Genomic DNA, 57,671 nt, shown 5'->3' with positions numbered 1-57,671 from the left:
ATTCCTGCACCTAGTGATGAGATGAAAGGAAAAATAATTGATGTAATTGAGCAAGGTTATAAACTGGGTGATAAGATAATACGTTACCCTAAAGTAGTTATAGGACAATAACATGGCAGATTTTTATGACATATTAGGCATTTCAAAAAGTGCCACGGCAGCAGAAATTAAAAAGGCTTACCGTAAGAAAGCAATTGAATTCCATCCAGATAAAAATCCTGGTGATGAAACCGCAGAAGAGAATTTCAAAAAAGCAGCAGAAGCTTATGAAACCTTAAGCGATCAGCAGAAAAAAGCTCGTTATGATCAGTTAGGTCATCAAGCATACACATCAGGTGGTGCAGGCGGTTTCGGCGGCGGCGGCGGTGGTTTCGGTGGCATGGATATGGACGATATATTCAGCCAGTTTGGAGATATTTTCGGTGGCGGCGGATTCTCTGGTTTCGGCGGTGGCGGCGGCTTCGGTGGTGGCGGACGTCGTAGAGTTAAAGGAAAAGACTTGCGTATAAGAGTTTCTTTAACGCTAGAAGAAGCAGCTGTAGGAGTTGAGAAAAAAGTTAAGGTAAAACGTAAAAAGCAAGCACCAGGTGTTACCTATAAAACATGTACTACATGTGGTGGATCTGGTCAGGTTACACGTATACAGAATACCATTTTAGGTCGTATGCAAACCAGTGCACCATGTAATGTGTGTGGTGGAGCAGGACAAACCATGGATAAAAAACCAGCTGGAGCAGATGCACAAGGACTGGTAATAGATGAGGAAACTGTGTCTATCAAAATACCTGCTGGTGTAGAATCCGATATGAGGTTAAAAGTAAGCGGGAAAGGTAATGAAGCACCAGGTAATGGAATATCAGGTGATTTATTAGTTGATATAGAGGTTAAGGAACATGCAGAATTGCAGCGTGAAGGGAATAATCTACATTATGATCTTTATGTAAGTGTGCCAGAAGCGGTTCTAGGAACGACTAAAGAAATTCAGACGGTAACTGGTAAAGTTCGTATTCCTATTGAAGCAGGAATACAAAGTGGTAAAATATTGCGACTGCGCGGTAAAGGTATGCCTAATGTTAATGGCTATGCAACCGGTGACTTATTAGTACATGTTAATGTATGGACGCCACGTAACCTATCAAGAGATCAAAAAGAATTTTTTGAATCTATGATGGCAGACTCACATTTTGAACCAGCACCTGAAAAAGGGGACAAATCTTTCTTTGAGAAAGTGAAGGATATGTTTTCTTAAAAGAATCTTAAATAATTGAAAATTTAATTATATATTTGGTTTAACAATTGGTTAACCAACCAAATGTTATTTTTCTTTTTCATAGCAATTTTTCCCACCTTTCTATTAATTAGGAAGGTGGGTTTTTTGTTATTTGTAACCTAAATAAATGTAAATGCTCGTTAGAAGGTGCGAGATATTTTTAAATTAGCAAGCTTTAGATATAATATGAAGAACACGCTTGAAGCAAGACACATTGTAAAACGTTACGGTGACTTTAGGGCACTCAATGACGTAAATATTGCAGTTCCCAAGGGAAGTGTTTATGGATTACTAGGACCTAATGGAGCTGGTAAGACATCTTTAATCAGAATTATAAATCAAATTACGATGCCTGATGGTGGTGATATTCTTCTTAATGGAGAACCACTTGAGCCTAAACATATCTCACAAATTGGTTATATGCCAGAGGAAAGAGGTCTGTATAAATCCATGAAGGTAGGTGAACAATGTATCTATCTAGCCATGCTTAAAGGTCTTTCAAAATCTGAAGCAAAGGCAAAATTAGAATACTGGTTTGATCGTTTAGGAATGCAAGGCTGGTGGAACAAGAAATTACAAGAACTATCAAAAGGGATGGCTCAAAAAGTGCAATTTATTGTCACGGTAATGCACGAACCAGATTTACTAATCTTTGATGAGCCGTTTTCTGGTTTTGATCCTGTGAATGCAAATCTAATAAAAGATGAAATCTTGCAATTAAGAGATCAAGGAGCAACTATTATATTCTCTACCCATCGTATGGAAAGTGTAGAAGAAATGTGTGACCATATAGCTCTTATCAATAAATCTAACGTAGTTTTAAGTGGTAAACTCAGTGAGGTGAAACAACAATTTCGTAATAGAGAATACGCTGTGTCACTTATTACTCAAGATAATGCTAGAACTTTACAATCAATACCAGATTTATATAATGCAGAAGGTATCGAGTTATCTGGTTTAGATAATACATTAGATTTTAAAATTAGATTGCCAGAAGATATAACTATAGCCCAGTCGTTAAATGATTTAACGAGTCTAGGCGAGTTGACCCATTTCAGTGAAATTATACCTAGTGTTAATGATATCTTTATTAAAACAGTGAAGCAAGATGGATAAGTTGTGGCTTATAATTAAAAGAGAATACCTTAATAAGGTCAGAAACAAAACCTTCATTATCATGACTTTTGTAAGTCCTATGATATTTGTGGGTGTTGCTTTACTAGTCGGCTTTCTTACTAGTCTTAATAATGATACTACTAGAAAAATTGCTATACTAGATGACACGAGTATATATGCTCCACTTTTTGAAGACTCAGAACGTACAGAATATATAATACTTGAAAATAATAATTTGCAGGTAGCTATAGACGCAAGTAAAACAGCAGATTATTATGGATTAATACATATAAGTAAAAATAAGAATCAGTTAGGTGAGGTTACCTTATATTCTGATGATTCTCCATCTTTAGGTTTTATAAATGAGATAGAAGATAAGATTAGTAAAAAAGCTACAGAAGACCGATTAGTAGCCAGAGGTATTAATCTAGAGACAATTAAAGAATCTAAAATCACAACAGACTTAAAATTACAAAGTTATACTGGTGTGCAAACCAGTAAAGCAAACGGATGGATTAAAATGGCTTTCGGTGGTGGAGCAGGATATTTATTAATGATGTTTATTATCATTTATGGTAATATGGTAATGCGATCAGTTATAGAAGAGAAAACAAATCGTATTATAGAAATTATTATTAGTTCTATTAAACCTATTTATTTAATGATAGGTAAAATTACCGGAACATCGCTTGCGGGAATTACTCAGTTCATCATTTGGGTAATACTAGGAGGAATTCTCTTCACCATTGCTAGTACATTTTTAGGGCCTGAAGCCGTGCAGAGTCCTGGTAACGAAATGGCCATGTCCCAATTAGAGAATATGGATAAGATGCAGCTCATTATTAATGATATCATGCAGCTACCTTTACTTAAATTGGTGATTTGTTTCTTTATTTATTTTATAGGTGGATACTTTTTATATGCAGCAATATATACAGCGATAGGTGCTGCTGTAGATAATGAAACAGATACACAGCAATTTATGCTACCGGTTATATTACCTTTAATATTATCAATCTATGTAGGATTCTTTTCTGTCATGGATAATCCTCATGGAACTGTTGCAGTCATATTTTCGTATATCCCATTAACTTCTCCTATAGTGATGTTAATGCGTATTCCTTTTGGAGAGATTGCATACTGGGAGATAGGACTTAGTATGTTATTACTATATGTAAGTATCTTTGGTGTGGCATGGTTTGCTGCAAAAATATACAGAGTAGGTATATTAATGTATGGTAAAAAAGTAAATTGGAAAGAACTATATAAATGGCTTAAGTATTAATGAAAGAACTTTGGAAAAAGCTTAAAGGATTCTTTGATTATGAAATAATCAGTGCAGATAAACCTGGTGATTTTCATCTAGACGCCGGTCATATTATTCTGGCAATACTGGCTATCGTTTTAGCATCGCTTGCGTTAAGAGGTATAAAAAGACTTCTTACACGTAAGATGGATGAAACCGACAAGCTCAAATTTGATAGTATTTTCAAGTTTTTCAATTACATAGTTTACATTATAGTCATAATTATCGTTCTCAACAGTTCTGGTGTAGACTTAACTGCTATATTAACGGCTAGTGCGGCATTATTTGTAGGTATTGGTTTTGCCCTGCAAGACTTTTTTAAGGATATAATTGCAGGAATTACCATATTAGTTGATAAGTCATTGTTAGTGAATGATATTATAGAAATGGAAGGTAAGGTAGGTCGTGTTTTTGAAATACGATTGCGTACAACACGAGCGATAACTAGAGATGATAAAGTATTAGTGATTCCTAATCATTTATTTTTACAACAGACAATATATAATTATACCCAAAACCACCCAAAAACGAGAGAAAATATACAAGTAGGTGTCGCTTACGGTAGCGATACAGAACTAGTTAAAAGGCTGTTGCTTGAGTGCGCAACTAATCAAAGCGGTGTACTTAAAAGTCCTCAACCATTTGTCTTGTTCAATAATTTTGGAGATAGTGCGTTAGAGTTTGCACTTTACTTTTTTGTGCGAGATAGTTTTGTGGATCCTCGTATTAAAAGTGAGTTGAGATTTGCTATTGACAAATCCTTTAGAGCTCAAAATGTTACAATTCCTTTTCCACAAAGGGATGTTCATATTTTTCAATCAAAAGATAAAACCATTTAATGTTCAAAAGACTTCTAATTTGTTTTTTTATACTCGCTTTCGCGAAAGCGTATTCACAAGGTACCGATTTGTTCCGTACAGAGTATACCTATTTCCCACAACGCAATTCAGACAATAGTTTCAGGAGATTTAGAACCTTTGTGAATGTACCTCTTAAGATTGGAGAAGGTACTTATCTCGTTCCATATCTAGAATACAGGAATGTTCACTTTGTAGTAAAAGATTCTGAAGATTTCAGACAATTCGGTACTGACCGGTATGAAAGTTATGAAGTTGCATTAGGTTACACTACGCCTTTAAAAAATAACTGGAGATTAGGAACTCGTATAGGCCTGTTAGCAGCATCAAATTTTGATGCAGGAAAAGCTATTAGTGATGATTATTTCTTAACGGCCAGTGCTTATTTTATTAAAAGTATGACAAAAAGAGATGATGGTGGAAAACCTTGGAGATTAGTCGTAGGGATTCAATACTCCACAACAGCTGGACGTCCTTTTCCATTACCGTATTTGAACTATTACAGAGAATTTGCTCCAAAATGGAGTTTCACCTTAGGAGCTCCAAAAATGAATCTCGTGTATCGCTTTAATGATAAAAATATGGTACAATTATATGCACGATTAGATGGGTTTTATGGAAATATCCAAAACAATGTAAACACAACTAATGGCGTTGCAGATAATGTTTCAATGACTACAGCTATGGCCGGTCCTGGATATCAGTATAACTTTACTAAACATATTAGTGTTTATGTGTATACTGGATATACTATCTTTAACGATATAAGGTTAAGAGATGCAGGTGGTGGTGATGTTAAAAATGTAAATGATAGTAATACGTTCTATTCTAGAGCAGGTATAAAATTTAAAATATAAATGGCAAATATTCTATTAATAGAGGATGAGGCAGCAATTAGACGTGTATTAAGTAAAATACTGTCTGAAGAGAATAAAAGTTATACTGTTACAGAAGCAGTAGATGGGTTAGAAGGCATTGAACTCATAAAGAAAGAAGATTATGATCTAGTTCTATGTGATATTAAAATGCCTAAAATGGATGGAGTTGAGGTGCTAGAGGCAATCAAAAAAATCAAACCTGAGATACCAGTTGTTATGATATCTGGTCATGGAGATTTAGATACGGCTGTCAATACGATGCGTTTAGGAGCTTTTGATTATATTTCTAAGCCGCCAGATTTAAATAGATTACTTAACACAGTTCGTAATGCATTAGATCGTAAAAGTCTTGTGGTAGAGAATAAACGTCTAAAAAAGAAAGTAAGTAAGAACTATGAAATGGTCGGTGATAGTGAGCTGATATTTATTATCAAAAACATTATTGAAAAGGTAGCTCCTACAGATGCTCGTGTTCTTATTACGGGAGGCAATGGAACGGGAAAAGAATTAGTAGCACATTGGTTGCATGAAAAAAGCCACCGTTCATCAGCACCGTTTATCGAAGTGAATTGTGCTGCAATACCAGGTGAGTTGATCGAGAGTGAGCTCTTTGGTCATGTTAAAGGTAGCTTTACCGGAGCTAATAAGGACCGTGCTGGTAAGTTTGAGGCAGCAAACGGCGGAACTATTTTTTTAGATGAAATAGGAGATATGAGTCTTAAAGCTCAAGCAAAGGTGCTGAGAGCTCTACAAGAAAACAAAATACAAAGAGTAGGTAGTGATAAAGATATTAAAGTAGATGTGCGCATTCTTGCAGCTACTAATAAGGATTTAAAAAAAGAGATCTCTGAAAATAAATTTAGAGAGGATTTATATCACCGTTTGGCTGTTATTCTCATTAATGTGCCATCGCTTAATGATAGACGTGAAGATATTCCGTTACTTATAAAGCACTTTGCAGCTAAAATAGCAAAAGAACATGGTGGTACTACAAAGGAGTTTTCAGATAAAGCGGTAGGAAAGCTGCAAAATTATGATTGGACGGGTAATATTAGAGAGCTGCGTAATGTCGTGGAACGACTAATTATTTTAGGTAGTGAAGAAATAAGTGAGACAGATGTTAATTCATTTGCCAGTAAATAAAGACGTATGAAAACCAACCCTTTAAATTATCTCGCTTCTGGGGATATCAACTTAAGTAATTTTGATACTACACCTAAGGAATTATTGAGTAAGAAAGAAGCAAAGGCATCACTTGAAAAATCTCGAAGAGCGTTAGCTAAATTTCAAGAAAAACTCTATGCTCATGATCGCCATGCTGTATTGGTTTGTTTTCAAGGTATGGATACTGCAGGGAAAGATAGTTTGGTAAGGGAAGTTTTTAAAGACTTTAATGTTCGTGGTGTCGTACAACACAGTTTTAAAGTACCTACTGAACTGGAATTATCACATGGTTATCTATGGCGACATTATATAGCACTACCATCAAAGGGTCATTTTGGAATCTTTAATCGTACTCATTATGAAAACGTGTTAGTTACACGTGTACATCCTGAATACTTAATGGCTGAGAATTTACCAGATATTAAGAGTCCCGATGATGTGAATGAAGAGTTTTGGGAGATGCGTTTTGAGCAAATAAATAATTTTGAAAAAGAACTTTCTCAAAATGGAACATATATTTTTAAATTTTTCTTAAATATTTCTAAAGACGAACAAAAAAATAGATTGTTGAGAAGACTGCATCTTCCTGAAAAAAACTGGAAATTTTCAGGAGGTGATTTGAAAGAAAGAGCTCTTTGGGATAAATACATGAGCTGTTATGAAGAAGCTATTTCCAATACTTCAACAGGTATTGCTCCTTGGTATATAATTCCATCTGATGATAAACCTATGGCGCGTAAAATTGTTTGCGATATCTTATTACAGACGCTAGAGTCTAAAACCCATATTGTAATGCCACAATTAGATGATAATGACGTTGAAAAAATTGATGACTATATTAAAGTTTTAGAAAACGAATAGTTAACTATTTATAGTTTTTTCAATTTATGATAATTCTAACTTTAAAGATTTTCATATCATAATTTGAGTAGCTCTTTGTCATTATCTTTGCCATCTTTTTGATAAGCATGGCACTACAGGACTATACACGTGAATTTGGTAAGAATTTAAATATTGCTTATCCTATAATGGCTGGGCAAATAGCGCATCTTCTAGTTGCATTTGCAGATAATGTAATGGTAGGTAAATTGGGTGACGCTCAGCTAGCTGCTGTTTCTCTAGGAAATACATTAATTTTTATAGCCCTCAGTATAGGTATTGGTTTTTCATTTGCGATAACACCTTTAGTTGCTGAGGCTGATGCTAAAGGTGATTTTCAAAAAGTAAAAAGTATTTTTCACAATGGAGTTTTAGTTTCCACAATTAATGGAGTGATATTATGTGTTCTTCTATTTCTCTCAGAACCAATCTTGTATTACCTTGATCAGCCAGAAGAGGTTATTATTTTAGCTATTCCTTATATGAGAATTGTAGCGATATCCATGATTCCTTTAATGATCTTCCAGTCGTTTAAACAATTTGCAGATGGTCTTTCTAAGACGGTGTTTGCCATGCAGGCTACGATAATAGCAAATATTGTGAATATTATCTTGAACTATTTATTGATTTATGGAAAGTTTGGGTTTCCAAGATTAGAGGTTGAGGGAGCTGCTTATGGGACTTTAGTAGCAAGGATACTCATGGTTCCTGTTTTGATGTTTTTGCTTTCGCGAAAAGTAGAACTAAAAAGATATTTTTCTACAGTAGAAGCATTTTCTGTTGGAATATTTAAAAAATTATTGAACTTAGGATTTCCTACAGCGCTACAAATGTTTTTTGAAGTTAGTCTTTTTACTGCAGCAATCATTCTTAGTGGTGTGTTGGGTACTAAAAGTCAGGCAGCAAATCAAATTGCTCTCAATTTATCAGCAATGACATTTATGGTTGGTGTTGGTCTTAGTGTAACAGCGACCATAAGAATTGGTAATCAACTGGGAAATGGTAATATTTTAGAACTTAAAAGAATTGCGAGATCTATATTCTTGTTGACATTAATTTTAGATGTGATTTTTGCTGTAATATTTTATGCTTTTAAGGATCAATTACCTTGGATTTATATTCAAGACGTAGAAGTAGTGAATATTGCTTCTAGTTTGTTGATTGTAGCTGCATTTTTTCAAGTAAGTGATGGTTTACAAGTAGTCTTCTTGGGTGCATTACGAGGATTACAAGATGTATGGATACCTAGTGCAATATGCTTTATTGCATATTGGTTAGTCGGATTTCCTGTTTCTTACTACTTAGGGATTGTGCTTGATTACGGCGGGCAAGGTATTTGGATTGGCTTATTACTAGGATTAAGTGTTTCAAGTATGTTGATGTATCTGCGTTATCGTTATTTGATAAGGGTTAGATTGGTTAAATCATTTTCGTAATGACTTGTTTGTTTGTGTTTTACGAATTATTTTAATTTAATTTGGCAAAAAGTTTGGTTGGTAGAGAAAAACGTGAGTATATTTGCACCCGCTTTGCAGCAGACGTGATTAAGGTTATTGAGGTTGGTGACCACACAAAAAAATGTCTAGTAGCTCTTAAGAACTGCTAGACATTTTGTCGTTCAGATATCAAACCTGATTAAACCTTGTATAACGGGAAATCTGAAATTAATTGATTTACTAAGCGCTTACATTCTTTTATAGAATTTTCATCTTCAGAATTAGATATAACATTATCGATAAGTTTTACTATACTGGACATGTCTGATTCTAATAATCCTCTCGTAGTAATTGCTGCGGTACCTATTCTAATTCCACTTGTAACAAATGGTGATTGGTCATCAAATGGGACCATATTTTTATTAACCGTGATATCAGCCTTACCTAAAGCCTCTTCTGCTTGTTTTCCTGTGATATTCTTATTTCTCAAATCAATCAACATCATGTGATTGTCCGTACCTCCAGAGATTATATTGAAGTCTCTCTTAACAAATTCTTCAGCCATGACTTTTGCATTCTTTTTTACTTGCACTATATAATTTAAGAAGTCTTCGGATAAAGCCTCTTTAAAAGCCACAGCTTTGGCTGCTATAATATGCTCTAAAGGGCCTCCTTGATTACCAGGAAATACCCCACTATTTAATAATGAAGACATTTTTTTAAGATTACCATTTTTTAGTTTTTCACCAAATGGGTTTTCAAAATCTTTTCCCATAATAATAATACCACCTCTTGGACCTCTTAAAGTTTTATGCGTTGTACTGGTACAAATATGTGCATACGCAACGGCATCTTGTAATATGCCTTTTGCTATTAGTCCAGCGGGATGGGCTATATCTGCTAAAAGTATGGCATTTACACTATCTGCAATCTCACGAAATCTTTCATAATCTATTTCTCTACTATAAGCAGATGCACCAGCTATTATTAACTTTGGCCTTTCCTTTTCTGCAATAGATTGAATTTTGTCATAATTCAATAAACCAGTTTCTTTTTCAACTCCATAAAAAGAAGTCTCATAAAGCTTACCTGAAAAATTCACTGGTGACCCATGAGTTAAATGACCACCATGTGACAAATCAAATCCTAATATTTTTTCGCCGGGCTTTAAGCAAGCATGAAATACTGCAGTATTAGCTTGGCTTCCAGAATGTGGTTGAACATTTACGTATTCTGCATTAAAAAGTTCCTTTGCGCGTTCAATGGCAATTGTCTCGATTTCATCAACAACTTCACATCCACCATAATATCTTTTACCTGGATAACCTTCTGCATACTTATTGGTTAGAATAGAGCCTGCTGCAGCAAGGACATCAGTACTCACATAATTTTCACTTGCAATTAATTCCAATCCAGTTTTTTGTCTTTCTTGTTCTTCCTGAATTAAATCAAAAATCTCTTTATCGTTGTAGCTCATAATTTATATCGTTAAGATTAAAACAAAAATAATTCATTGCTCTTTGCAAACGTTACGAATATGATATATTTGGATAGTTTTTTTAACAGGATATAAAAATATAATATGCCACTTCAAACTAACGACCCAAATAGAAAATCATGGATAGGCTATAGCAGCGATTCTCATTTTCCAATACAGAACATTCCATTTGGTGTGTTTTTAACGAGAGATAATGTAATAACTATAGGAACCCGTATTGGTGATTGGGCTATAGACTTAGGTGCGTTGCAGGAAATGGGTTATTTTGATGGTGTACCACTCACGGATGATATGTTTATGCAGGATACCTTGAATGACTTTATATCTGATGGTAAAAAAACTTGGAGACTTGTACGTAATCGTATTGGAGATATTTTTGATTCTGAAAACCCGCTTCTTAGAGACAATAAAGAGCATAGAAATCGTATCATCTTTAACATGGATGAAGTAGAAATGCAACTTCCTGTCTTAATCGGTGATTATACTGATTTTTACAGCAGTAAAGAGCATGCTACTAATGTAGGAACTATGTTTAGGGATCCTGATAATGCTTTACTACCTAACTGGTTACATATGCCTGTTGCTTATCATGGAAGATCAAGTACGATTATACCTTCTGGAATTCCTATCCATAGACCTCAAGGTCAAACGATACCGGCAGGTAGTGAACAGCCTGTTTTTGGTCCTTCAAAATTAGTTGATTTTGAATTAGAAATGGCGTTCATTACTACTGATGCAAACAATATGGGACAACCTATAAGCGTGGATGAGGCTGAGGATTATATCTTTGGAATGGTCGTTTTTAATGATTGGAGTGCAAGAGACATTCAGAAATGGGAATATGTACCTTTAGGTCCTTTCTTAGCAAAAAACTTTGCTAGTTCCATATCTCCATGGATTGTTACACTTGATGCCTTAGAACCGTTTAGAACAAGCGGTCCTGATATGGAAAAACCTGTTTTAGATTATTTAAAATCTAGTAATGATAAAACATATGACATTCATTTAGAGGTTGATATCACCCCACAACAAGGTAAACCAACTACTATCTGTAAATCAAATTTTAAACATCTGTATTGGAATATGTCTCAGCAATTAGCTCACCATACTATAAATGGTTGTAGAGTAAATAGTGGAGATATGATGGGTAGTGGAACCATTTCTGGTCCTAAACCAGACTCTTATGGTTCTATGCTAGAACTGAGTTGGAGAGGTGAACGCCCTGTTAAACTAAATGATGGTACAGAGCGTAAATTTATAAATGATTTTGATACCGTAACAATGAGAGGTTATTGTAAAAATGGTCCTGTTCGTATAGGTTTTGGTGAAGTTTCTAATCAATTGTTACCAGTATACGAACCTAAATCTAAACATTAGATGAAAACCCTATACTCGATACTTTTTGTATATACCATGTTAGCGAGTTGTAGCAGTGTTAAAAAAGCTGAAACAGCTATTAATACGGGTAATTTTGATCAGGCTATAGATATTGCAATTAGCAATTTAGCCAGTGATAAGAATGCAAAGCGTAAACAAGAGTACGTAGTTTTATTGGAAAACGCTTTCGCGAAAGCGGTTTCTGAAGATCAGATTGTACTCAACAGATTGCAATCTGATCCTAATCCTTCCGTACTGGAGTCGATTTATGAAACTCTATTAAATATGGAATATCGGCAATCTAAGATAAGACCGCTACTACCACTAACAATCTATGAAACCGGTAAATCTGCAAGTTTCCCGATGGTTGACTATTCTAAAAAAGTTATTGCTGCAAGAACATCATTATCAGATCATTTATTAGACAACGCTAGAAAATCTTTGAATGTGGCAAATACCTTGCAAGCACGTATTATTTATGACGATTTAATATATTTAAATAAAATAAACCCTAACTACAAAGACACGGCAGTGTTACTGGATAAAGCCTTAGAAAAAGGAACTGATTACATCATGGTTTCACTAAAAAATGAAACACTTTTAGTAATACCAGAACGTCTAGAGGAAGAGTTACTTAACTTTTCAACTTATGGATTAAATGATAAATGGACTGTTTATCATAATCGACGTAATGATAATATTTTTTATGATTACAGCTTAAATATTAATTTTAGAAACATTAATATTTCTCCAGAGCAAGTTTTACAGAAAGAACTTCAAAAAGAAAAACAAGTAATAGACGGCTTTGAATATGAATTAGATGAACGTGGGAATGTAAAAAAGGATAGTCTAGGAGATGACATTAAAAAGGATAAATACAAACTTGTAAAGGCTACTATATTTCAAAGTACACAACAAAAAGAAGTGTCTATTGATGCAAATATTATCGTCACTAATAATTATAATAGACAACTAGTTGATCGTTTTCCGATAGGAAGTACTTTTATTTTTAATTACATATACGGCAGTGTTAATGGAGATAGACGAGCAGTTGATGAAGATTATTTACAAACTCTAAATGCGAGAGCTATACCATTCCCATCTAATGAACAGATGATCTATGATGCAGGTGAAGATCTAAAATTGCGCATTAAAGAGGTTCTTACAGGTCTAAGGTTTAGAAACTAGTTTTATTAAAATTTCTATCAATACCATCTTGTTTTAAGAACTATTTCACATCTGTAGTTCTATATTTGAACCTATGACTTTAGAAAAACTTACTTATCCAGATGCAAGGTATTTTTCCTCTTTGATGGAAGATTATCTGGTAGAAAAAGATAATTTAAAGAATTTATATCATAGGTTTCCAGCAATAGAAAATTTTCAAGATCAAATTGAGGAAAAGCAAATTGAGTTTAAACAGAAACCTAAAACTAGGAAAGTTCTGGTTGAGTCATTGTTAAATCAATATAGTAAGCTTGATAATGTACAAGAATCGTTAAGCAACATCCGTTTATTAAAGGAAGAAAATACATTTACAATAACAACAGGTCATCAACTTAATTTGTTTACAGGACCACTTTACTTTTTATATAAGATTATATCTGTAATTAACCTTTGTAAGCAATTAAAAGAGGCTTATCCATCCTATAACTTTATTCCGGTATATTGGATGGCTACTGAAGATCATGACTTTGAAGAAATTCAATATTTTAAATATCATGGTAAAAAGGTTGTCTGGAATAAAGAATCTAATGGTGGTGTAGGTAGGTTAAATACAGATGGTTTAAAAGAGGTTTTAGATATTTTCAAAGGTCAGATAGGTACTAGTAAAAATGCTTTAGAAATTATTAAACTTTTCAAAACAGCTTATCTAGACCATGATAATCTTGCAAGTGCTACCCGTTTTCTTGCTCATCAATTATTTGGGAAAGATGGGCTAGTGATAGTTGATGGTGATGATCATGGGCTTAAAAGTTTAATGACACCGCATTTTAAAGAAGAATTGCTAGATCAAACTAGTTATCATAAAGTCACTAATACCATAGCAAATTGGCCTGATGCTTATAATGTACAAGTATCACCTCGAGAAATAAATTTATTTTATCTCAATGATAATTTAAGAGAACGTATTGTTTTTGAAAATAATCAATATAAAGTAGTTGATACTAAAATTGTTTTTTCTGAAAAAGAAATCTTAACCGAATTAGAACAATTCCCAGAACGGTTCTCTCCTAATGTGATTATGCGTCCTTTGTATCAAGAAGCTATCTTGCCTAATCTATGTTATATAGGTGGTGGTGGTGAAATGGCCTATTGGTTAGAGCTTAAGGAGTATTTTGATTCCCAAGAAATTACATTTCCTATTTTATTAATGCGCAACTCTGCATTAATACTTGCTAATAAGGAATTTAAAAAAGTGCAAAAACTAGATTTAGAAATCAAAGATTTGTTTCTCAAAGATTTTCAACTTGAAGAGAGGTTAACTCGACAATTGAGCGAAATTAAAATTGATTTCTCTACCCAGAAAAAACATTTAAAGAATCAATTTAAAGATTTATATACACTTGCTCAAAAAACTGAAAGCTCTTTTGAAAGAGCCGTTGCAGCCCAAGAACGCAAACAGATAAAAGGATTAGAAAATCTAGAAAAAAGACTTTTAAAAGCTCAAAAGCGTAAGCTTAAAGATTTTTTGCAAAGAGCAACCATTCTACAACAAGAGTTATTTCCTAACGCTAGTCTACAAGAACGTCAGGAAAACTTCTCAAGTCTTTATGTAGAATATGGATCAAATTTGATTAAAATACTTAAAGAAAATCTTGATCCTTTAGATTTAAGATTTTCGGTCATAATACTTGATTCTTAAATATCTTTAAAACACGTTAACAAAAGTCTCATTTACAGATTTACTTTCACTCATAAAAAAGTAAATTTGCGCATGCAACATGATAAGGTTTTAATATTAGATTTTGGATCGCAGTACACACAGCTAATTGCGCGCAGAGTTCGAGAGTTGAACATCTATTCCGAAATACATCCATTTAATAAAGTTCCATCTAATCTTGATGATTATAAAGCAATCATACTATCGGGTAGCCCTATGTCTGTGCGTTCAGAAAACGCATTTCATATAGAGCTAGATGAAGTAAGAGGTAAAAAACCCTTACTAGGTGTTTGTTACGGTGCTCAATATCTCGCACATTTTCATGGAGGTGAAGTAGGTGCATCTAGTACCAGAGAATATGGTCGTGCAAACCTGTCTTATATAAAAACAGGTGAGGCCTTTTTAGAAGGGATTTCTACTGGTAGTCAGGTGTGGATGAGTCATAGTGATACCATTAAAAAGTTACCGACTAGCGGTGAATTGCTAGCTAGTACACATGATGTTGAAAATGCTGCTTATAAAATTAATGGAGAAGATACTTATGCAATCCAGTTCCATCCAGAGGTTTATCACTCGACAGATGGAAAGCAATTACTCGAAAACTTTTTGATTAAAATAGCAAATGTTAATCCAGACTGGACACCTAATGCCTTTGTAGATGAAACGGTAGAGGCATTGCAGGCAAAGATAGGAAACGATAAAGTCGTCTTAGGATTAAGCGGTGGAGTCGATTCATCAGTCGCGGCAATGTTATTACATAAAGCTATAGGAGAGAACCTCTATTGTATTTTTGTTAATAATGGATTATTGCGCAAGGATGAGTATACACAAGTCCTTAAGCAATATGAAGGTATGGGCTTGAATGTTAAAGGTGTTGATGCTTCGGCACGATTTATGGATGCTCTTGCTGGGTTAGATGATCCAGAATTGAAACGTAAGGCAATAGGTCGTGTTTTTATTGAAGTTTTTGATGATGAAGCAAAGGAAGTTCAAAATGTAACCTGGTTAGCTCAAGGTACTATTTATCCAGATGTGATAGAAAGTGTTAGTGCAACAGGTGGACCTAGTGCGACTATTAAATCACATCATAATGTAGGTGGATTACCAGATTTCATGAAATTGAAGATTGTTGAACCACTTAGAGCATTATTTAAAGATGAAGTAAGAAGAGTAGGAGCGTCGATGGGTATGGCTGCAGACCTTTTAGGTAGACATCCATTTCCGGGTCCTGGATTAGCGATTAGAATTTTAGGAGATATCACTCCAGAAAAAGTCGCTATATTACAAGAAGTTGATGCCGTATTTATCAATAATCTTAAAAAATGGGATTTATATGATAAAGTATGGCAAGCAGGCGCCATTTTACTGCCGGTAAATAGTGTAGGTGTTATGGGAGATGAACGTACCTATGAAAAATGCGTTGCATTAAGAGCTGTAGAAAGTACAGATGGTATGACCGCAGATTGGGTAAATTTACCATATGAATTTTTACAGGCGACCAGCAATGAAATAATAAATAAAGTAAAAGGCGTTAATAGAGTGGTATATGATATCAGTTCAAAGCCGCCAGCAACTATAGAATGGGAATAAAATAATATGAAAAATATAATCTTAGTAGTTTTTGTTTTTTTCGCTTTCGCGAAAGCGAATGCAACAGTCCTTCAGAACTACAAACAGCATGTCGTTCAAAAAGGAGAGACCGTTTTTAGTATCGTAGGTAAATACCGAATTAATGCTACAGAATTAACCCAACTTAATCCTGATATTAAATCTGGTTTAAAAGAAGGTTCTATACTATTAATTCCTGCAAGCTCAAATGTACTGACTCAACGTAAAATTGTTGAATATAAGAAGCATAAAGTTCGTCGCAGAGAAACGTTATATGGTATTGCAAAAAAATATGATGTCACAGAACTAGATATTAAAGAGGCCAATAAAGAATTGTATTCTAAAGGACTTAGAAAAGGTGACCGTATACAAATACCAGTTTTTGAAGAAGTAGAAATACCTGTACCTGTTACTACACCTGTTGATGAAGTAACTACAGATGCACCTTTAGAAGACGGTAAATATCGTGTGATGCCTAAGGATACTAAATTTGGTATAGCTACTAAATATGGTATAAAGGTTCCGGCTTTAGAAAGTCTTAATCCAGAAATAAAAGATCTTCATCCTGGAATGGTTATTAATGTTCCTGTTATAAAAACAGTAGTTAATGATGGTTCAGTTTTAAATGAAGGAAATGCAGTTATAAATAAGTTTGTGAATTATGAAGTGCCTGCAAAAATGACCATGTACTCTTTAGAAAATTTAACAGGTATAACTGAAGATTCACTAATAGCACTTAATCCACATATTAAAGATGGTTTAAAGCTGGGTATGAATATTAGAATCCCGAATTCTGAAATAGGGCATATCAATGTTATGGATTCCAAAATTACTGGATTTTCAAACCTTTTGGATAGCATATCTAATTATAATCCGCAGCGATTTGCTGTGATGTTACCATTATCACTTAATAAACTAGGAGAGGAAACATCTGATGATGCGTTATTGCGCAAGGAGTCTGCAACTCGTATTGCTTTAGATTTTTATAGTGGTATGACCATTGCCAGAGACTCCGCACAGTCACTAGGCCTTATGGTGACGTATGATGTTTTTGATACCCAAAAAAGTACTAGTAAGGTTAATTCTATTATAAATTCTCATGACTTTAATAGTTATGCAGCTGTTGTAGGACCTCTATTAGCTAAAAATGTGGTAGAGGCCGCTAAAGAATTGAAAAGTGATGGTATACCTGTCATATCACCACTGACTAACACGGATGTACGTCTTTATAAAAATCTTTTCCAAGCTAGACCAGATCAGGCTCTTTTAAAACAAAAGCTCATGGATTATCTAGTAGCAAACTCTGAAGGGAAGAACATTATCTTAGTAACGGATTCTAAAAAACCAGAATTGAAGAACGAGTATCTAGCGCTTTTTCCAAATGCGAAAGAATTGAAGCCTAATAAAGATAATTACATCTATAAACAGACTTATATCAATGCTTTAGATTCTGACAAAGATAACTGGGTAATACTTGCGGTAGATAATGAAGGTTTTATAACAGATGCGATATCACATTATTCTGCAAAGGCAAAATCGCATAATGTAACCATGTTTGGTTATGAAAATTATGATGAACTAGAACTACCTCATATGAGATTAGGTTCATTAAAGTATACATATCCTAGTATTAATAGAGACTCTGGAAGTGAGAATGGATTTTCAAAAAAGTATTATCGCAAATATCAAATAACTCCTAATGCTTATGCTACGAGAGGCTTTGACGTAGCAATGGATATTATCTTAAGAAATGCGAGTGCCGGTAATCTATATGATAGCGCAATGAATAATGGAAGTACTTCTCAAGTAGAGAATAAATTCAACTATTCAAAAAAATTCATGGCAGGTTATTATAACGAATCGGTTTATCTATTGCAATATCAAGAAGATTTAACCATTAAAGAATTGGATTAATGACATCAACGGTAACTTATTTAGGAGATTTAAGATGTGAGAGTAAGCACTTAAAAAGTGATGATACTTTCACGACAGATGCGCCTACGGATAACAATGGTAAAGGAGAAGCGTTTTCACCTACAGATACTGTAGCCACTGGTCTTGCTAGCTGTATGATTACGATGATGGGTATCAAGGCTAGAGATTTAGAATTAGACTTAAAAGGAAGTGTTGCTCAGGTTACCAAAACTATGGCAGCAAATCCACGTCGCATATCTCAAATAGATGTTATTCTCGATATGAAAGGTAATTGTGATAAGCGTGCGCAGCTTATTTTAGAACGTATAGCAAATACCTGTCCTGTTCATCAAAGTCTTCATCCAGATATTGTTAAGAATATAACTTTTAACTGGTCTTAAACAATGCGCTGGTCACTTCTTCTTATATCCGTTTTATGGACTACTTTGTTAGTACCAGAGAAGAAGTTTACATTTCAAGAAAAACCAGTTTTAACTTGGGATGATTTTATGGGGACTCCACCGGTAGATGCACATCATGCGGCAAGTGTTAATTCTGGAATAGCTTATGGATATTCGGCAAAAAGAACTCGTGATCAAGTAACCATTGAATTTGATGTGCGCAGTGAATTTTATCCACAGCTTAGTTGGAAAAAAGATTTGCTGGAAGACGATGCACAATTATTGAGACACGAGCAATTACATTGGAACATATCAGAGTTGCATGCTCGGATACTTAAAAGAGCTTTTGATAACTACAATCCCACTAAAAATTATAAAGTAGAGATCTTAGGTATTTTTAAAAGAGTAGAGTCTAACAGGCAAACCATGCAAGCACGTTATGATAAAGAAACCAATCATGGTCTGATTTTATCGAAGCAAAGAGAATGGGAAACCTACATCTCTCAAGAGTTTTTTAAAACTAGTTAAGCATTGTTATTTTACGATATTCTATTAAATCTTTTAACTATCGTTACACAATAAATATTCTGTGTATATCTATTTAAAAGTCTTAAAATACTCACCTTTTTCCTTTCTATAATTCTACATAAAATGACTACTTTTGCAGCTGATTTTAAAAGCTCAGAACACGTTTATGGCACACGCAAAATACATTTTTGTAACCGGTGGAGTTACCTCTTCTTTAGGTAAAGGAATTATAGCCGCATCTCTTGCAAAACTGCTTCAGGCGCGTGGTTTTAGAGTAACTATACAAAAGCTTGATCCCTATATTAATGTAGACCCAGGAACACTTAATCCATACGAGCATGGTGAGTGTTATGTTACAGAAGATGGCGCAGAAACCGATCTAGATTTAGGTCACTATGAGCGATTTTTAAACGTGAACACCTCTCAGGCTAACAACGTTACCACTGGTAGAATTTATCAAAGCGTTATTCAAAAAGAGCGTCGTGGTGAGTTTTTAGGTAAGACCGTTCAGGTTATCCCACATATTACAGACGAAATCAAACACCGAATCCAGATTTTAGGTAAATCAGGTGACTATGATATTGTGATTACTGAAATAGGTGGTACGGTAGGTGATATAGAATCATTACCATATATAGAAAGTGTAAGACAATTAAGTTGGGAATTAGGAGAACATAATTCTATGGTTATTCACTTAACGCTGATTCCATTCTTAAGCGCAGCTGGTGAATTAAAAACTAAACCTACTCAACACAGTGTAAAAACATTGATGGAAAGTGGAGTACAGGCAGACATATTAGTATGCCGTACAGAGCATGAATTATCTGAAGAAATTAAAACTAAACTAGCACGTTTCTGTAACGTGCGACGTGAGGCAGTCATACAATCTATTGATGTAGAAACTATATATGATGTACCTAATAAAATGCTGGCCGAAGGTCTAGATAAAGTCGTTCTAGAGGAACTAAATTTAGATATTCAAAAAGCTCCAGACCTTACTAACTGGAATGAGTTCGTGCAACGTCACAAAAATCCTAAGAGTGAAGTCACTATTGGCTTAATAGGGAAGTATGTAGAATTACAAGATTCTTATAAATCCATACTAGAATCATTCATCCATGCAGGAGCTGCAAATGAGGTAAAAGTAAATATAGAATCTATTCACAGTGAATTTCTTGAAGTTGATAATATTGACGCCAAGTTGTCGCACCTAGATGGTTTATTAGTAGCTCCAGGTTTTGGAGAACGTGGGATAGAAGGTAAGATCGAGGCAGTACGTTATGCTCGAGTAAATAAGATGCCATTCTTTGGAATTTGTTTAGGAATGCAAATGTCTGTTATAGAGTATAGTAGGAATGTGTTAGGACTCAAAGATGCAAATTCTGTAGAGATGGATGAGAAGACCGCAAATCCGGTAATTTCTCTCATGGAAGAGCAAAAAAATATCACAAATATGGGCGGTACCATGCGTCTAGGTGCATGGGATTGTGAGTTAAACGGTGGCAATGTGTCAGATATTTATGGTTCAGGCATGATTTCTGAACGCCACAGACATCGTTATGAGTATAATAATGAATATAAGGAACAGCTAGAAAAAGCTGGATTAAAATCTACTGGTGTTAATCCTAAAACAGGATTAGTAGAAATAATAGAGATAGAAGATCACCCATGGTTTATAGGTGTTCAATATCATCCAGAATATAAAAGTACGGTGGCAAATCCACATCCTTTATTTAAATCATTTGTAGCGGCAGCAGCTGCGAGAAAGCAATAAGATTATAAAGATTGCGCTTTCGCGAAAGCGTGTAAAAATCAATCAACAGGTTCTTTTTAAGAACCACAGTACAGCCCTTGCAAGGGGAATTTTATGGAACAAAAATCAATCGACTGGAAGTCAATAGTAGGAATGGGACTTATTTTCATAATCCTAATGTACTGGTTCAGTCAGAATCAAGCAGACGTAGAGGCTAATCCAGAAACCACTACCGAGACTAGTGCATCGACGCCAGATACCACACCACAATTAACATCTAATAATGAGCCGGCAACTGCAATTAGCAACGGTGTTTTTCAAGCAGGATCAAATGAAATAATCACTTTTGAAAATGATTTAATTCAATTCAAAATTGATTCTAAAGGAGCTTTGATTCAAGAAGCGTTATTGAAAAGCTACAAAACCTATGACTCTTTACCAGTTTATCTGGCAAAACCTAATGAGAAAGATCACCAACTAGATTTAGTCTTTGTAACTAATGATGGTCGTAAAATGCATACTAAAGATATGAGCTTTACGCCTTCACAGTCTATGAATGGTGCAAATAAGGTATTGTCTTTTAAAGCAAATGTCGGTCCATCTCAATTTCTGGAATTTAGATATGAGTTACAACCTAAGAATTATATGATGGATTTTACCATCCGTTCTCAAGGTTTATCTCAAACATTTAATACGGCAGACGCTCCACAACTTAACTGGGAAATGCTTGCTTACAAGCGTTCTAAAGGTATGGATAACGAGAACCGTTATACTGAAATTAAGTTTGAGTACGGTGATGGTAGTGATGACTATACTGGCCAAGGTGCTGAAGCTGACGAAGAAGAAGACAAGGTTTCTTACATTGCTTATAAACAACATTTCTTCACGTCCATTCTATTAACAGATACACCATTTAAGAAAGCTAAATTGATTTCTGAGAATATCGCTTCTCAAGATGATGAGCAAGATACCTATACTAAAAAATTCAACTCTCAAATTGAGTTAGAATATACTGGTGGTGAACTAGCATACAATATGGACTGGTATTTTGGTCCGACAGATTATGATATTTTAGATGGTTATGATCGTAATCTAGATGAAGTTGTAGATTTAGGTTGGGGAATTTTTGGATGGATTAATGAATTTGTAATACGTCCATTATTCTCGTTGTTAACTAAAAATGCCGGTATACCTTATGGAATAGCGATTATTCTTTTAACGATATGTGTTCGTATCATTTTATCTCCTGTTTTATATAAGAGTTATATGACTCAGGCAAAAATGAAAATTCTACGTCCAGAATTAAATCGTATTGCCGAGAAGTATAAGGATAATGCGATGAAGAAGCAGCAAGAAACGATGCGCATTCAGAGTGAGGCTGGTGCCAGTCCACTATCGGGTTGTTTGCCAGGGCTATTACAAATGCCTGTTTTCTTTGCACTCTTTAAGTTCTTCCCAACAGCCTTTGACTTAAGGCAAAAGAGTTTTCTATGGGCAGACGATTTATCAAGCTATGATCAAATATTTAAATTACCTGAAGGCTGGGATATCCCATTCTATGGTGATCACGTAAGTTTGTTTCCTATCCTAGCTTCTGTTGCTATATTCTTTTACATGCAAATGACTACTGGTCAGACCATGCAAAACACACAGCAGCCTGGTATGCCTAATATGAAGTTCATCATGTATCTATCACCACTGTTCATGCTAGTATTCTTCAATAACTATGCTAGTGGATTGTCATTGTATTACTTTGTATCTAACTTGATTACCATAGGTATCATGCTAGTAATTAAAAACTTTGTAATCAAAGAAGATAAAGTACTTGCTAAAATCGAGAAAGCAAAAGCAGCACCTAAAAAGAAGAAAGGACGTTTTGCTTCAAAGATGAGTGAGATCATGGAGCAAGCACAAGCCCAACAAGAAGAACAGAAAAAAGGAAAGAAATAAATAAAATGATATCATCGGTCACCTGTAGCGGCGACTTTTAGTTTAATACATTAAATCCCATCTAAGTTTCTAGATGGGATTTTTGATTTTACTAGTATTAACTTTTTATAAAGTATCTTAATAACTAAGCTATTATTCACTTTCTAATCCTACTTTTCATCCCTAACTTGTAATTCATTAAAGTAACTTATTATTAGTGTCGGTTTTAGATAAATATATACCACGACTTGCTGTAATGCCTTTAACTCAATTGCTAGAGATGAATGCCGTTCATCTCAAAATTGTAAATGAACGTAAGACTAGGCATGGTGATTATAGACCATTACCAGATGGATCTCATCGCATTACCATTAACGCAAACTTAAATCAGTATCGTTTTTTAGTAACATTGGTTCATGAGATTGCTCATTTAGTTGCTTTTAAAAAGTATGGTAGGGCTATTAAACCACATGGAGTAGAGTGGAAACATACCTTCCAACATTTAATGCTACCTTTTTTAAGACCAGACATTTTCCCCAATGATGTTTTGCCTTTACTGGCCAGACATTTTAAAAATCCAACAGCCAGTAGTGATACTGATGCACATTTAAGTGTAGCTCTTAAAAAGTATGATGCTGCCACTGATAAAAATTATATATTTGAGTTAGTGCAAGGCGCTATTTTTGCGACAGATAATGGACGTAAATTTCAAAAAGGTAAAAAGTTGCGTAAACGCTATGAATGCTTAGAAATAGAGAGTGGTAAAGTTTATCTTTTCCAGCCTAATGTTCAGGTAGAAGTTTTAAAAAGTTAAGAATGAGTAATAAATATGCAGTAATAATGGCCGGTGGAGTCGGTTCCCGATTCTGGCCAGTAAGTAAACAGTCATTTCCTAAGCAATTTCATGATATGCTAGGGTTAGGTAAGTCATTATTACAAATGACCTTTACCAGATTGCAAGCTCAAATACCAGCAAATAACATTCTTATTTTAACTAATGAGGCTTATGTAGATCTTGTTAAAGAGCAATTACCTGAAGTGTTACCAGAGAATATAGTTGCCGAGCCTGCCATGCGCAATACCGCACCATGTATCTTACTAGCAGCATTAAAAATTCAAAAAATGAATCCAGAGGCTAGTATGATTGTTGCGCCCAGCGACCATTATATTGCCGAAGAAGATCTTTTTAATGAAGATTTAGCGACCACATTTGCCTTTTGTGAGCAACATCCACAGGCATTGATGACTCTAGGGATTCAACCTACATCACCTAATACTGGTTATGGATATATTGAGTATAATCAAGAGACAACAGCTGTAAAAAAGGTAAATCAATTCCGTGAGAAACCTAATTTAGAAACAGCACAGCAATTTCTAGATGCAGGTAATTTTTTATGGAACGCTGGTATATTTATATGGAGTGTAGATGCTGTGGTTGACGCTTTCGCGAAAGCGCAACCTACCATGACCCAATTATTCACCAACGGCATGCAGGTTCTAAATACGGAAGAAGAAGTGTCGTTTTTAGAGAGTGAATATCCAAAAGCAGAGAACATATCAGTAGACTATGCCATCATGGAAAATTCTAAAGAAGTTTATGTGCTACCAGCTCGATTCTCTTGGAATGACTTAGGTACTTGGGGTTCCTTATATGACAAACTAGAAAAGAATGAAGAGTCTAATGCCATTGTTAATGCTAGTGTCACAGCGATAGAATCACACGGCAATATGGTGAGAACAGCACCTGGTAAAAAAGTAATTTTACAAGGTCTAGAAGATTATATCGTGGTTGATCAAGATGATGTATTAATGATTATCCCTAAAAATGCTGAGCAAGAAATTAAAGAAATCCGTAATACAGCAATGGATAAGTACGGTAAAGAAATAGGTTAATGGAATCACAAGAATCACAAAATTCACAGACTGAAATTGATAACAGTCTTGAGGTTAACCAGCAAAAAATTAGTGGTATTTGGGATAATATCATGGCATTTTTACATGACTTATTAGATATCAGAAAAGACTCTGATAGAGATGAAACCATTGAGTCGGTTAGAAAAGATATCTCTTTTCAAGGCCATAATGCGTGGATTCTAATCTTCTCTATATTTATTGCATCTATAGGACTTAATGCAGACTCAACTGCAGTTGTAATAGGAGCCATGTTAATATCTCCACTTATGGGACCTATTGTAGGTATGGGATTAGGTACAGCAATTAACGATGATACTATGTTGCGCAGGTCGTTGATCAATCTAGGTGTAATGATGGGATTATCTCTTTTAACAGCGTCATTGTACTTTTTAATCACTCCGATGAAGGAGATTACCAGTGAATTAGATGCTCGTACGTATCCTACAATACTCGATGTTCTTATTGCTATTTTTGGTGGATTAGCATTAATTGTTGCCAAAGCTAAGAAAGGAACTATATCAAATGCCATTGCTGGTGTAGCAATTGCTACTGCGTTAATGCCACCGTTATGTACGGCAGGTTATGGTATTGCCACGTGGCAATTAAAAGTTTTTGGAGGTGCGATTTATTTATTCTGTATTAACGCAGTTTTCATCGCTTTATCTACATATTTAGTTTGTAAGCTTCTTGCGTTTCCTATGGTGAAATATGCAAATCAGGCTAAACGTAAACGTGTGTCTAGATTAGCTTCACTAATTGGTTTTTTAGTTTTACTACCATCTGTTGTATTGTTTTATCAGTTATTACAAGATCAACTAAGACAAAATGCCGTGAACCAATTTATGAATGAAATTGTTCAATATGATGGGATGAGACCTAACGATGACTGGAATAAGGATACTCAAACCCTAGATATAGTCATGCTAGGTGCGCCAGTTCCACAACCTATCGTTGATGAATGGAAGAAAAAATTTAAATCACAAGAACATCTAGAAGAAGCCAACGTAAGATTTTATCAAGGTAGTACGATGCCTGACGTCAATAATGATGGTGTAGAAATGGTACAAGAAGAACTTATTGATAAGCTGCGCTTGATACAAGATAAGGATGTGCGTATTGCAGCGCTAGAAGATGAATTGCGTCGCGTTAATGAACAAGGTAAGAACTTTGACATCATTAGTGAAGAGGTGCGATTGAACTATCCTCAAATCTCCAGTATAAGCTATGCGGAGTCTGTGAATAAGGACTTTATCACACAACTTACAGACACGATTGCAGAGTATAATATCCGTTTTAACGATACCACTTTAACCCAGCAAGATCGCGGTGCGATAAAAACACGCATGGCAAACTGGTTGCAATACCGCCTTAAAACCGACAAGATTAAAATTAATGAGTTGGAACGTAGTCTAGTTGTTGCAGTAGATAGTTTGGAGGAGTAGAGGTTATTTTAAATAGATTTCATCTCTAACGTAGGAAGCATTTAACCAAAAACTATGTTTTGTATATGCATGTAATCCAGTTAATTTATCATTAAATGGTAGGTCATAAGTGTCATCTGCATTTTGTGCATGAGGTCTTACATGACTAATTCTATTCTCACTTTTTTTAGGAAAGAATGTTTTACGTGTTCCTCGATCAGTTATTTCCTTAACAATCTCTCCTTCTGATATAGTATGAACCATTCTTGCCCAAACAACTTTGGCTTCTTCAATATCACTGAATGGCATATTCCAAAATTGAACTTTTCTCAAAACTAATTCTGTTCTTTGAAATTGATAAAAAACAAAGAAAAATTTACTTTCTAAAATATTTTTAAATTCAGAATCTTCCCAATCTGTCTCCAATAATTCAGTGTATTTAAATGTTGGGAATGAAATATCTTCCTTTGGTAAATCATTTTCTTTAAGTCGGATGGTTTTTACTTGAATATCTGCTTTTTCAAATTCTTCAATTTTTTTACCTAATTCAATCCCTAAAATTGCGCTTGTAAGACTTGCAAAATAGCTTTTTGATTTTGGATTGAGTTTTAATAATAATTCTTCTTCAATTGCTTTTGCGGACTTGCCATAAAACGGAATAAACCTTTCTATTACAAACTTCTCTATATTAACTTCAGCGCTCAATTCTTGCTGATTATTTAATATTTTACCATAAACAGCATCTTCTTCACTAGCGATGTTAGCAATGATATGATTAACGTATCCTTGTTTTAAAGAGTAAGCTCTCTGTTTAGCTTTCTTTGTATTGAATGGTTGATCTCTATAGGATTTTAAAGCAGTTGAACCTTTTGTACACGCACCTAGATAAAAAGTATCACCTTCAGATAGCTCATGTGCTTTTCCTTCTTTTATTTTTTGATTGATTTTCTCCCAATCTTGTTTGATGATTTTTAAATCCTCATCAGGATAATTCCAATCATCAACTAGCTTAATTACATAGTCCAGTAAATCAACTTCCTTTTCATGAAGATAGAAAACCAATAATAGATGAGCATTTTTTTTCCAGAATGAACTATTCTCAAATTCTTGTTCATGTACTTCTAAGTAATTAATTATGTTTAGAACTAATCTTTCCTTTGAACGGTATTCTCCATTTTTTAAAGTTTTCAATGGACTAGATTTAAGCTCTAAACCGGCTTCCTTAAAGTCTGGTTCAGAGTCCGAGTTTGGCTCATAACCGAAGTAAAATTTCTCTAATATTTGACCGAAATTTCCCTTGCCTAAATAATTATGTTCTTCAATTTCTTTTCCACAAGCTTCTCTTAGAGTATTACCTTTTAAAAGCTTTGCAAATTCAATTATAGAGTTTGAATCATTAATATTCATTAGTATCCAAGTTTTCTCTTTAAGTCAACAACCCATATTTCGTAAGCAATTTCACTCATGTATTCTTGACGTTGTGTTAAAGCTAAAAAGTTATTATTTTTTAGTGAATCAAAATCCCATTTTCTGTTTTCGATGTTCTCCACCAAAATTTTCAATAACATCATATCTGGTTCTACCTTTTTTATAATATTAATTTTCTCTGATGAAGGTTTGTTTTGTAATCGGCCGTTGAGTCTTTCCGGTATTAAAAGTAAATTACCAAGTGAGTGTATATAGGGCTTAATCTCTTTTTTATTAAGATTCCATTCTTTTGGTTCTTGTGGTACGTAATGCTCAATATTTACCTTGTCCTCATTCCAACCTGAGGATTCTTTACCTTGAAGTTTACTTTCTATCTCACTTAAGGTATATCTAATTAAACTTCTATTTTTATTAGAATACTTTATCCCAGAAATGCCTTCGTAAAAATCATGCTTCGATGGATTTAATTTTTCTCCAAATGTTTTGAATAAGTTTAGAAATAATTCGTTTAACTTACTCTTGTCATCATATTGATTTATTTTTCTTGCGGTTGTGTGAATCTGAATCCAATACCAATTTCCTGGTAATCCCATAATACCTGAATAGTAGAATGTGAATTCTTGGATTTTCTCAAGGTGCTTTATAAAATTTAATTTGTAAGTCTTTAATTTTTCTTGGTTCCGAAATAATGCAACAACTAATACTATCCAAGTTTTCCCTCTTATTGCTTTTAATGCACGAATACAATAATGAACCTTCATACCATTTTGTAAACCTAATTCATTCTGCCATTGACCTTTAGTATAGGTAAGTATTTTGTTTAAAATTTGCGATTCTTCGTGTAAATCTTCTAATAGGAAATGCCATTTTTCTTTTTCTGATTTTAATTCATTTTTAATGGCATTATATAATTTAGAATCAGGAATGTAATTATGTTTTGATGCCCAATAGTATCTCAAGAATTCTTTTGGTGATATTTCAATTCCAGAACTCTCAAGATTTTCAATTATATCTATCCAAGTTTCTTCTGCTTTTAACAATAGATTCTTATCAATATTTTTAAAAATCTGATTTTTTATTAAATCTGAAACACTTAAATCGACTCCTTGACCATTAACAGATTCAAAAATCTCAAAAGCCATCTCATAATCATCAATCTCAATACTTATTACAAATAGTTGATTGAGATTCTTATAAATCATCTTAAATACACTTTCATAATCGGAATTAACAACCTTTTCCTTTATCCTTTCCTTGAAATATAAGTAAGCAATTTTAATCAACTTTTCTTCTTCAGTCTTAGGATCAGTTAATCCAATTTCTTCTTCTGAATTTGCAAGGAAACTACTGCTGTTATATAATTGTATATTATTCTCGAAGTAACTTTGAGCTGTTGACCCAACTTTTAGATAATTTTTAAATTCGTTTGTAAGAACTTGTCTTTGACCTATTAAGTTTTCATTCACATCATTTGCTCTACTCAAAGAATCTGCTGTTTGACTATTCTTATGAAATTCTAACAAGAAATTCCTTAATGCCGCAGCTAAAATTGTAATGGTTACATATCGCTGTTGACCATCTATTATTTCTTTTTCTTGTTTAGTTTCAAATTCATCAATGTTATAAATAACTGTACCTAAGAATATTGATTCTCCTCTTTCTATTACTTTCCAAAGTTCTTCTAGATTTTCTTTTCTCCAGCTATATGGTCTTTGGTATTTGGGTATAGTATAAATAAAATTAGGTTTGTAATATAATTCGCCAATAGTTTTTTTGGTAGGTATGAATGTCTTAGTCATTATTTTTTATTCTTTGATAAAGTTCTTCTCCAATCTTCTCAATAACTCCAACTACTAAAGCATTTCCCATAAAGAAAGCTCTTTTCGTATCGGTAATACCTTCTAGTTCTGTATGATTATCGGGAAACATATTAAGTCGTTCTAACTCAACAGGTGTTAATCTTCTTAATCCTCTGTCTGAATTCACGACATGTTTAAATCTAGAAGCTGATTTCCCGCCTTCACCTGTTATTATAGTCCTTGAGGCGTTGTCTAAAGCGTCTGGGAAAATCATGGAACCTTCAGCGTAATTATATTCATAGCCATCTTTTGTCTTTCTTACTTCCTTTTTAGATCCTTTTAAATAATCCCATTTAGGTAAGTCATCTTTATCGATAAAGAATTCATTGGTTACTTCACCATTCTGCAATATATCACCAAGAACTTTTCTAGGACCATCATAACTTGGAATTGTTTTTCCGGTATACACTTTTCCATTTATCATAATTCCAGTGTTGTGAAATGGAGACAGTTTACCTTCTTTATTAAATTCATTAGTAATTTCGACCAAATCACCACTTAGTTCTATTTCTTGTAAAGAAATGGTTTGACCTACAGGAAAAGCAGATGCCATTGTTCCATCTTCAACAAGCCATTTTTCTTTACTTATCTTATTTATAGACTTACAAGTACTTGTAGATTTATGATAACCTATAAAGAAGACTCTTCTCCTTCTTTGTGGCATTCCATACTCAGCAGCATTAATGACTCGCCATTCAACAGCATAACCTAAATCATTTAGGCTTTGAAGCATTACAGCAAAATCACGACCACGTTGACTAGCAGGAGACTTTAAAAGTCTATCTACATTTTCTAAAAATAAATATTTTGGCTTCTTTTTCTTTTCTTCTAGTATTCTATGTATAGTCCACCACAACACTCCTTTTTTACCTTTTAATCCTTTTGAATTATGTAATGTTGTTGCTACTGAATAATCTTGGCAAGGGAATCCGCCAACTAATAAATCATGGTCAGGAATATCCTTAGTAGGCACAGTCGCAATGTCTTGGTTGGAATGATTCTCTTTGCCAAAACGAGCTTCATAAACCTTAGAAGCGTGTTGCAGTTTAGTAGAAGGTTCCCATTGATTACTCCATACTATTTCATAATTACTTTTTTCAAGTCCGAGTCGAAAACCGCCAACACCTGCAAATAGTTCAGCTACTTTGATTTTCTTATTTTCCATTTTCTCTGGATTTATAGTATTGTATTTTTTCTTCAGCCACTTTCAGTATCTCTGAAGTGGATTCTGTATATTTTAAATCGTCCGCTATTTTTTCTGAGTACCAATTTATGACTAACTCTTCTTCCGACAAGCCATAAAATACTGCAAGTCTTATGACCTGTTCTTTAGTTGGCTTTCTTTCACTTTTCTCAAATTTGCTAATCAGAGATTGATCAATATCTACTTCAGCAGCTACTTTACGAAGTATCATATCTTTTTCCTCTCTAGCTGATTTTAAAATTTCACCTAATGTTTTCATTGGTCAAAATTATTTTAGACAATTATTGTCCAAATTTATTAAAAGAAAATAAATTGACAAGCTTTTATTCAGTTATTTTCGAAGTATATAATTTGAAGATAGGTCTTCTGCTATTGCTTAATAAAAAATAACCTCGATAGCACGCTACTTCTTAGGATTATAAAGAATTATAACTTGAATGATAACGGCGAGAATAATCATAATCCATACTTCCATTTGAGTTAAAAGTTCCATGGACGCCATCGCCTTTTTACCGATATGCATCTGGCGATTGCCTTCTTTTATTTGTATATCTGACAGTTTGAGAAGTGTCTCATTGATCAAGTCTAGTTGCTGTTGTAAGCGACTGTTGTCTTGACCGTTTACAGCTGTAAAATCAGTAGCGTTTTCTAATGTGAATAGAGCAGCGAGCTCTGTTTGTAGATTATTAAAAACCTTTTCTTCTTCGAGAGTTAATTTAGTGGTAGAAAACTGCGTCATAGAATCATTTAATTCATCTTGAGCCTCGTTCTTTTGAGATAAATACGCGGTAGTGTTATTTAAAGCAATAAGCAATTCCTTCTCGTGAATCTCTAACTGAATGTCATAAATCAAATCCTTAGCAACCAGTCGATCTTCATAAATAGTAGAAACCGAATCTTGTACTCGCTTAAAGTTATTGCGATCAATGAAATTAGTTGCGAGTATAAGCGCAATGACTAGAAATAAACCTACCGACCACTTTATCTTGTTACTGACCATATTATACTTTTAAGTTTCTTAAAAATATGAAAATAGCCGTATTGAGATAATAATGTTATATAATTATTAACGAATATTTGAACGCTTAAAAACCTTCATTCTGCGCAATTCTTACTTTCTTAAATAAGTCTGAGCTATAAACGAAGTCGGTTACCGCTTCATTATCGGTCTTAAAGATTTCTTTATTGCCTCCTTCCCAGGCGATCAATCCGTCTTTAAGAAAAACAATGGTTTCACCTATTTCCATCACAGAATTCATATCGTGTGATATAATCACGGTGGTAATATTACGCTCGTGTGTTATTTCTTGAATCAATTGATCGATTACGGTAGCTGTTTTAGGGTCTAATCCACTATTGGGCTCATCACAAAATAAATACTGTGGATTATTTGCAATAGCTCTACCTAGGGCAACACGTTTTTGTTGTCCACCAGAGATCTCACTAGGCATTTTTTTATTCAGATTGACTAGGTTAACACGTTCCAGAATTTCGTTTGCTCGCTCTCTACGCTCAGCAAGTTTCATTCTAGAAAACATTCTAAGTGGAAACATGATATTTTCTTCAACGGTCATAGAGTCAAAGAGAGCACTGTGTTGAAATAGCATTCCCATTTCCTTACGTAATTCACTCTTGCGGTCAATATCCATATCCAATAAAGATTCACCAGAATAGATAATCTCACCATCATCGGGCTCAAATAAGCCAAGCATATTTTTTAAAAACACAGACTTACCAGATCCACTGGCGCCTATGATCATATTTGTTTTTCCTTGCTCAAATGTAGCATTAATACCTTTCAGGACCGCTTCTCCATTAAATCCTTTATATAAGTTTTTAATTTCTATCATGTGGTCAGAAGTATTTGAGTAAGAATATAGTTGGCTACAATAATGGCAACACATGTCCATACAAAAGATGTCGTAGAGGCTTTACCAACTTCTAATGCGCCACCTTCCATATAATAACCATGATAACTAGGTATAGTCGCTAACAGTATACCAAAAACCATTGTTTTAATAAATGCATATGCAATGTGCCATGGGATAAAAGTATCTTGTAAACCAACAACAAAATCTTCTAAGCTTACCAGATTTCCATAAACACTGGCTAGAAATCCACCAAATATCCCAACAAACATGATGATAGCAATTAAAAATGGATAGAATAATAGCGCTATAATCTTTGGATAAATTAAATAATTAAGAGGATTAATACCCATTACTTCAAGAGCATCAATTTGCTCTGTAACTCTCATAGTGCCTATACTCGAGGTAATATAAGAGCCTACTTTACCAGCCATAATAACTGATATAAATGTAGGTGCAAACTCTAAAATTATGGACTGTCTAGTCGCAAAACCTATTAAACTTTTAGGAATCAAAGGGTTGTCTAGGTTTAAGGCAGTTTGCAGTGCCACTACGGCTCCCATAAAAAGGGATATAAAAGCCGTTATACCTATGGAGCCGATAATTAAGTCGTCTATCTCCTTAAGTACCAGTTCTCTCAATACAGATGTTTTAGTAGGTCTTTTGAAAACACCTATTAACATCAACATATATTTACCTATGTGTCTTAGAAATCTCATGAATGGTAAAAGTAGATAAAAAATCCATGAAGCGATTTAATGCAATCTTAAACTTTCTGCTTTTCATTATCCTTATTTTTGCACAAAATCTATGACATGAAAACTTTTTGGACAGCTTTACTATTTATGACGCTATTGGTCAGTTGTGGTACGCTTTCGCGAAAGCAAGAAACCACTACCGTAAAGACATCAATTAATCAAGAACGTTATACTAACGACACAACCAAACCTAAGTTAGTCGTAGGTATAGTAGTTGATCAAATGCGTTATGATTATCTCACGCGTTTTTACAACAGATATGGTGAAGGAGGTTTTAAAAGATTAATGAATGATGGTTTTAACCTTACTAATAACCATTATAATTTTGTGCCTACTTATACTGCTCCAGGTCATGCTTCCATTTATACAGGTACATCACCTATGAACAATGGTATTATAGGTAATAACTGGTTTGATAAATTTGAGAATAGATCAATTTATAATGCTAGTGATGATACTGTGGAACCTGTAGGGACTACAAATGCAGAAGGTAAAATGTCGCCTAGACGTTTATTGACAACAACTGTTACAGATGAATTAGAACTACATACACAAGGTCGTTCTAAAGTAATAGGTATTTCTATAAAAGATCGCGGTGCTATATTGCCTGCAGGTCATGCTGCAGATGCAGCTTATTGGTATCGTGGTGGCGATGAAGGGACATTTATTTCGTCTACATTTTATATCAATGAATTACCAAAATGGGTAAGTGATTACAATGCTAGTAATCCATCACAACCCTATATGAGAGAATGGAATACACTTTACCCATTATCCACCTATACTGCTAGTGGTACTGATTTAAATGATTTTGAAAAAGCACCACGTGGTAAAGAAACGGCAACATTTCCTTATGATTTACCTGCATTACAAGATGAAAATGGAGGCTATAGTTTATTAAAGGCAACACCTTATGGAAATAGTCTAGTAGCAGATTTTGCAATAGCGGCTTTAAAAAATGAGCAAATGGGAATGGATGCTATTCCTGATTTTCTAGCTATCAGTTTTTCTAGTACAGATTATGTAGGACACCAATATGGTGTAAATGCAGTAGAGTTAGAGGATACTTATTTAAGATTAGATCTAGAATTAGAGCGTCTTTTATACGCTTTAGACCATCAAGTTGGGAATGATAATTACACTGTTTTCTTAACCGCTGATCATGGTGCGGTTAATAATCCAGCATATTTACAATCACAAGGCATTGCTGCTGGGTACTTTGAAAATGATGCATTAGAGCAATTCTTAAAAGCACAGTTAAAGATTAAATATAGTAATGAGAAGATCATAAAAAAAATCTCTAATAGTCAAGTCTTCTTAGATTATGAGCAACTAGAAATGGCTCAATTAAAATCTGAAGATGTACAACGATTTTTAAGTTCTTTATTAACTAATTATAAGTCTATTGATAAAGTTTTTACCCGTGAGGCGCTTACTAATTCAAATTTTACTAATGGAGTAGGAGCTCTAATTCAAAATGGTTTTCACCATAAACGTAGTGGTGATGTTGTTTATGTTCTTGAGCCTGGAGTAATAAGTTATTCTAGAACAGGTAGTACTCATGGTAGTTCACAAAGCTATGATACGCATGTACCGTTATTGTTTTATGGTGCAGGAATTAATAATGGTACTAGTGCGCAACGAACTCATATTATTGATATAGCGCCTACTATTTCTAGCCTATTAGGAATTAGTTTTCCTAATGGAGCGACTGGAAATCCTATATTACCTGTATTAAAGTAACTTTGGTGAATAATAGAATAGCATAATAATTATATTTGTGCTTTGATAATTAAACAATAACAAATGAAAAAAATATTACTTATCCTTGCTCTTATAGCAACCACTGCTGCAACAGCACAAGTTTATACAGGTAAAGGAGATCAAAAATTTCAAGTAGGTGCTGATTTTCAATCTGGATCAACTGGTGTACAAGCGACCTATGATTATGGAGTAGGAGAAAACATCTCTTTTGGTCTAACGGCTGCATACGCCTTAGGTATAGATGATGACATCAGTGTAGATTTTGATGAAAGAGCGATGCTACGTTTACGTTTTAATGCAAACATAGGTAACGTGATTAATGTAGATCCTAATTTAGATATTTATCCAGGATTAGGATTTAGTACAAAGAATTTTGGTGGTCACTTAGGTGCTCGTTATTTTTTTACTGATGGTTTTGGACTATACACAGAGGCTGCAGTGCCATTTGCATCATATAAAACAGAAGACCTAACTCCTGCAGAGGATTTATACAATCAGTTTACAATTAGTTTCGGAATGTCTTTCAATTTCTAAAACCTATTTTAGACTTAATACCGTTCCACCGGTATGACCTTATAAAACGACCTTGATCTTCTGTCACCAGAGGTTCAAGGTTATTTTTTTGTGCTAATCTGTAACCTTTTAAATAGTCTAAAACAAGTCTTATTTTCTTTTTATTCCAAGCCATTTTTGCAGCTGTAATAAAAGTTAACCACCAGCCATAACGCATTTTATAGAAGGCTTCACCTTGAAGGTATTTTGCTTTAGCATTATATGACGCACCAGTAGGCTTAAGATGTTTTACAAGTAAATTAGGAATCGTCACTACTTTCCATCCGTAGAATCTAGCTAGCATTTCATCAATGGTATCCCATCCTATAGACGATTTGAGTCCACCTATTTGTTGAAAACAGGTGGTGCGATATGCTTTCAATGCACCACGAATATGATCCTTATTCGTTCCTTTTTCAAGTTCCCATTCAGCATTGTTTTCTATTGAGCAATGACCTGCAACCATACCATTTGTATCGCTTTCGCGGAAGCGTGACACTAGTAATTCTATATAATTAGCAGGAAAAATAAGATCGGCATCATATTTACAAATGATATCAAAATCTGTTATTTTGATATTTGAAAGACCTACATTAAAGGCATTAATAACTTTAGATCCAGGAATATTTTGATCGCTCGATTGATGAGTAATAACACAAATAGACTCGTGCTGATTTTGATAAGATTGTGCTATTTGCAACGTGCCATCGGTAGAATTATCGTTGACAATGAGAATTTTGGAAATTTTGAAAGTTTGGGATAGTAAGCTGTCGAGCGTTTTGGCTATAAAACGTTCTTCATTGTAAGTAGGAATGATGACAGCAATTTTCATTATGTCTTTGATGATATTTTTTCACAATAAACGAGATAATAACGATTTGTGAAATGTCGCAGTAATGGTCTAATACCTAGTTTCTTTACTGGGTTAGTAAACTTAATACTATCCATTACTTTCCATCCTGCTTTTTCTAGTACATAGTCCAGTTGCCAAGGTTCAAACTCGTGATAATGTTGATCTCTAATATCATTTTTATTACGATAAGCACTGGTGAACCATAGTTTTAATGGAACGCTTATTACGACTTTATTACCTGAAATGGCTTTTAATGAGGTATAAGGACTTACTAGATGTTCAAATATTTCAAAAGCTGTAACGACATTACCATTAAAATTCTCTATTTCACTAACATCATCATCTAGGTCAGTACCACTGGTATTCTGTACATCATAACCAGCGTCTTTCATTATCTTAGAAAACGGATTTTCAACTCCTAAATCTAAAATAGATTGGTCTTTTGAAATATGTTTTTCTAGAAATTCTAACGTGATATTAAATCGTTTATGAGGGAAATTATGTTCGTACAACTTTTTTGATTTTGTAAACTTTCAATGTCAAAAGTAATCTATCATTATATTTCTAAAACTATTGTCGAGTGGTAAAAGAATATTTATCCTCTACGTCGTTCTAACAAAATCATCATCATAAGGCCTAACATCACTCTTTCTTTGTCATCTTCATCTATATCTGTATGCTTAGTAAGTTCAAATTCCTTACCTAAAAATGAAGGCATTTTTTTTAGCTTTACTACAACTTCACCTTTGCTATTAGTCACGTTATAGGTCGGATTAAAAAGGTATCCAGTAAAAAAACCTAGAATAGGAATCTCACCTAATAAATTATCTAGAAAACGAGTAAAAGCACTTTGTTCCTTAACGTTATACTGTGGTTGCTGGTTTTGATCGATGATATTATATTCAGCTTTCCACATGCTACGCCATCCTTTGCGTGCGATTTTACCTATCTCCTTATTGTTTGCATCCATCATGCTGTAAGCGGCACTCCAATCCAACCATTTATTTGCAGCGATAGTAAATAAAACTCTTGTTTTACTCTCATCACTATAAACGTTTACAGCTTCTTTTAGTTTGAACATTTTTTGCTTTACATAGGCTATGGTTTGTCCTTGGGCATTGCGCGCTGTAAAATCATTTGAAAGCGTGGTTACCTTGAAGCTAAATTTGATAGGGTAGTCTAGGTTATTCATTATGGGTTGGTTTAATTGGTCGTTTAGTTAAATATTAAGCGCTAATTTAAACACCTAATCGTGTTGATGCTTGTAGATTGTTTATTCGTCAATAACCTCCAATTTTGCAAATCGTAATAATAGTTTTTTAATTCCACCGACTTGAAAGTTAATTTCTGCTTTTTTCTCACCACCAGCACCTTCTATATTTACAACGGTTCCTCGGCCGAAGCGTCCATGTGAGACGATCATTCCTGGCTCTAAGCTTCCTTCAAAACCTGATGGAGCACTATTATTACTAGATGAACTAGGTCGTATCTTGCGCAGTTTTCTAATCTGATCTTCACTAGGTCTACTAACACTAGGTGGCTTACCAGATACTGGTTTACGCTGTCTTAATTTAGATTTGTCTGGTTCATCCCATAAATGATCGGTTAAGGCGCTTTTGTACCTATAATCATCCATAGGAGTTGTGTACTCTAGATATTGGTCATCTATCTCAGTAATAAAACGGCTAGGTTCTGCATCGACTAGTTTTCCCCATCGATATCTACTTAAGGTATAAGTAAGGTATGCTTGATGCTCTGCTCTAGTAAGTGCTACATAAAATAGGCGTCGTTCCTCTTCTAATTCCTCGCGAGTATTCATACTCATTCCACTAGGGAAAAGATCTTCTTCCATTCCTACGATATATACGTATGGAAACTCTAATCCTTTGGCAAGGTGAATAGTCATTAAAGAAACTCGATCATCGGTGTCTTTTTCATTATCTAAATCAGTTGCTAGAGCGACATCTTCTAGAAACTCTGCAAGAGAACCTCTAGCTTCATCAACTTCTTTCTGACCTTCAACAAAGTCTCGCATTCCATTCAGTAGCTCTTCAATATTCTCAACTTTAGAGATACCTTCTTGACTACCATCTTTTTTAAGCTCATTAATTAATGCACTTTTCTTTATCACATATTCTGTAAGTTCAAAAACAGATTGTGTTTCTTCAAGAGCCTGAAAGCTCTTAATCATCATGACAAAGTTTTTAAGCTTTGTTTTTGTACTGCTAGCAATTCCTATGTCAATGCGATCAATATGTTCTATAACTTCAAAAATACTGCGGTCATAGTGCTTTGCTGCAACAATCAATTTATCCATAGTAGTCGCACCTATACCACGCGCTGGATAATTAATAATACGTTTTAAAGATTCTTCATCTTTAGGATTAACGATAACTCTTAAATAGGCTAGTACATCTTTAACCTCTTTACGTTGGTAAAAACTCAATCCTCCATAAATTCTATAAGGGATATCTCTTTTACGCAAGGCATCTTCCATCGCTCTGGATTGCGCATTAGTCCTGTAAAGAATAGCAAACTGATCATTACCCAGTTGCTTTTGCATCTTATTTTCAAAAATTGAACCAGCGACATATCGTCCTTCTTCGGCATCACTCATTAAACGATGTACGATGATTTTGGGTCCATCATTATTTGCTGTCCATACAACTTTGTCTAGCTTCGTTTTATTTTTATCAATGATAGAGTTTGCTGCTTCTACAATATTTTTTGTGGATCGATAATTCTGTTCTAGTCGATAGGCCTTTACACCTTCATAATCGCGCTGAAAATTCAGAATGTTATTAATGTTTGCACCACGGAATGCATAAATAGATTGCGCATCATCACCTACCACACATATATTTTGAAATTTATCAGAGAGTGCTTTTACGATGAGGTATTGTGAATGGTTAGTATCTTGATACTCATCAACGAGAATGTATTGAAAACGATTTTGATATTTTGCCAGTACTTCTGGAAAGCGATTCAATAGTTCATTTGTTTTTAACAATAAATCGTCAAAGTCCATTGCACCTGCTTTGAAACAACGCTCCACATATTCTTTATAAATATCTCCAAAACGTGGTCTGCGCGCCATCGCATCTGCCTCTTGCAAGTCTGCATCGTTAAAATAAGCTCTTACGGTAATAAGGCTATTCTTCATGGAAGAGATGCGAGAAGCAATTTGCTTGTATTTGTAAACATCTTTATCCAGTCCCATTTCTTTTATGATAGCGCTCACTAATCTTTGCGAGTCTTGTGAATCATAAATAGTGAAATTTGATGGATAGCCTAATTTATCTGCTTCCATACGCAATAGTCTTGCAAAAACAGAGTGGAAGGTACCCATCCATAAATTCTTTGCTTCACTTTGACCAACGATGTCTGCGATACGCTTTTTCATTTCGCGAGCAGCCTTGTTAGTAAACGTAAGTGATAGAATATTAAAAGCATCTACACCTTGTTGCATTAAATATGCAATACGCAAAGTTAGTACTCGAGTCTTACCAGATCCAGCACCAGCTATAACGATCATGGCACCATCTTTTTGCAACACTGGTTCACGTTGCGCGTCATTTAATTGAGATATATAATCTTGCACTTTTTTCTTTTTCTAGGGAAGACAAGATACGAGTTGAAGGGCGTTTTTTTATCCAATATTCATATTTTTTATAAACGATTTTTTGCAACTTCAAGAGCTCTGATTTTATCAATTATGATCTTGTTATTTCGCTTTCGCGAAAGCGTAATTCTTAATCTCATTTATGTATTTTTACGATTCAAATTTTTTTAGATGATTGATTTTATTCTGGACCTGGCGTGGTACTGGTGGTTAGTAATAGTTGTTGTTGTAGTAGCATTATATGATATATTTAATAAGAAGCATATCATTCTTAGAAATTTTCCTGTAGTAGGGCACTTCCGTTACTGGTTGGAAAGTGTAGGTCCAGAACTACGACAATATATTGTTGCAAATAATCGTGAAGAGCTACCCTTTAATAGAATTGAGCGTGGTTGGATTTATGCCAGTGCAAAAAATGAGAATAATTACGAAGGATTTGGTACAGATAGAGATATTTATGCTCATCAATATATTTTCATCAATAATGCAATGATGCCTTACAAGGTAGAAAAAAATCATATTTCACATCAAGAACCTACTTTTTTACCTTGTGCTAAAGTTATAGGCGCTGCAAAGGGTAGAAAAAGACCTTTCCGTCCAGCTAGTGTAATTAATATTAGCGCGATGAGTTATGGTAGTCTATCTGCAAAAGCTGTTGATGCTATGAATAACGGAGCAAAACAAGTCCATGCCTATCATAATACTGGTGAAGGTGGATTGTCTCCATATCACAAACGTGGTGCAGACGTCGTTTTTCATATTGGAACAGGCTACTTTGGCGTGAGAGATAAAGATGGTAATTTCTCTATGGACATGTTAAAGCAACTTGTTAAAGATCATCCTCAAGTGAGAGCAATTGAATTGAAGTTATCTCAAGGTGCAAAACCTGGAAAAGGTGGTGTGTTACCAGGTTCTAAAATCACTAAAGAAATTAGTGAGATACGTAATGTTCCTATGGGTGAAGATGTACTATCGCCACCTACACATAGTGCTTTTGAAGGAATAGAAGGTCTAGTTGACTTTGTGGAGCAAATTGCGCAAGAGACCGGATTACCTACTGGTATTAAAGCGGCTATAGGTAAGTTAGAACAATGGGAAGAACTGGCAGATATTATGAAAGCAACCGGTAAAGGACCAGATTTTATCACTGTTGATGGTGGTGAAGGTGGTACTGGAGCTGCGCCACCTAGTTTTGCAGATCATGTTTCTTTGCCATGGGTTTATGGATTTAAGGATTTATATCAGGTTTTTCAAAAACGCCATATGACTGAAGATCTAGTCTTTATAGCTTCTGGTAAATTAGGTTTTCCTGCAAAAGCTGCTATGGCTTTTTCTATGGGTGCAGATGTTGTTAATGTTGCTCGAGAAGCGATGATTTCTATAGGATGTATACAAGCGCAAGCTTGCCACAATAATACCTGTCCGACGGGTATTGCAACGCAAAATAAATGGTTGCAACGTGGTATTGTAGTTCCTGAAAAAGCGGGAAGACTAGCGAGCTATTTTAAAAAGTTTAATAAAGAATTACTTGAGATAACACATGCTGCTGGATATGAACATCCATGTCAGTTTGATATGCGCGACGTTGACGTAAGTATAGGAGATAGCAATATGACCCAAACGTTAGAGTATACTTACAAATATCAAAAAACACCGGTACCATTTGAAAGTATGCAAGACTTAAAAGATTGTCCACATTTAGGTGGTAAGTAGTATAGATTATTGTTTTTAATGAACCATTAATGTTGTAAAAAGTAGGCGAGATAACTAGCAATGATTAATACTAACAATTCATTAAATCACGAGTTTATTTTAATCTGATACATTACTTTTGATTTACTAACGTTATAAGAAAAACACATGACTATGGATGATAAAATTCTTTTAGGTTTTATAGCTGTTTTACCTGCACTAGTAGTGGGTTTTGTAGCTTTTTATTTTTTAACATCGTTTATGAAAAACGAGGAACGTAGACGTCGTTTTCTTACCGTTAGAGAATCACAAGGTAAAACCTTACCTACTAGAATGGCTTCTTATGAGCGTATGACATTATTTCTAGAACGTATTAAACCTAATAATTTAGTCGTTAGAACACTAGCTGGTTCTATGACTAAGTTGCAATATGAGCAAACTTTAATTTCTGCTATTGATCAAGAATTTGAACACAATATAGCACAACAGATATATGTGAGTGAAGAATGTTGGAATATCATACGAGCGGCAAAGAATACGACCATTCAACAAATACGACAGGTCGCTATGAGTAGCAAAATCAACTCAGGCGAAGATCTAAGACAAGCCATCGTTAATGAATTAATGGACAAGCGTGCACCTAGTGCTGCTGCCTTAAGCTATTTAAGATCTGAGGTAAAGGACCTTTTCTAGACCTTAAATAAATCCCTTATTCTTTTCTGTTCATCATCAGGCATTGTAGACAGTATCCTGTCTATCAATACCCTAGATTCATCTTTTTTATAAAGTGCTTCAAAAATATCACGACTATTTTTGTAGAATCTCCAGCTGTGATGAAAACAAGCATCTATTAAGTCGCGATAGTTTTGCGTTCCCATAGCGTCTAGATTGATGAGGTAGTCAAATGCCGCTGTACGAGTCTGTGGACTATATTCTGGACTAGTAAATTTAGAAATACCTTGTAGAAAATCATACTTCTCGTTGTTCTTAAAATCACTAGAATTGAGTGCAAGAGCATTCCATGCCATTTCTAGAGAAGGGCTCATAGTATTCCAACTTTCTTTAGCATTTCTTAAAATATTAGGTCGGTCCATAGGGTTACCTTGCCATAATAAAAATAGAGCACTTTCTCTAGTTAAATAAGACTGATCATTTAGCATTGTTCTCAGTAATTTATCTAGTGCAGGATCATAATTTTGTAAACTTAAAGCAATGGCTTGTCTAACCTTAACATTTCCGGTTGCAGCGGCTTCTTTATAAAGTTCAATGATTCGATCGTTTTTTTTGTGTAGTATTAATTGACTTATCATTTCTTCAACCAGCAATTCATTAACGGGCGACCTCAAGGTTTCTTTATAAGAATTAAAAGATTCATCAAAACTAGAAATACTGCGTGCGGCAAGTTGAAAGTACTGCTCCATAAAATTACTCTTACGCAATAGCTGTAGTGCTTCAGCGCTAGGAAATTGAGTGTTAGTAAGCCATCTGTTTTTAAATGCACTCATGTCCTTACCACTCGTATTACTTACGATTTTTAAAAAATCATCAGTCGTTACATTTCTGCCAGCATATTGCTTTAAATACGTGCGCACACTTAATTTAAAATCTACATCACCTATTTCATCTCTTAGTGCATGTAATGCCCATGCACCATGTTGATAAAAGGTCAGACTACTCGCTTTAGGGTCTAGTAAAGCGGTTCCTCTTCCAGCTTTAGTTTGAGCAATTAACGATTCTGCATTTTCAAATAAAGTCATGTAATAATGATCTTCTCCATAAATCTCTTGTTCTGCGAGCATAGAGTAGTAGGTAGCAAATCCTTCCTGAAGCCAGTGATGCTTTCCGCTGGTTTCAGTAACTAAATTACCAAACCATTGATGTGCCATCTCATGAGCGTTTACAGTAACATAATTTCCATCATTAAATGCGATCTCATCTACGACAAATTGATCGCTATAAATGGTTGCTGTGGTATTTTCCATACCAGAGTAAAGAAAATCTTTGACTGGTATTTGTTTATATACTTTCCACGGATATTCAATTCCTATTTCTTGTTCTAGAAAGTCAAACATTTTAATAGTATGTCTATAAGTAGGTTCTGCTTTTTGTAAATCTTCTGGATAATAGTATAATTCCATTTGCTTTTGTGAAGCACTCATTTTTTTCTCCACCTCATAGTTACCTACTACCATAGCTATCAGGTAACTACTCATAGGTATATCCATGTTAAATTGCCATTTTCTATTCTTATCAACCTCAGTAGTTTCTAGAAGCACACCATTAGATATAGCTTGATATTGAGATGGCGCAGTGATACTGATATCCCAGACTATTTTATCATTCATGTCATCTATACTAGGCAACCAGTTACTCGTATATTTCCCTTGACCTTGTGTCCATATTTGATCCCATTTTCCGTCATTATCCTTATCGATATGGTATAGTGCTGTATTAGGTTGCGTTGAAAATTCTATAGAGATGTCGTGTGTTGCGCTTTCGCGAAAGCGTGATTCTACAACTATTTGCTTCTCATTATAATCTGCCTTTACAGGCTTACCATCTACTTTAACATCGTAGCGTGTGATGTTTTTTGCATCTATAAACAGAGATGGAGTGTCTTTAAGTATTGTAAGGTTATAACTTACGGTACCCGATATAATCTCGGAATTTTCATTAACATAAATATCTACTGCGGCAGTTTTAAAATCAACAATATCTATCTGTGATGGACTGTCTTGAGCAATAGAAAATATAGAATATAGGCTGGCAATGGACCAGAGAAAAAATGTCTTCATAGGGTAAGCAAAATACAAAAGTCACGCCAAGCTGAAAGACGCAAATTGATAAATTCTAGTTAAGAACGTGAGTTCGTATTGCTTATTGAATGGGAAAAGGTTTTTAGCATTACTTTAGGAAGGTTACTTTTGTATAAAACCGCTAAAGATTGCCCACTAATTTTCTGCATACACCGATAGATTATCTTAATGGAGTAGGACCAGCTCGTGCTAAGTTGTTGAAAGCAGAGTTGGGCATATCTACCTACGGCGATTTGGCAAATCTGTTTCCTAATCGATACATAGACAAGACTAAATATTATAAAATCAATGAACTGGTTCCAGACAGTGCACATGTTCAAATAGTTGGTAAAGTCACTCATCTTAAAACGATGGGCGATGGACGCAGCAGTAGATTAGTTGCCACCCTTATAGATAGTACAGGTAGTATGGAGCTAGTCTGGTTTAAAGGTCAAAAGTATTTTAAAGACAATTTAAAATTAAATGTGCCTTATGTCATTTATGGTAAGGTTTCAAAATATGGATCAAAATATAATATAGCTCATCCAGATGTAGAGTTATTAAAAGAACATCGATCACGACAGCAAAGTGCAATGACGCCCATATATCCATCTACAGAGCAACTGACTAAACGCAATGTGACTAATAAGATGATGGTGCGTATGATGCAACAACTTTTTAGTGAAGTACACAATTCTTTTACAGAAACACTATCAGAGCAAATTAGGTCTCAACATCAATTAGTAGATAAAAATACCGCCATGTATAATGCACATTTCCCTAAAAGTGCTGCATTGCTTCAACAGTCTATTTATAGATTAAAGTTTGAAGAGCTGTTTTTTATACAGATGGAGCTGCTATTGCAAAATCGGATTAGAAAAACTCGTATAAAAGGTTATGCATTTGAAAAGGTTGGAGAACGATTTAATGATTTTTATTCTAATCATTTGCCATTTGAGTTAACTGGTGCTCAAAAACGAGTTGTCAAAGAAATACGTGCAGATATGGGAACAGGTGCCCATATGAATCGTCTACTACAAGGTGATGTAGGTTCTGGAAAAACGATAGTTGCTGTTTTAACTTGTTTACTAGCTATAGATAATGGATTTCAAGCATGTATCATGGCACCTACAGAGATTTTAGCACAACAGCATTATCAAGGTGTTTCAGAATTATTAGAAAAAACAGGACTTAAAGTTTCATTACTTACCGGTTCTGTAAAAACTAAAGCACGTCGTGTAATCCATTCAGACCTAGAAGATGGTACTTTAAACATATTAATAGGTACACATGCACTTATAGAAGATAAGGTAGTTTTTAAAAACCTAGGTGTAGCGATTGTAGATGAGCAACACCGATTTGGTGTTGCGCAAAGAGCAAAGTTGTGGAAGAAAAACCACTTGCCACCTCATGTATTAGTAATGACTGCAACGCCTATACCTAGAACACTAGCGATGAGTCTTTATGGTGATTTAGACATATCTGTTATTGATGAGTTACCACCAGGAAGAAAAGAGATTAAAACGGTCCATAGATATGATAAGAATAGATTAGCTGTCTTTTCATTTTTAAAAGAAGAGATCACTAAAGGTCGACAAATCTATCTCGTATACCCATTAATTGAAGAATCTGAAACATTGGATTATAAAGACTTAATGGATGGTTATGAAAGTGTGGTAAGAGAATTTCCAACACCGCAATATCAAGTGAGTATCGTCCATGGTCGTATGAAGCCCGAAGACAAGGATTATGAGATGGAGCGTTTTGTAAAAGGCGAGACTCAAATTATGGTAGCCACTACGGTAATAGAAGTAGGAGTAAATGTGCCTAACGCTAGTGTTATGGTCATTGAAAGTGCAGAACGTTTTGGCCTTTCACAATTACATCAATTAAGAGGTAGAGTAGGTCGTGGTGCAGATCAAAGTTTCTGCATACTAATGACTAGTTATAAATTAAGTACCGAGGCTAAAACTCGAGTAGAAACCATGGTCGCAACCACAGATGGTTTTGAGATTGCAGAGGTGGACTTAAAACTACGTGGTCCTGGTGATATGATGGGAACGAGACAAAGTGGTGTACTCGCTTTAAGAGTTGCAGACATAGTTAAAGACAATGATATTCTGGCCGTTGCAAGAGAAACAGCAAAAGAATTGTTACAAAAAGACGCAACACTTGCATTACCAGAAAATACAAGTATTAAAAAAGTGCTTCAGTTTTTACAATCTAAAAAAGGATTGTGGAAGTACATAAGCTAAGTTTTAATTGTCTATTATTGTTTTTACTTATTTATTATATCTTTGAACAAACCAAAAACTTAACAATGAAGTCATTTTACATTTCTTTAGTCGCATTATTACTAGTGACAACAGCAGCACAAGCACAAGATTTTTCTTATGGAATTATGGGAGGTTACAACCTTTCTAAAGTAGATAACGCATTAGGCGGTGATTTTGCAGACAATAAATCAAATTACCATATTGGTCTTATTGCAGAGTTTCCTCAAGGGGATAAATGGTCATTTGAAGCAGCAGCATTTTACTCTGGTGAAGGTGAATCTTTAGATTTTAACGGTACTACTAGTACAATATACTTGAGATTTATCAACGTGCCAGTTCATTTCAAATATTACCTTACAGAAGGTTTTAGTTTACATGCAGGACCTCAAGTAGGTTTCTTGTTAAATGCAAAGCAGTCATTTGTTGAAGATGGAGATCGTGAAGATATTGAAGGTAAAGTGAACAGTTCTTTTGCTTTAACGGGTGGATTAGGTTATGACTTTGGTAATGGATTATTTATAAAAGGAACATTTGATTTAGGAATTACTGATCTTGTTGATAACGTAGATTTCTCAAATGATGAACGTACTAGAACAGGTCACTTATCAATAGGTTATAAGTTCTAATATACTTTTAGCATTATAAAAAAAAGCCTGTCTCTTATAGAGACAGGCTTTTTTGCGTTATGATCTAATTAGACCTTATTTATTACTAGAATGTTTTGATAAGTAATATTACGACTATGAATAATTTATTCATAGTCATAGGGAAAGATAGAGAACAACTAATTAGATATTAAAAGAATAGTGCGTTATCCTACATTTCTACAGTGATTCCCTATACTTCCATACGTTTTAACTCATCATAGTTAGCCTTTAAACGTTTTAAAAGAATACCATAAATAAGCATATAGATTAGGTAAATAAATCCTAAGAATATAATATAGATAACAGTAAGTATTAAAAAGGTTAAAACATAAAACATCGTTTCATGTCCATCCATCTTCCCGCTTTCCATTAATTCATTTATTAACGGGTGGTTATTGAGCATATAAACCGTTGTAATCATTCCAGAAATAAATCCACCTATAATATTATACCAGATATACCACTTCATGGTCTTTCTAGTTTTGATGATATTTTTCATCAAACTGCGCGTTGGTTGAGTAGCAGAAATATTCTTGTAGTTTTTGTAAAATAAGTATATGAAGTAAATGATAGCTATAATATGAATCGCCCATGATACCTTCATGAAATTTGAATTCATAAGCTCTCTAGTAAACTCATCAGGACTACCTAAAAAGGAGTAAAGGAAATTAATACTCGACATTACCGCAAACTCGATAATAGCGATGATCAATAACCACTTTACAATACTGGTAGATTTTTGTGCCAGCATTTTTTTAATATTATCTGCACTGACTTGTGGGTACTCTCTATTTTGAGTATTCCATTTTTCTTTAAGTATATCTAATTGATCCATCATTTATGGATTTATAATGTTAGTTAATTTTGTTTTCACTCGGTTCATTTTCACTCTTGCATTTACTTCGCTTATACCTAGTGTTTCTGATATTTCTTTATAATTTTTATCCTCGAGATATAAAAAAACGAGAGCCTTTTCAATATCATTAAGCTGTTTAACAGCTCCATATAAAAGAGTCAACTGTTCGGCAGTTTCATCATCTTCCTGCAAGTCTGTAATTTTAAATTGCACATTGTCATAGTCTGTAGTTTTAACGCGTCTAGTAGACTTACGATAAAGTGTAATAGCTGTATTTAAAGCCACACGATACATCCATGTAGAGAATTTTGCATCTCCTCTAAATTTTGGATAAGCCTTCCATAGCTGTATAGTTACTTCTTGAAAAAGATCGTTGTGAGCGTCTTGATCATTGGTATACAGCCTACATATCTTGTGGACTATATTCTGGTTTTCATCCAGTTGTTTTATAAATTCTGCTTCGAGTTGTTGACTCACGTTAATTGATTAGGTTATTCTATAAGTACCTTATAGATTGGTTATGTTACAGATTGCTGTGAAAATAATTGTTTTTGTGATTACGCTTTCGCGAAAGCGGACAAATAAGTACCCTAATTAATACTCAAAATTAAAGTCTATCCATCCAGCCTTTCTTATCTTTGAATCTTAATTGAAACCATTAAATTCTCATTATGAGTACATACGATGTAGCAATAATAGGATCAGGACCTGGAGGATATGTGGCAGCGATACGTTGCGCACAACTAGGTATGAAAACTGCGATTATTGAAAAATATAACACACTAGGAGGAACCTGTCTTAATGTAGGTTGTATACCTTCAAAAGCTTTACTAGATTCATCTCACCATTACGATGATGCGATGAAACATTTTGAAGATCACGGAATTGAAATTCCTGGCGATATCAAAATAAATTTTGAAAAGATGATAGCTCGTAAAGCACAGGTTGTAAAACAAACCTGTGATGGTGTTTCTTTTCTTATGAAGAAAAATAATATTGATGTATATACAGGGATGGGATCTTTTAAAGATGCTACTCACATCACTATTGATGGTGCTGATGGTAGTCAAATTATTGAAGCAAAAAACACCATTATTGCTACGGGATCAAAACCTGGTAGTTTACCATTTATAACGTTAGATAAAGAAAGAGTTATAACATCTACTGAGGCGCTAACTCTTAAAGAGATTCCTAAGCATATGATCGTTATAGGAGGTGGAGTTATAGGACTAGAGCTAGGTCAGGTATACCGCAGACTAGGTGCTGAGGTCACTGTGATTGAGTATATGGATCGTATTACTCCTGTAATGGATAAAATGCTTTCTAAAGAGTTGATGAAAGTTCTTAAAAAGCAAAAGATTAAATTCCATTTATCTCATGCTGTAAATAAGGTAGAGCGCAACGGAGATGAGGTAACGGTAACTGCAAAAAATAAAAAAGGTGAAGAGGTTACATTTACTGGTGATTATTGTCTAGTATCTGTAGGTAGAAGACCTTACACCGATAAATTAAATGCTACCGCTGCAGGAGTTAAAATTAATGAACGCGGACAGGTAGAGACCAATGAACATTTACAGACTAATGTTTCAAACATATATGCAATAGGAGATGTGGTTAAAGGAGCGATGCTCGCACATAAGGCCGAGGAAGAAGGTGTTTTTGTAGCAGAAACTATCGCAGGTCAAAAACCTCACATTAATTATAACCTTATCCCTAATGTAATTTACACATGGCCAGAAGTGGCAAGTGTAGGTAAGACAGAAGAAGAACTGAAGGAAGCAGGAACTGCTATTAAAGTAGGTCAATTCCCTATGAGAGCTTTAGGTAGAGCTAGAGCAAGTGGTGACATAGACGGAATGGTTAAAATCATCGCAGATGAGAAGACTGATGAGGTACTAGGTGTTCACATGATAGGAGCTCGTGTTGCAGACTTAATTGCTGAGGCTGTGACGGCAATGGAATTCCGTGCTAGTGCAGAGGATATTGCACGTATGTCTCATGCACACCCTACATATGCAGAAGCTGTAAAAGAAGCAGCGCTAGCGGCTACTGCAGATAGAGCAATGCACGTATAGTAATATTATATTTTTTTATCCTAGAGCCGATTCATTTTTTGAATCGGCTTTATTTTAACATAATTTTTAAAACCGAGATAAAAGGTTCTATCGTAATTGATATAACTAACAACCATTTTATTTTCTCATGCAGTTCAATTCACGTTCACAATTAGTATTATTCCTATTTTTATTTTTAACAAGTATTACCGTATTTGCTCATTCTATAACAGGTTATGTAACCGATGAAAATGGGCGTCCTATTAAAGACCTTTATATTCTTCAAAAAGGAACAGAAAATCATACACATACAAATAGTCAAGGTTTTTTTAGTATTGATAATGTAGACGCTAATCAAACTTTATTATTTAGTCATGTAGGTTTTGAATCTAATGAGATTCTTATTGAGGATCCGTCATTAGTTTTACAAGTAATTATGACTTCGTCATCAGTAGATTTAGATGCGGTAGTGATAAGTAATGATGTAGATACATTTAATACACTAGCTTTATTAGATTTACAGATTAATCCTGTAAACTCTTCCCAAGAGATTTTACAAACCGTACCAGGATTGTTTATCGGTCAGCATGCTGGTGGAGGAAAGGCAGAGCAATTGTTTCTAAGAGGATTTGATATAGACCATGGTACAGACGTCGCTATAGGTGTAGATGGTATGCCTGTAAATATGGTATCTCATGCCCATGGACAAGGTTATGCAGATTTACATTTTCTGATACCAGAAACCATTAACTCTATTGATTATGGAAAAGGTAGCTATGATGCTAGCAAAGGTAATTTTGCTACAGCAGGACATGTAAACTTGAATACTAAAGAGTTTTTGCAACGCAACCTAATTCAAACAGAAATAGGAGATTTTAATTACCAACGTTTATTAAGTATGTTTAATGTTGTTGATAATTCAAATACAAGCGCCTATGTTGCCACAGAATACATCACTTTTGACGGGCCATTTGATAGTCCGCAAAATTTTGATCGATTTAATATCTTTTCTAAATTAAACCATAGAACAAAAACTGGTGGTGAATTTAATCTAACAGCATCATACTTTACAAGCGAATGGGATGCTAGTGGTCAGATTCCAGAACGTGCAGTAGCTAGTGGTTTAATTGGAAGATTCGGTGCTATTGATGATACTGAAGGAGGAAGCACCTCAAGAACTAATCTCAATTTGACCTACAACTTCAATTTAAGCGATACGGAACAGCTTAAAACACAAGCATATTATACTCATTATAATTTTGAGTTATTCTCTAATTTCACTTTTTTCTTAGAAGACCCTTTAAATGGTGATCAGATTAAACAACAAGAAAGTAGAGACATGGTAGGTATTAATGCTGTTTATAATAAAGAGTATGTCATTGGCGATAATAATCTCGATTGGTACACTGGTATTAGTTTACGTAATGATAGAACAGATGGAAGTTCATTAGCAAGAACCCTGAATAGAAGAACAACTTTAGAGCAAATACAATTAGGTGATATTAACGAGACCAATTCATCATTATGGACAGGTTTAGAATATACTACAGGTAATTTGAATATAGATGCTGGAATAAGATTAGAACATTTCAAATTTGTTTATCGCGATGGATTAGATAGCAGTTTTGATACTCTATCACAAGATGCTACAGCCTTATTACCTAAATTAAATTTAGCTTATCAGGCTGGTAGCAATTGGCAATTATATTTAAAAAATGGAATAGGTTTACATAGTAATGATACACGAGTTGTGATACAGAATGAAGCAGATAAAATCCTGCCTAAATCATATGGATCTGATTTAGGAACCATTTTCAAACCTACAAATCGTCTAGTTGTTAATACCGCTTTGTGGTACTTATACTTAGAACAAGAATTTGTTTATGTAGGAGACGCTGGTATTGTTGAACCTAGCGGGAAAACCGAGCGATATGGTTTTGATCTTGGATTGAACTATCAGCTTACAGATTACCTGTTTCTAGATACAAATCTTAATTATGCACATGCTAGAGCAATAGAAGAAGCTTCTGGTGAGGATTATATCCCATTAGCTCCAGAGTGGACTAGTACAGGTGGTTTAAGTCTTAAAAACTATAAAGGCTGGAATGCTTCATTAAGATACCGTTACATCGCAGATCGTGCTGCAAATGAAGATAATAGTATTATTGCAGAAGGTTATTTTGTAAATGAACTTAATTTAAACTATGACTTTAGCAAGCGTTTAAATGTAGGGTTTACAATCGAAAACTTATTTGATGTAGAGTGGAATGAAACACAATTTGCTACAGAAACAAGATTGCAAAACGAAACGGCATCTGTTGAAGAAATTCATTTTACACCAGGAACCCCATTTTTCATTAAAGGTAGATTAGTTTATTCTTTTTAATAGTTTGACGTCGATATTGTGGTATCATAGATAACTTCCAGTTATTTTTACCATGTGAGAAAAACGAGGGCAACATATCGCTATAAGTTAGACCAGTTAGCAACGATAAAAGATCAATTATTGAGTTTTTATCGTAATGATAAATACCTCATGTTTTTAGATAGTAATCATGGTGGTACCGGACACGATAGCTATAATTCCTTGTTAGCAGTAGGTTGCATAGACTCTTTGTCGACTGCATATGATGACGCGTTCTCTAAACTAGAAGATTTTTATAATGAATACAAAGATTGGATATTTGGCTATCTGGGATATGATTTAAAAAACGATTTAGAAGATTTAAAAAGTGAAAATTCAGATGGAACACAATTTCCAGATTTGTGTTTTTACGTGCCTGAGGTAATATTTGAACTAGAATCAGATCACCTGTTGATTCATAGTTATCACGCTAGTGAATTAGATATTAAGAAGTTGCTCGATAAAATTATGCAACATCAGATTCCAGCGCCCAAAACGGTATTGCGATTTGGGAAATTAACCGCCAAAGATTCTAAAGCAAATTATTTAATAAAAGCGCAAAATTTCTTAGATCACATTCATCGTGGAGACATCTATGAGGCTAATTTTTGTACAGAGTTTTATGCTGAAAATATTTCTTTAGATAGTTTAAAAGCATTTAAAGAATTAAATGATATCAGTGAGCCGCCATTTGCGGTTTATGCTAGACTGAATAATTATCACGTGATGAGTGCTAGTCCAGAACGTTATTTAAAAAAAGTAGGTTCACAACTTATATCGCAACCTATAAAAGGGACAGCAAAACGTTCACAGCTTTTAATAGAGGATGAAAATTTAAAAGTGCAATTGTTTAATGATCCTAAGGAACGATCTGAGAATGTCATGATTGTAGATTTAGTGCGTAATGATTTATCTAAAATCGCTAAAAAAGGCAGCGTTGATGTAGAAGAGTTGTATGGTATTTATAGCTTTAAGCAGGTACACCAAATGATCAGTACCGTTATTGCTACAGTAAAACCAGAACTTAACTTTATAGATGTCTTAAAAGCCACCTTTCCTATGGGAAGTATGACTGGTGCCCCTAAGATAAGCGCTATGAACATCATTGAAAAAAATGAATCTTTTAAAAGAGGTCTCTACAGTGGTGCTATAGGATACATAAAACCTGATGGCGATTTTGATTTCAATGTTGTCATACGCAGTATACTTTATAATTCAGAAAACAAATATCTTTCTTTCAGTGTAGGTAGTGCCATTACCGCAGCAGCACAACCAGAAAAAGAGTATGAAGAATGTCTCTTAAAAGCAAATGCAATGATTGAGGTTTTAAGCCATCAAGGAATTTCTTTTGATTAAATTTGTGATATGCTCATAGCGTTTCAAGAACATCTACACGACCATTTTTATAACCTTAAAGAAAAGCGATTATTAATAGCCATTAGTGGTGGTTTAGACAGTGTGGTACTGACACATTTACTATCTATTCTTGGTTATGATATAGCTCTTGCGCATTGCAACTTTCATCTTAGAAGCACAGAAAGCGATCAAGATGAACAATTTGTAAAACAACTAGCAGATAGTTTGAAAATTGATTGTCATGTTGCTCAATTTGATACACTAGACTATGCTCGTAAACGTGGTGTTTCTACTCAAATGGCTGCTAGAGAATTGCGATATAATTATTTTGATGATTTATGTGATAATCAAAACTATGATTATTTACTTACCGCTCATCACTTAGATGATCAGATTGAAACCTTTTTTATCAATCTTAATCGTGGCGCAGGTTTGAATGGCTTGCAAGGCATTCCACAATCTAATGGACGCGTTATAAGACCGTTATTACCTTTCTCTAGAGAACAGATTAAGAATTATGCCATTGATTCTCAGATTTCATGGCGAGAAGACTCTAGCAACAGTAGTAATAAATATCAGCGTAATCACTTACGTAACCAGATTTTACCTTTATTGCATGATGCTTTACCTTCTTTGAAGTCACATTTTGCGCAAACCCTAGTTTATTTAAAAGGCTCTCAGGACTTAGTAGATGATGCCGTGTCACGCTTTCGCGAAAGCGTAATTAATACGACACCTACAGGCATCAACATTAATGTTAGTCAACTTAAAACATTCAGTAATCCACAGGCTTATTTATATGAAGTGGTAAAGGCATATGGATTTTATAACATGAAAGTTGTTATGAATATAGTTAATGGGCAGTCCGGTAAAAGAATTGAATCAGATCAATTTGTCCTATTTAAGGATAGGGAACGAGTTGTTATTGAAGAGCTAAGATTATTAAGACCGATAGAATTAACTATTGATGATAAATCTGTTCAGTATCGTTTTTATGATTCAACCATCGATATAGAAGAGGTAAATGTGGTAGATGCTTTAAGTTATGTGAAAGAAAATCATGATAAAAATGTTCTGTTCTTAGATGCTGCGCTAGTAGATTACCCGCTAAAATTACGCAGTTGGATAATTGGAGATCGCATTAAACCATTGGGCATGAAGGGAAGTAAATTAGTAAGTAATGTATTAACTGATAGCAAAGTTTCTTTCATAGCTAAAGAAAAAATAGTAGTATTGACATGGGAAGATGAAATACTATGGATTGTAGGAATACGTTCTAGTAGACATGGCAAAGTAACTTCTTTAACTAACCGATTATTAAAAATAACTTATAAAATATGAGAAAGCTCTTTATAGCTTTAACAGCACTCATCAGTCTTCAACTTACAGCCCAAGTTGAAGACCCTACTGACTGGACTACCAGCGTTGAAAAGATTTCTGATACAGAATACATTTTAATCACAGAAGCTAATATAGAGCCAGGTTGGCATGTCTATTCTCAGGCTAAAGGTGAGAAAGATGAAGGTCCTGTGGCTACAGAGTTTAATTTTTTTGGTACAGAAGATTTTGAACTTGTCGGAATCAATAAAGAAACAGGTACTTATGCTGAGTATGTGGAAATTTGGGGAATGGATGTGTATCAATTTGCTAATTTTGCCAGATTTGAGCAAAAAATAGTTTTAAACAATCCTGACATAAAATATATTGCTGTTGAGGCCTATTTTATGGTTTGTGATGATACACAATGCCTGCCACCATCACCAGAGTCTTTAATCTTTAAACTCGATGAAAACGTAGATGTGGTTCCAGATGATATTATCAATGCCTTCTATGACGCAGGTGAAGAGCCGATAAAGGCAACTGGTCCAGAAGCGAGTTCTATAAAAAAAAAAGGAGATAAGCACGAGAAGAAAGATGTAGATAGTGATGAAGGTGACGAAGAAGAAAATAAGAGTCTATGGACCATTTTCTTGGGATGTCTTATCGCTGGTATATTGACACTTGCGACGCCATGTGTTTTTCCTATGATCCCTATGACGGTATCATTCTTTACAAAACAGGCTGGTGGTAAATTACAAGGTATTCTTTATGGCGTTTTTATCTTATTAATTTACGTATTATTCAGTCTTCCGTTCCACTTATTTGAATCGGTATCGCCAGATATTTTCAATGAGTTCAGTACTAATCCATGGTTGAACATCTTCTTCTTTGTGGTGTTCATCATTTTTGCGATAAGCTTTTTTGGTGCTTTTGAAATCACCATGCCTAATTCATTAATTAATAAAGTAGATAAAGCATCTAATGTTGGTGGACTCATTGGGGTCTTTTTTATGGCTCTTACTTTAGTTCTAGTTTCTTTTTCATGTACCGGACCAGTAATAGGAGCAGTACTAGGTAGTGTGCTATCTACTGATGGTGGAGCGACTGCATTAACGGCTGGAATGGCTGGATTTGGTTTTGGTCTGGGAATACCGTTTGCGTTATTTGCTATTTTTCCTAGTTGGATGAATTCGCTGCCTAAGTCAGGTGGATGGTTGAATACGGTAAAAGTGTTTTTAGGATTCTTAGAATTAGCTTTTGCATTTAAATTTCTTTCTAATGCAGACTTAGTGATGCAATGGCACTGGATTGAAAGAGAAATTTTTATCGCTATTTGGGTAGCTGTATTTGGTGCACTAGCACTTTATTTATTTGGTAAAATTAAATTGCCTCACGACGGACCAGATCAAAATATTTCTGTAGGTCGTATGTTGCTAGGTTTATGTTCTTTAGTGTTTTCATTATATCTATTGCCAGGTATATGGGGTGCTCCATTGAAGTTAATTAGTGGTTTCCCGCCACCATCGACATATAGTGAGTCACCTTATGGGGTAGGTTATAAAAAAGCCAGTGGAGCTACTGCAGCAGTAGAGTTGCCTGAGCATGCACATTTTGCAGTACATGATATTGTGGCGTTTGATGATTATGAAGAAGGATTAGCTTATGCTAAAAAAGTAAAAAAGCCAGTATTAATTGACTTTACAGGATGGGCATGTGTTAATTGTCGAAAAATGGAGGAAAGGGTATGGGCAGAACCACAAATATTAAGCATTCTTAAAAGAGATGTTGTTCTGGTGTCATTATATGTTGATGAGAAGAAAGCTTTGCCTAAAGAAGATCAATATACCTCTGACGTGACACAAAAGCGTATACGTAGTGTAGGTAATAAATGGAGTGATTTACAGATTAGCAGGTATCAAGTGAATGCACAGCCTTACTATGCACTTGTAGATGAAAATGGTAACGACCTTAAAGGAGTAGAACAGATTGGGTATACTCCAGATGTGGGCGAATATGAAAAATGGTTAAAAGAAGGAGTTAAGAAATATAAATAGATAGATTTACTTATCTATAATTTATAAAAAAAGCGGCTGTAAGCCGCTTTTTTTATGTTTAGCCATTAGCCATTAGCCATTAGCCATTAGCCATTAGCCATTAGCCATTAGCCATTAGCCATTAGCCATTAGCCATTAGCCATTAGCCATTAGCCATTAGCCATTAGCCATTAGCC

Annotated in this window: 47 protein-coding genes (1 of these 47 running past the window's edge); 32 read left to right on the top strand and 15 right to left on the bottom strand. The window is 34.5% G+C overall.

What is annotated here, in order from left to right:
- The 9 genes from ACJJVI_RS01755 to ACJJVI_RS01715 all read left to right on the top strand — a co-directional run.
- A protein-coding gene (locus tag ACJJVI_RS01755) for a nucleotide exchange factor GrpE (RefSeq protein ID WP_405349987.1) crosses the window boundary here: on the top strand, window positions 1-111 show its end. It extends 450 nt beyond the left edge of the window; only the last 111 of its 561 coding nucleotides appear in the window; the start codon falls outside the window, past its left edge; its stop codon occupies window positions 109-111.
- Between the two features lies 1 nt (window position 112).
- Complete coding sequence (gene dnaJ, locus ACJJVI_RS01750) at window positions 113-1,249, top strand: molecular chaperone DnaJ (RefSeq protein ID WP_405349985.1); 1,137 nt, start codon at window positions 113-115, stop codon at window positions 1,247-1,249.
- Window positions 1,250-1,456: 207 nt separating this feature from the next.
- Entirely contained in the window at window positions 1,457-2,386 is a 930-nt protein-coding gene (locus ACJJVI_RS01745) for an ABC transporter ATP-binding protein (RefSeq protein WP_036584655.1), read from the top strand.
- Window positions 2,379-3,671 carry an ABC transporter permease gene (locus ACJJVI_RS01740; protein ID WP_405349984.1) on the top strand — a complete coding sequence of 431 codons (1,293 nt, stop codon included), beginning with the start codon at window positions 2,379-2,381 and terminating at the stop codon, window positions 3,669-3,671. The genes ACJJVI_RS01745 and ACJJVI_RS01740 overlap by 8 nt, the downstream gene beginning before the upstream one ends.
- Window positions 3,671-4,531, top strand: a complete 861-nt coding sequence (locus ACJJVI_RS01735; protein ID WP_405349983.1) for a mechanosensitive ion channel family protein — start codon at window positions 3,671-3,673, stop codon at window positions 4,529-4,531. Before ACJJVI_RS01740 ends, ACJJVI_RS01735 begins: the two co-directional genes overlap by 1 nt.
- Window positions 4,531-5,406 (top strand): DUF6268 family outer membrane beta-barrel protein, encoded by an 876-nt coding sequence (locus ACJJVI_RS01730; protein ID WP_405349981.1) that lies wholly within the window; start codon window positions 4,531-4,533, stop codon window positions 5,404-5,406. Before ACJJVI_RS01735 ends, ACJJVI_RS01730 begins: the two co-directional genes overlap by 1 nt.
- Window positions 5,407-6,570: a sigma-54 dependent transcriptional regulator gene (locus ACJJVI_RS01725; protein ID WP_036584666.1), complete on the top strand. Its 1,164-nt coding sequence runs from the start codon at window positions 5,407-5,409 to the stop codon at window positions 6,568-6,570.
- A gap of 6 nt (window positions 6,571-6,576) precedes the next feature.
- The gene (locus tag ACJJVI_RS01720; RefSeq protein ID WP_405349980.1) at window positions 6,577-7,452 is read left to right on the top strand and encodes a PPK2 family polyphosphate kinase; all 876 of its coding nucleotides are present in this window, start codon (window positions 6,577-6,579) and stop codon (window positions 7,450-7,452) included.
- 107 nt (window positions 7,453-7,559) lie between these two features.
- On the top strand, window positions 7,560-8,906 hold the full coding sequence (locus ACJJVI_RS01715) for an MATE family efflux transporter (RefSeq protein ID WP_036584670.1): 1,347 nt from the start codon (window positions 7,560-7,562) through the stop codon (window positions 8,904-8,906).
- 199 nt (window positions 8,907-9,105) lie between these two features.
- On the opposite strand, the gene glyA is transcribed toward ACJJVI_RS01715, so the two are convergent.
- Window positions 9,106-10,383 carry a serine hydroxymethyltransferase gene (glyA, locus tag ACJJVI_RS01710; protein WP_405349979.1) on the bottom strand — a complete coding sequence of 426 codons (1,278 nt, stop codon included), beginning with the start codon at window positions 10,381-10,383 and terminating at the stop codon, window positions 9,106-9,108.
- Between the two features lie 105 nt (window positions 10,384-10,488).
- Here glyA and fahA point away from each other — a divergent pair, with 105 nt between their 5' ends.
- The 12 genes from fahA to ACJJVI_RS01650 all read left to right on the top strand — a co-directional run bounded on the left by fahA (window position 10,489) and on the right by ACJJVI_RS01650 (window position 26,154).
- Window positions 10,489-11,781, top strand: a complete 1,293-nt coding sequence (fahA, locus tag ACJJVI_RS01705; protein ID WP_317291727.1) for a fumarylacetoacetase — start codon at window positions 10,489-10,491, stop codon at window positions 11,779-11,781.
- On the top strand, window positions 11,782-12,969 hold the full coding sequence (locus ACJJVI_RS01700; protein WP_405349977.1) for a hypothetical protein: 1,188 nt from the start codon (window positions 11,782-11,784) through the stop codon (window positions 12,967-12,969).
- Between the two features lie 73 nt (window positions 12,970-13,042).
- On the top strand, window positions 13,043-14,647 hold the full coding sequence (gene bshC / locus ACJJVI_RS01695) for a bacillithiol biosynthesis cysteine-adding enzyme BshC (RefSeq protein WP_405349975.1): 1,605 nt from the start codon (window positions 13,043-13,045) through the stop codon (window positions 14,645-14,647).
- A 72-nt stretch (window positions 14,648-14,719) separates the two neighbouring features.
- Window positions 14,720-16,255 carry a glutamine-hydrolyzing GMP synthase gene (guaA, locus tag ACJJVI_RS01690; RefSeq protein ID WP_405349973.1) on the top strand — a complete coding sequence of 512 codons (1,536 nt, stop codon included), beginning with the start codon at window positions 14,720-14,722 and terminating at the stop codon, window positions 16,253-16,255.
- Between the two features lie 6 nt (window positions 16,256-16,261).
- Window positions 16,262-18,187 carry a LysM peptidoglycan-binding domain-containing protein gene (locus tag ACJJVI_RS01685; RefSeq protein ID WP_036584682.1) on the top strand — a complete coding sequence of 642 codons (1,926 nt, stop codon included), beginning with the start codon at window positions 16,262-16,264 and terminating at the stop codon, window positions 18,185-18,187.
- Window positions 18,187-18,588, top strand: coding sequence for an OsmC family protein (locus ACJJVI_RS01680; RefSeq protein ID WP_036584685.1), 402 nt, complete (start codon window positions 18,187-18,189; stop codon window positions 18,586-18,588). Before ACJJVI_RS01685 ends, ACJJVI_RS01680 begins: the two co-directional genes overlap by 1 nt.
- A gap of 3 nt (window positions 18,589-18,591) precedes the next feature.
- The gene (locus ACJJVI_RS01675) at window positions 18,592-19,116 is read left to right on the top strand and encodes a DUF922 domain-containing protein (protein WP_405349970.1); all 525 of its coding nucleotides are present in this window, start codon (window positions 18,592-18,594) and stop codon (window positions 19,114-19,116) included.
- Window positions 19,117-19,282: 166 nt separating this feature from the next.
- Window positions 19,283-20,890, top strand: a complete 1,608-nt coding sequence (locus ACJJVI_RS01670; RefSeq protein ID WP_405349968.1) for a CTP synthase — start codon at window positions 19,283-19,285, stop codon at window positions 20,888-20,890.
- A gap of 93 nt (window positions 20,891-20,983) precedes the next feature.
- Entirely contained in the window at window positions 20,984-22,819 is a 1,836-nt protein-coding gene (gene yidC, locus ACJJVI_RS01665; protein ID WP_405349966.1) for a membrane protein insertase YidC, read from the top strand.
- Window positions 22,820-23,054: 235 nt separating this feature from the next.
- Window positions 23,055-23,612 (top strand): SprT-like domain-containing protein, encoded by a 558-nt coding sequence (locus ACJJVI_RS01660; RefSeq protein WP_051788730.1) that lies wholly within the window; start codon window positions 23,055-23,057, stop codon window positions 23,610-23,612.
- A 2-nt stretch (window positions 23,613-23,614) separates the two neighbouring features.
- Window positions 23,615-24,691, top strand: a complete 1,077-nt coding sequence (locus tag ACJJVI_RS01655; protein ID WP_348021112.1) for a mannose-1-phosphate guanylyltransferase — start codon at window positions 23,615-23,617, stop codon at window positions 24,689-24,691.
- Entirely contained in the window at window positions 24,691-26,154 is a 1,464-nt protein-coding gene (locus ACJJVI_RS01650) for a DUF389 domain-containing protein (protein ID WP_405349964.1), read from the top strand. Before ACJJVI_RS01655 ends, ACJJVI_RS01650 begins: the two co-directional genes overlap by 1 nt.
- 3 nt (window positions 26,155-26,157) lie before the next feature.
- Here the strand turns inward: ACJJVI_RS01650 and ACJJVI_RS01645 are convergent, their stop codons facing one another.
- From ACJJVI_RS01645 to ACJJVI_RS01615, 7 genes are all read right to left on the bottom strand, one after another.
- Complete coding sequence (locus tag ACJJVI_RS01645) at window positions 26,158-27,540, bottom strand: Sau3AI family type II restriction endonuclease (RefSeq protein WP_405349962.1); 1,383 nt, start codon at window positions 27,538-27,540, stop codon at window positions 26,158-26,160.
- The gene (locus ACJJVI_RS01640; RefSeq protein WP_405349960.1) at window positions 27,540-29,360 is read right to left on the bottom strand and encodes a DUF262 domain-containing protein; all 1,821 of its coding nucleotides are present in this window, start codon (window positions 29,358-29,360) and stop codon (window positions 27,540-27,542) included. Before ACJJVI_RS01640 ends, ACJJVI_RS01645 begins: the two co-directional genes overlap by 1 nt.
- Entirely contained in the window at window positions 29,353-30,585 is a 1,233-nt protein-coding gene (dcm, locus tag ACJJVI_RS01635; protein ID WP_405349958.1) for a DNA (cytosine-5-)-methyltransferase, read from the bottom strand. Before dcm ends, ACJJVI_RS01640 begins: the two co-directional genes overlap by 8 nt.
- Entirely contained in the window at window positions 30,575-30,883 is a 309-nt protein-coding gene (locus tag ACJJVI_RS01630; protein ID WP_405349956.1) for a helix-turn-helix domain-containing protein, read from the bottom strand. Before ACJJVI_RS01630 ends, dcm begins: the two co-directional genes overlap by 11 nt.
- Before the next feature lie 144 nt (window positions 30,884-31,027).
- Window positions 31,028-31,624, bottom strand: a complete 597-nt coding sequence (locus ACJJVI_RS01625) for an MCP four helix bundle domain-containing protein (protein ID WP_405349955.1) — start codon at window positions 31,622-31,624, stop codon at window positions 31,028-31,030.
- Between the two features lie 85 nt (window positions 31,625-31,709).
- Window positions 31,710-32,474, bottom strand: a complete 765-nt coding sequence (locus ACJJVI_RS01620) for an ABC transporter ATP-binding protein (RefSeq protein WP_042272457.1) — start codon at window positions 32,472-32,474, stop codon at window positions 31,710-31,712.
- Complete coding sequence (locus tag ACJJVI_RS01615) at window positions 32,471-33,211, bottom strand: ABC transporter permease (RefSeq protein ID WP_042249524.1); 741 nt, start codon at window positions 33,209-33,211, stop codon at window positions 32,471-32,473. The genes ACJJVI_RS01620 and ACJJVI_RS01615 overlap by 4 nt, the downstream gene beginning before the upstream one ends.
- Window positions 33,212-33,307: 96 nt before the next feature.
- Between ACJJVI_RS01615 and pafA the strand changes: the two genes are divergently transcribed.
- Window positions 33,308-34,993, top strand: coding sequence for an alkaline phosphatase PafA (pafA, locus tag ACJJVI_RS01610; protein WP_405349952.1), 1,686 nt, complete (start codon window positions 33,308-33,310; stop codon window positions 34,991-34,993).
- A 63-nt stretch (window positions 34,994-35,056) separates the two neighbouring features.
- Window positions 35,057-35,548: a DUF6646 family protein gene (locus ACJJVI_RS01605; RefSeq protein WP_042249518.1), complete on the top strand. Its 492-nt coding sequence runs from the start codon at window positions 35,057-35,059 to the stop codon at window positions 35,546-35,548.
- Here the strand turns inward: ACJJVI_RS01605 and ACJJVI_RS01600 are convergent.
- From ACJJVI_RS01600 to ACJJVI_RS01585, 4 genes are all read right to left on the bottom strand, one after another.
- Window positions 35,538-36,398, bottom strand: coding sequence for a glycosyltransferase (locus ACJJVI_RS01600; RefSeq protein ID WP_405349951.1), 861 nt, complete (start codon window positions 36,396-36,398; stop codon window positions 35,538-35,540). The genes ACJJVI_RS01605 and ACJJVI_RS01600 overlap by 11 nt on opposite strands.
- Window positions 36,398-36,931 (bottom strand): methyltransferase, encoded by a 534-nt coding sequence (locus ACJJVI_RS01595; RefSeq protein WP_405349949.1) that lies wholly within the window; start codon window positions 36,929-36,931, stop codon window positions 36,398-36,400. The genes ACJJVI_RS01600 and ACJJVI_RS01595 overlap by 1 nt, the downstream gene beginning before the upstream one ends.
- Window positions 36,932-37,014: 83 nt before the next feature.
- Complete coding sequence (locus ACJJVI_RS01590; protein WP_348021106.1) at window positions 37,015-37,611, bottom strand: hypothetical protein; 597 nt, start codon at window positions 37,609-37,611, stop codon at window positions 37,015-37,017.
- 81 nt (window positions 37,612-37,692) lie between these two features.
- The gene (locus tag ACJJVI_RS01585; protein ID WP_036584717.1) at window positions 37,693-40,020 is read right to left on the bottom strand and encodes an ATP-dependent helicase; all 2,328 of its coding nucleotides are present in this window, start codon (window positions 40,018-40,020) and stop codon (window positions 37,693-37,695) included.
- Window positions 40,021-40,212: 192 nt separating this feature from the next.
- Here ACJJVI_RS01585 and ACJJVI_RS01580 point away from each other — a divergent pair, with 192 nt between their 5' ends.
- Window positions 40,213-41,754: an FMN-binding glutamate synthase family protein gene (locus tag ACJJVI_RS01580; protein WP_036584719.1), complete on the top strand. Its 1,542-nt coding sequence runs from the start codon at window positions 40,213-40,215 to the stop codon at window positions 41,752-41,754.
- 153 nt (window positions 41,755-41,907) lie between these two features.
- A complete protein-coding gene (locus ACJJVI_RS01575; RefSeq protein ID WP_036584721.1) occupies window positions 41,908-42,426 on the top strand; it encodes a hypothetical protein in 519 nt (172 codons plus the stop codon).
- On the opposite strand, the gene ACJJVI_RS01570 is transcribed toward ACJJVI_RS01575, so the two are convergent.
- On the bottom strand, window positions 42,423-44,528 hold the full coding sequence (locus ACJJVI_RS01570; protein WP_405349945.1) for a M1 family metallopeptidase: 2,106 nt from the start codon (window positions 44,526-44,528) through the stop codon (window positions 42,423-42,425). The genes ACJJVI_RS01575 and ACJJVI_RS01570 overlap by 4 nt on opposite strands.
- A 149-nt stretch (window positions 44,529-44,677) precedes the next feature.
- On the opposite strand from ACJJVI_RS01570, the gene recG reads away from it, so the two are divergent.
- The gene (recG, locus tag ACJJVI_RS01565; RefSeq protein ID WP_405349944.1) at window positions 44,678-46,783 is read left to right on the top strand and encodes an ATP-dependent DNA helicase RecG; all 2,106 of its coding nucleotides are present in this window, start codon (window positions 44,678-44,680) and stop codon (window positions 46,781-46,783) included.
- A 65-nt stretch (window positions 46,784-46,848) separates the two neighbouring features.
- Entirely contained in the window at window positions 46,849-47,430 is a 582-nt protein-coding gene (locus ACJJVI_RS01560) for a porin family protein (protein ID WP_042297232.1), read from the top strand.
- A 211-nt stretch (window positions 47,431-47,641) separates the two neighbouring features.
- Here ACJJVI_RS01560 and ACJJVI_RS01555 read toward each other — a convergent pair whose 3' ends face one another.
- Together ACJJVI_RS01555 and ACJJVI_RS01550 are read right to left on the bottom strand one after the other, a co-directional pair.
- Window positions 47,642-48,286, bottom strand: coding sequence for a hypothetical protein (locus ACJJVI_RS01555; protein ID WP_036585381.1), 645 nt, complete (start codon window positions 48,284-48,286; stop codon window positions 47,642-47,644).
- Between the two features lie 3 nt (window positions 48,287-48,289).
- The gene (locus ACJJVI_RS01550) at window positions 48,290-48,784 is read right to left on the bottom strand and encodes an RNA polymerase sigma factor (protein ID WP_036584729.1); all 495 of its coding nucleotides are present in this window, start codon (window positions 48,782-48,784) and stop codon (window positions 48,290-48,292) included.
- Between the two features lie 194 nt (window positions 48,785-48,978).
- Between ACJJVI_RS01550 and lpdA the strand changes: the two genes are divergently transcribed.
- The 5 genes from lpdA to ACJJVI_RS01525 all read left to right on the top strand — a co-directional run bounded on the left by lpdA (window position 48,979) and on the right by ACJJVI_RS01525 (window position 57,495).
- Complete coding sequence (gene lpdA / locus ACJJVI_RS01545) at window positions 48,979-50,382, top strand: dihydrolipoyl dehydrogenase (RefSeq protein ID WP_405349942.1); 1,404 nt, start codon at window positions 48,979-48,981, stop codon at window positions 50,380-50,382.
- A 127-nt stretch (window positions 50,383-50,509) separates the two neighbouring features.
- Entirely contained in the window at window positions 50,510-52,747 is a 2,238-nt protein-coding gene (locus tag ACJJVI_RS01540; protein WP_405349940.1) for a TonB-dependent receptor, read from the top strand.
- 54 nt (window positions 52,748-52,801) lie between these two features.
- Entirely contained in the window at window positions 52,802-54,121 is a 1,320-nt protein-coding gene (locus tag ACJJVI_RS01535) for an anthranilate synthase component I family protein (protein WP_405349939.1), read from the top strand.
- 9 nt (window positions 54,122-54,130) lie between these two features.
- A complete protein-coding gene (gene tilS / locus ACJJVI_RS01530; protein ID WP_405349937.1) occupies window positions 54,131-55,462 on the top strand; it encodes a tRNA lysidine(34) synthetase TilS in 1,332 nt (443 codons plus the stop codon).
- Window positions 55,459-57,495: a cytochrome c biogenesis protein CcdA gene (locus ACJJVI_RS01525; RefSeq protein ID WP_348021098.1), complete on the top strand. Its 2,037-nt coding sequence runs from the start codon at window positions 55,459-55,461 to the stop codon at window positions 57,493-57,495. Before tilS ends, ACJJVI_RS01525 begins: the two co-directional genes overlap by 4 nt.
- Window positions 57,496-57,671 lie beyond the last annotated feature (176 nt).

The sequence above is a fragment of the Nonlabens sp. Asnod3-H03 genome, assembly GCF_045063665.1.
GTDB classification, from domain to species: domain Bacteria; phylum Bacteroidota; class Bacteroidia; order Flavobacteriales; family Flavobacteriaceae; genus Nonlabens; species Nonlabens ulvanivorans.
Note: the sequence above shows the minus strand (reverse complement) of the source record. Positions and strands in the feature narration are given on the sequence as shown.

Excerpts from the sequence above, each read along its gene's own strand:
- dnaJ (WP_405349985.1), top strand. The coding sequence starts at position 113 with ATGGCAGATTTTTATGACATATTAGGCATTTCAAAAAGTGCCACGGCA.
- ACJJVI_RS01745 (WP_036584655.1), top strand. The coding sequence starts at position 1,457 with ATGAAGAACACGCTTGAAGCAAGACACATTGTAAAACGTTACGGTGAC.
- ACJJVI_RS01740 (WP_405349984.1), top strand. The coding sequence starts at position 2,379 with ATGGATAAGTTGTGGCTTATAATTAAAAGAGAATACCTTAATAAGGTC.
- ACJJVI_RS01735 (WP_405349983.1), top strand. The coding sequence starts at position 3,671 with ATGAAAGAACTTTGGAAAAAGCTTAAAGGATTCTTTGATTATGAAATA.
- ACJJVI_RS01730 (WP_405349981.1), top strand. The coding sequence starts at position 4,531 with ATGTTCAAAAGACTTCTAATTTGTTTTTTTATACTCGCTTTCGCGAAA.
- ACJJVI_RS01725 (WP_036584666.1), top strand. The coding sequence starts at position 5,407 with ATGGCAAATATTCTATTAATAGAGGATGAGGCAGCAATTAGACGTGTA.
- ACJJVI_RS01720 (WP_405349980.1), top strand. The coding sequence starts at position 6,577 with ATGAAAACCAACCCTTTAAATTATCTCGCTTCTGGGGATATCAACTTA.
- ACJJVI_RS01715 (WP_036584670.1), top strand. The coding sequence starts at position 7,560 with ATGGCACTACAGGACTATACACGTGAATTTGGTAAGAATTTAAATATT.
- glyA (WP_405349979.1), bottom strand. The coding sequence starts at position 10,383 with ATGAGCTACAACGATAAAGAGATTTTTGATTTAATTCAGGAAGAACAA.
- fahA (WP_317291727.1), top strand. The coding sequence starts at position 10,489 with ATGCCACTTCAAACTAACGACCCAAATAGAAAATCATGGATAGGCTAT.
- ACJJVI_RS01700 (WP_405349977.1), top strand. The coding sequence starts at position 11,782 with ATGAAAACCCTATACTCGATACTTTTTGTATATACCATGTTAGCGAGT.
- bshC (WP_405349975.1), top strand. The coding sequence starts at position 13,043 with ATGACTTTAGAAAAACTTACTTATCCAGATGCAAGGTATTTTTCCTCT.
- guaA (WP_405349973.1), top strand. The coding sequence starts at position 14,720 with ATGCAACATGATAAGGTTTTAATATTAGATTTTGGATCGCAGTACACA.
- ACJJVI_RS01685 (WP_036584682.1), top strand. The coding sequence starts at position 16,262 with ATGAAAAATATAATCTTAGTAGTTTTTGTTTTTTTCGCTTTCGCGAAA.
- ACJJVI_RS01680 (WP_036584685.1), top strand. The coding sequence starts at position 18,187 with ATGACATCAACGGTAACTTATTTAGGAGATTTAAGATGTGAGAGTAAG.
- ACJJVI_RS01675 (WP_405349970.1), top strand. The coding sequence starts at position 18,592 with ATGCGCTGGTCACTTCTTCTTATATCCGTTTTATGGACTACTTTGTTA.
- ACJJVI_RS01670 (WP_405349968.1), top strand. The coding sequence starts at position 19,283 with ATGGCACACGCAAAATACATTTTTGTAACCGGTGGAGTTACCTCTTCT.
- yidC (WP_405349966.1), top strand. The coding sequence starts at position 20,984 with ATGGAACAAAAATCAATCGACTGGAAGTCAATAGTAGGAATGGGACTT.
- ACJJVI_RS01660 (WP_051788730.1), top strand. The coding sequence starts at position 23,055 with ATGCCTTTAACTCAATTGCTAGAGATGAATGCCGTTCATCTCAAAATT.
- ACJJVI_RS01655 (WP_348021112.1), top strand. The coding sequence starts at position 23,615 with ATGAGTAATAAATATGCAGTAATAATGGCCGGTGGAGTCGGTTCCCGA.
- ACJJVI_RS01650 (WP_405349964.1), top strand. The coding sequence starts at position 24,691 with ATGGAATCACAAGAATCACAAAATTCACAGACTGAAATTGATAACAGT.
- ACJJVI_RS01645 (WP_405349962.1), bottom strand. The coding sequence starts at position 27,540 with ATGAATATTAATGATTCAAACTCTATAATTGAATTTGCAAAGCTTTTA.
- ACJJVI_RS01640 (WP_405349960.1), bottom strand. The coding sequence starts at position 29,360 with ATGACTAAGACATTCATACCTACCAAAAAAACTATTGGCGAATTATAT.
- dcm (WP_405349958.1), bottom strand. The coding sequence starts at position 30,585 with ATGGAAAATAAGAAAATCAAAGTAGCTGAACTATTTGCAGGTGTTGGC.
- ACJJVI_RS01630 (WP_405349956.1), bottom strand. The coding sequence starts at position 30,883 with ATGAAAACATTAGGTGAAATTTTAAAATCAGCTAGAGAGGAAAAAGAT.
- ACJJVI_RS01625 (WP_405349955.1), bottom strand. The coding sequence starts at position 31,624 with ATGGTCAGTAACAAGATAAAGTGGTCGGTAGGTTTATTTCTAGTCATT.
- ACJJVI_RS01620 (WP_042272457.1), bottom strand. The coding sequence starts at position 32,474 with ATGATAGAAATTAAAAACTTATATAAAGGATTTAATGGAGAAGCGGTC.
- ACJJVI_RS01615 (WP_042249524.1), bottom strand. The coding sequence starts at position 33,211 with ATGAGATTTCTAAGACACATAGGTAAATATATGTTGATGTTAATAGGT.
- pafA (WP_405349952.1), top strand. The coding sequence starts at position 33,308 with ATGAAAACTTTTTGGACAGCTTTACTATTTATGACGCTATTGGTCAGT.
- ACJJVI_RS01605 (WP_042249518.1), top strand. The coding sequence starts at position 35,057 with ATGAAAAAAATATTACTTATCCTTGCTCTTATAGCAACCACTGCTGCA.
- ACJJVI_RS01600 (WP_405349951.1), bottom strand. The coding sequence starts at position 36,398 with ATGAAAATTGCTGTCATCATTCCTACTTACAATGAAGAACGTTTTATA.
- ACJJVI_RS01590 (WP_348021106.1), bottom strand. The coding sequence starts at position 37,611 with ATGAATAACCTAGACTACCCTATCAAATTTAGCTTCAAGGTAACCACG.
- ACJJVI_RS01580 (WP_036584719.1), top strand. The coding sequence starts at position 40,213 with ATGATTGATTTTATTCTGGACCTGGCGTGGTACTGGTGGTTAGTAATA.
- ACJJVI_RS01575 (WP_036584721.1), top strand. The coding sequence starts at position 41,908 with ATGGATGATAAAATTCTTTTAGGTTTTATAGCTGTTTTACCTGCACTA.
- ACJJVI_RS01570 (WP_405349945.1), bottom strand. The coding sequence starts at position 44,528 with ATGAAGACATTTTTTCTCTGGTCCATTGCCAGCCTATATTCTATATTT.
- ACJJVI_RS01560 (WP_042297232.1), top strand. The coding sequence starts at position 46,849 with ATGAAGTCATTTTACATTTCTTTAGTCGCATTATTACTAGTGACAACA.
- ACJJVI_RS01555 (WP_036585381.1), bottom strand. The coding sequence starts at position 48,286 with ATGGATCAATTAGATATACTTAAAGAAAAATGGAATACTCAAAATAGA.
- lpdA (WP_405349942.1), top strand. The coding sequence starts at position 48,979 with ATGAGTACATACGATGTAGCAATAATAGGATCAGGACCTGGAGGATAT.
- ACJJVI_RS01540 (WP_405349940.1), top strand. The coding sequence starts at position 50,510 with ATGCAGTTCAATTCACGTTCACAATTAGTATTATTCCTATTTTTATTT.
- tilS (WP_405349937.1), top strand. The coding sequence starts at position 54,131 with ATGCTCATAGCGTTTCAAGAACATCTACACGACCATTTTTATAACCTT.
- ACJJVI_RS01525 (WP_348021098.1), top strand. The coding sequence starts at position 55,459 with ATGAGAAAGCTCTTTATAGCTTTAACAGCACTCATCAGTCTTCAACTT.